Below are 52648 nucleotides of genomic sequence, written 5' to 3' on the forward strand. Positions count from 1 at the left end.
ATAGTTTCTACTGGCGATATAGCAATCAGTGACGGCTGGATTTATGTAGAAGTGAAGCCTGTTGCAGAGAAAGAGATCGGTGTAAACTATTGGGATATCGAGAATAACAAGCAGGCAGGAGAAGGCAAGGTAACAGTAGCAGGAACTGCAACTAATGTGAATACCAGCGCCCTGACAGATGTACCGAAAGGCTATGAGATAGTTTCTACTGGCGATATAGCAATCAATGACGGCTGGATCTGGGTTGAAGTGCGTCCATGTGAAGAACCTTCAGAGCCTGTAAATACTGTCATTATGAACGTCCAGTTCGTTACAGCTGATGGTAAAGTGGCTGGAGGCGGGGACTACTTCCTGCCGGAAGGAGTACAGAATTATTCTGTCCTGAATCAGTATGTGCCGGAAGGATACAAGCTGGCCGTAGGTGGTGACTTCTTTGTTAAAGAAGGAGATAGCATCGAAGTTCGCGTTGAAAAGATTGTTGAAGATATTATCATGAATATCAGCTTCAAAGACGGCGAAGAGGTTGTCGGCGGAGGCGACTACTTTGTACCTGCAGGAGTGCAGAACTATTCTGTATTAGAGCAGTATGTGCCGGAAGGCTACAGAATGACAGTATCCGGTGATTTTATGGCTGAAGCAGGTGCGCATCTGGACATCAGTGTAGAGAAGGTTGAAAAAGATGTTATCATGAACATCCGCTTTGTAACTGCTGACGGTACTTTTGTCAGCGGAGGAGATTATTTCCTGCCGGAAGGTATTCAGAACTATTCCATTCTGGAGCAGTATGTGCCCGTTGGCTATCAGATGGTTGAGTCTGGAGACTTTACAGTAACAGAAGGTGGAAAAGAGGACGTAACAGTTGAGAAGATCAGCGATGAAGTAATTGTTAATATCAGCTTTATTGACCGTTATGGTAATGTGATTGCTGGAGGAGATTACTTTGTTCCGGAAGGAATACAGAACCGGAATGTGCTGGATCGTTACGTGCCGGATGGATATACCCAGGCTGAAACTGGTGACATTAACTTTACAGCAGGCGGGCATTATGATATTGTTCTCGATGAGGCTACATCAGTTGTAAATATTCAGTTTATTGACCGTGAGAGCAAAGAAGTAGTTGCCGGAGGAGATTATACGGTTCCTACAGGTATTCATAATCGTAGTATACTGAATCAGTATGTGCCGGAAGGATATCGCCAGGTTGTAACCGGAGATATTGAATTCATCTATGGACAGCATTATGAGATTTTGATTGAAAAAGATACAGCGATTGTAAATATCCGTTTTATAGATCGTGATGGTAATTTCATTGCCGGAGGAGATTATTTTGTTCCTCTTGGCATCGTAAACCGTTCTGTGCTGGATCAGTATGTACCGGAAGGATATCGTCAGGCGGTTACTGGAGATATTGAGTTTGTGGCCGGTGGAGAATATGAAATCATCATAGAAAAGATTGCTGAGGATGTAGTAAGCAAGACAGCTATTTTCCGCAAGGGTGAGACAGATATTTGGAATGAGAATCCGGATAATCCGGACGAAGTACATTATACCTTCTTCAGTGATGATAAGACCGCAACACGTATAGTTCCTTCTGTTACAGTGGCAGATGAAACAAAAGAACTGGATTACTGGGTATCAGATGTAGATGAAACAGTAAAGCTGTATCCGGGTCAGGCGTTCTGCTACAATGATCTTGACAAGGGAGAACTGGAAGGATATGTTGGTGACTTTGCCTTTTATCCGGTTTACAAAGATAAGGCGATAGAAGAGCCGTCAGTTCCGGGAACGGAAGAACCGGCAAATCCCGGCACCGATCAGCCTTCAACCCCTGGTAACGGCGGTTCCGATTCGGGCAATTCAAATGGTTCTTCTGGCAGTGGAAGCGGAAGCAGCGCCTCCAAGTCTGATGCTCCGGCAGATAATTCTTCCAAGATCCTGCCGAAGACCGGATATGGTGAAAGTACGATTCCTGTCGCCGGCATTACAGCCGTAGCACTTGCAGCTGTGTGCGGCGCAGCAGGCTATGTCTTCATCGCCCGCAGAAGAGTAAGATAAACTTTCAGAACACTGGAAGAGAACTGAATCTGCAACATGATGATTTTATTTTGAGATTGTTCAGATAAGGCGCGAAACAAAGCGCAGGAAAAGGACGAGGTCTGGCGCCCCAGCGGCTGCCGGGCCTCGCTGCATATCGGGAAAAACGGGACAAAATGTTACTATCCGTTTGACAGTGGACAGAAAGCAAAAGGAGAACGGACATGAACCAGAAGGAACAGCTTTATAACAGAAGCGAGGCAGGAGAACGAATCCGGAACCGCCGGGAAAGGATAAATCTTTCCCGAAAGGAGATGGCGGTTCAAATCGGAAAGGCAGAAAAGTATTATGGGGATATAGAACGCGGGTACTGCGGAATGTCTCTGGAAACGATGATAGAAATTGCGGGATGCCTGGGCTTGTCGCTGGACTATCTGCTTTTTGGAAAGGAAGATGAGCACGAATTACCGGAGGATTTTCGCTGTATTCTGTTTCATCTGAAAAAATGTGACGAAAAGAAGCGGAAGAAGATAATAGAGCTATTACGGATCTATCTGTCGGAATAGTGGAATATTCGTAAAGATACAAATAATAAATGAAAAAGGGAAAAAGACATTCTGAGAGTTGAAAGGACTTAAGGTATGTCTTTTTGTGCTTTCTGCAGGTTGCAGATTTCCACCCGCCGCCCCACATGCGCACTCGTCGCGCTTGGCGCGCTCCAGTTCCGCCCCTGCGGGGCTAAGACTGCTTATGTGGGGCGGTTACGAGGTTTCACCTCGTAAGCAAGGCAGAAAGACAGCTTCTTACCCGCAAGCGGGACGAATCAGCCTTTCTGCCTTGCTCCGGGGCCACAGTGACGTTCAGCCATGCAGCCGGCAGAAGCCAGAAAAGCAGGGCTTCCGCCGGCTCAGGGGCGTCCCCCCTATGTAAGAATTTGCACAGTCCATCCTTAGTGAGCAAGCTCCCACGGATGTTCTGCACAAATTCTTCCGCATGGCTGAACTGGTATATGCATGTTCCCCAAAAAATACAACAATAAAATGGACAATCATCAGTCAATATGTTACAATCAACTATGTATGAAGATATCATAAACGCCTTGCCAGGGCTGCCTTCCGTTTACAAGGCCACACACGTTTCCGGGAGCGGGATTTTCCGCGGTGCGAAGGGTGTATGCTCTTGTAAACCGAAGGTAAAAATAAGGAGGAAAAACAAATGGCTAGAAAAATGAAGACCATGGATGGAAACCATGCAGCGGCGCATGTATCCTATGCGTACTCCGACGTTGCAGCTATCTATCCGATTACCCCTTCATCCGTAATGGCGGAAGCCACAGATGAGTGGGCCACACAGGGAAGAAAGAACATCTTCGGACAGACCGTACAGGTAACCGAGATGCAGTCTGAGGCTGGTGCAGCAGGTGCCGTACACGGCGCGCTGGCAGCAGGTGCTCTGACGACTACATTTACTGCATCCCAGGGTCTGCTGCTGATGATTCCGAACCTGTATAAGGTTGCCGGCGAGCAGCTTCCGGGTGTATTCAATGTATCTGCCCGTGCTCTTGCAAGCCATGCACTTTCTATTTTCGGAGATCACTCCGACGTGTACGCATGTCGCCAGACTGGAGCTGCTATGCTCTGCGAGTCCAGCGTACAGGAGGTTATGGACCTGACTCCGGTTGCTCACTGCGCAGCAATCAAGGGAAAGATTCCGTTTATCAACTTCTTCGACGGATTCCGTACCTCCCATGAGATTCAGAAGATCGAGACCTGGGATTATGAAGATCTGAAGGACCTGGTAGACATGGATGCCATCGACGCATTCCGTAGAAACGCGCTGAATCCGGAGCATCCCTGCGAGAGAGGTTCCGCTCAGAACCCGGATATCTTCTTCCAGGCAAGAGAGGCATGCAACCCCTACTACGATGCAATGCCCGCTATCGTACAGGAGTACATGGACAAGGTTAACGCTAAGATTGGTACAAACTACAAGCTGTTCAACTATTACGGAGCAGAGGACGCAGAGCATGTAATCGTTGCTATGGGTTCTGTCTGCGACACCATCGAGGAGACTATCGACTACCTGCTGGCAGCAGGCGAGAAGGTCGGCGTTGTAAAGGTACGTCTGTACCGTCCGTTCAGCGCTGAGGCTCTGGTAGCTGCGATTCCGGAGACTGTAAAGAAGATTACAGTTCTTGACAGAACCAAGGAGCCGGGAGCTCTCGGAGAGCCGCTGTACCTGGATGTAGTAGCAGCTCTGAAGGGAACGAAGTTCCATGACACACCGGTATACACCGGACGTTACGGCCTTGGTTCCAAGGACACCACTCCTGCTCAGATCGTTGCTGTATACCACAACGACAGCAAGGAGAAGTTCACCATCGGTATCGTGGATGATGTGACCGGACTTTCTCTGGAAGTAGGCGCTCCCATCGTTACGACTCCGGAAGGAACTATCAACTGCAAGTTCTGGGGACTTGGCGCAGACGGTACGGTAGGCGCGAACAAGAACTCCATCAAGATCATCGGTGACAACACTGACATGTATGCTCAGGCTTACTTCGATTATGACTCCAAGAAGTCCGGCGGTGTGACCATGTCCCACCTTCGTTTCGGAAAGAGCCCGATTAAGTCTACATACCTGATCCACAAGGCAAACTTCGTAGCATGCCACAATCCGTCCTATGTACGCAAGTACAACATGGTACAGGAGCTGGTAGACGGCGGAACCTTCCTGCTGAACTGCCCCTGGGATATGGAAGGACTGGAGAAGCATCTGCCGGGCCAGGTAAAGAGCTTCATCGCGAACCATAACATTAAATTCTACGTGATCGACGGTATCAAGATCGGTAAGGAGATCGGACTTGGCGGACGTATCAATACGGTTCTTCAGTCTGCGTTCTTCAAGCTGGCGAACATCATTCCGGAGGAGCAGGCTATTACGCTGATGAAGGCTGCCGCAAAGGCTACCTACGGAAGAAAGGGCGATGCCATCGTTCAGATGAACTACGACGCTATCGACGCAGGCGCAAAGCAGGTAGTAGAGGTTACTGTTCCGGAGAGCTGGAAGAATGCGGCTGACGAGGGACTTGACTTCACACATGCAGAAGGCGCGCGCAAGGACGTTGTAGATTTTGTAAACAACGTACAGGCAAAGGTAAACGCTCAGGAAGGAAATACTCTTCCGGTATCTGCGTTCAAGGATTATGTGGACGGCACGACTCCCAGCGGTTCCTCCGCTTACGAGAAGCGCGGTATCGCAGTGGATATCCCGATCTGGAATCCGGAGAACTGTATCCAGTGTAACCGCTGCTCCTATGTCTGCCCGCACGCAGTCATCCGTCCGGTGGCTCTGACAGAGGCGGAAGCCGCTGCAGCTCCCGAAGGAATGAAGATGCTTCCGATGACCGGAATGGCAGATTACAAGTTCTCTATCGCTATCTCTGCTCTTGACTGTACCGGATGCGGCTCCTGTGCAAATGTCTGCCCGGGCAAGAAGGGCGCAAAGGCTCTGGCTATGGAGAACATGGAAGCAAACCAGGGCGAGCAGAAGTACTTCGACTATGCCGTTACACTTCCGGAGAAGGCAGATGTCATTGCGAAGTTCAAAGAGGCTACTGTAAAGGGAAGCCAGTTCAAGACTCCGCTGCTTGAGTTCTCCGGCGCATGCGCAGGCTGCGGCGAGACTCCGTACGCGAAGCTGATCACTCAGCTCTTCGGAGACAGAATGTATATTGCAAACGCAACAGGATGCTCATCTATCTGGGGTAACTCTTCACCGTCCACACCGTACACGGTAAATCAGAAGGGACATGGTCCTGCATGGTCCAACTCCCTGTTTGAGGACGCCGCAGAGTTCGGTTACGGCATGAGCCTGGCTCAGCGCGCCGTAAGAGGCGGACTGAAGTCCAAGGTTGAGGCTCTGATGGAGAAGGCAAATGATGATGTAAAGGCAGCAGCTCAGGAATGGCTGGATACCTACAATGTAGGAGCAACCAACGGCGCTGCTACAGATAAGCTGGTAGCTGCTCTTGAGGCATGCGGCTGTGACGAGGCAAAGGATATCCTGAAGGATAAGGACTTCCTGGCTAAGAAGTCTCAGTGGATCTTCGGCGGCGACGGCTGGGCATATGATATCGGATTCGGCGGTGTAGACCATGTTCTGGCAAGCGGACAGGATGTAAACGTAATGGTATTCGATACCGAGGTTTACTCCAACACAGGCGGACAGTCCTCCAAGGCTACTCCGACCGGCGCGGTTGCACAGTTTGCTGCAGGCGGCAAGGATGTGAAGAAGAAAGACCTGGCTTCCATCGCCATGAGCTACGGCTATGTATACGTTGCTCAGATCGCTATGGGCGCTGACTACAACCAGTGCGTAAAGGCCATCGCAGAGGCTGAGGCTTATCCGGGACCCTCTCTGATCATCGCTTACGCTCCGTGTATCAACCACGGCATCAAGAAGGGCATGAGCAAGGCTCAGACCGAGGAAGAGCTGGCTGTAAAGGCTGGATACTGGCATTGCTTCCGCTTCAACCCGGCTGCTCCGGCAGAGGGCAAGAGTGCGTTCACGCTGGACAGCAAGGAGCCCACGGGAGACTACCAGGAGTTCCTGGACGGCGAGGTTCGTTACAACTCCCTGAAGCGTGCAAATCCGGAGAGAGCAGCGAAGCTGTTCGCTCAGTCCGAGGCTTCCGCAAAGGCTCGTTACGAGTACCTGAAGAAGCTTGGGGATCTGTATATGCCGGCCAAGGTAGAAGAGTAAGAGCTTCTTGACTTCCGGTTTTACCGGACAGTGATAAGATAAACCAAGGGAAGGCCCTGGGATTCGTTTTCGGATTCCAGGGCCTTCCTGCATTACGCTTTCCCCTCCGTTTTCAGCGGAATTATTTAGCCGTTTATGTTGATTTCATAAAATTTTCACCCAAAAACCAAGAAAAATGCCTATAAAAGCCAATCGGAACATGATATAATATAAAAAACGTCAGACTGTCATGTACAGCCGATTCGCAACGGCTGCGTATGGCGGGTGCAGCTGTGAATGGTGAAAACATGAGACAGGGTGCAGAACAGGAGGGAAAAGGATGCTGGCTATTGAACGGAAAAACGAGATTCTTGCAATTCTGCAGAAGGAACAGCGGGTTCTGGTTTCCGAGCTGAGCAAGCGTTACGAGGTGACGGACGAGACGATCCGCAGGGATCTGGAGAAGCTCGAGAAGGAAGGCTTCGTAAAGCGGACCTATGGCGGGGCGGTGCTCAATAAGAGAAAAGATCTGGATATGCCCCTTCGGATCCGGGAAAAGACGAACCGGGGAGAAAAGCAGATCATCGCGGGTCTGGTAAAGGATCTGATTGAAGAAGGCGACCGCATCATGCTAGACGCGTCCTCCACCTCTCTGATGATTGCCAAGGAGCTCAAAGAGATGGAAAAGCTCACGGTGATTACCAACTCCGTGGAGGTGCTGATTGAACTGGCGGGCCACGACGGGATTCAGGTGATTTCTACAGGCGGCAATCTAAACGAGACCTCCCTTTCCCTGGTGGGAAACGCGGCTCAGAAGGTGCTGAACGGTTATCACGTGGATAAGGCGGTATTTTCCTGCAAGGGAATCGACATGAAGGACGGCATCACAGATTCCAATGAGCTGGACAGCGATATTAAAAATGTCATGTACGCCTGTGCGGACACTGCGATTCTGGCGGTGGACAGCAGCAAGTTCGACAAGGTTTCCTTTGTGAAATCCATGAGGCTGAAACAGGGAGACATTCTGGTGACGGACCGGCTGCCGTCGGAGGATTGGCAGAATTACCTCCAGGAGCGGGGCGTCCAGCTGGTGACGCCGGAAGCGCAGGAGCAGGATCAGAAATAAAGACAGGAAAAAAAGTCCGGGCAGTGGGAAAGGTTCCCTTTTGCGCGGCCGGGGCTTGGAGATAGAAAGGGGAAGGATTATGGGAGAGACTGTATACAATCTGGCATTTGACTTTGGGGCGTCCAGCGGGCGCATGGTGCTCTGCAAGCTGGAGAACGGGAAACTGGAGCTGGAGGAGCTGCACCGTTTTCCCAATCATGAAGTGCGGATCGGGGGACATATTTACTGGGATCTGTTCGGCCTGTACCATGAGATGAAGCAGGGGCTTAAAAAAGCCGCCGCCAAAAAAGTACCGATTCAGAGTCTGGCGGTCGATACCTGGGGCGTAGATTACGGTCTTTTTGATAAGGACGGCAATCTGATCGGTACGCCTGTAAATTACCGGGATTCCAGGACGGACGGCGTCATCGACGAGATCGCCAAAATCATTCCGCTGGAGGAGCTTTACGACCGGACTGGCATCGAGTTTATGTATTTCAATACGATTTTCCAGCTGTGGGCGGAAAAGAAGATGCGTCCGGTGATTCTGGACAACGCGAAACGGCTGCTCTTTATGCCGGAGCTTTTTGGCTATTTCCTGACGGGCATCATGTATACGGAATATACCTTTGCCAGTACCTCGCAGCTTCTGGACGCCAGAAAGCGGGAATGGGATTTTGATTTGATTGAGAAGCTGGGGCTGAATAAGGAAATGTTCGGTGATATCGTGATGCCGGGCACGGTGATCGGCAGCCTGCTGCCGGAGGTGGAAGAAGAAACGGGACTTCATGACGTGAAGGTGATCGCGGTGGGAAGCCACGATACGGCCTCTGCGGTGGCGGGCGCGCCCCTGGAGTCGGACGACGCGGCCTTCTTAAGCTGCGGCACCTGGTCGCTGCTTGGCATGGTGCTTGACGAGCCGGTGCTGAACGAAGCCTCCTATAAGTACAATTATACCAACGAAGGAAGTATCGACGGAAAGATTCAGTTCCTGAAAAATATCAACGGCCTGTGGATCATGCAGAATCTGCGCCGCAACTGGTGCGAACTGGAAGGGGAGGTGTCTTTCCCGGACATCATCCGCGAAGCCAGGGCAGCGAAGCGGAAGGATTTCACGATCAAGGTCAAAGATCCGCGCTTTACCGCCCCGCTGAATATGATGAAGGAGATCGAGGCTTACTGTGAGGAGACGGGTCAGGGCAGGCCCGAAGGGCTTGGCGAGCTGGCGATGGCGATTTACAATGGTCTGACAGACGAGTACCGCAAATCCATCCAGTACATGGAGGAGATCACGGGCAAGACTGTATCCTGCATCAATATGGTGGGCGGCGGCATCCAGGATGAGCTGCTCTGTGAGCTGACCGCAAAGGCCACTGGAAAACGGGTGATCGCAGGCCCTACCGAGGGCTCTGTCCTGGGCAACAGCATCGTGCAGTTTGTGGCTATGGGAGCTATCGGAAGCGTGCAGGAGGGCCGTCGGATCATTGAGAAGTCCTTTGATGTGAAAATTTATGAGCCGCAGCAAGGAGACGGCCTGGCGTAAAATTTACAAACCACAGTAAGGAAGAAGCGGTCTGACGATGCGCAGGCCGCGCGGTGTATTTTCATAAAAATTCAGAAGAAAAGCTCTGTAATCGAAGAATGACGGTTGCAGAGCTTTTTTGTGATGTAATTTCACAAATAGAACAAGAATATTGTTAAAATCCAACAAAAAAGAACGAAAAAATAACAGGAAAATGTGAAAAAACACTTGCCAAAAATATACCGGGGGGGGGGTAAAATGGAGTAGTATTTGATAATTACGAAAGGAGGTGTGATATGGTATGGGTAAAAGTGAAACAATCATGCGGCTCAAAGAGAATTTCATTTTTGCGGTGATCCGGGCCGGAAGCGAAGACAGCGGTTATGAGATCTGCAAAAGTGTATTTGAAGGCGGCATCAAAAACATTGAAGTAACCTTTTCCACACCCGGAGCAGAACGTGTGATCCGCCGGCTGAGCAGTGATTTCGCAGGTACGGATATGGTGGTCGGGGCAGGAACAGTGATGGATGCAGTGACAGCCAGAATTGCGATTATGAACGGGGCGGCTTTCATCGTAAGTCCGCATTTTTCTGCCGATATCGCACAGACATGCAACAGGTACGCGGTGCCTTACCTTCCGGGCTGCGGTTCTGTGACGGAAGTGCAGACGGCTTTGGAGCACGGAGCGGAGATTCTCAAGATCTTTCCGGGCGGCGTCCTGGGACCTGCATTTATCAAGGACGTGCACGGACCGATGCCCTATGCGCAGATGATGCCCTCTGGCGGCGTATCCATCGACAACATGGATGAATGGATCAAAAGCGGCGCCTGTGCCGTGGGAGTCGGAAGCGCCCTGACGAAACGGTACCAGACAGAAGGTGCAGAAAGCGTCAGAGAAACCGCGGCTGCGTTTGCGGCCAGACTGAACGAAATTAGAAAATAAGAAGAGAGGGATTTTGTATGGAGACATTATCAGTATGGCAGGCCTTGATTATTGCGCTCTGGATCGGCGCGGTCATGTCAAGAAGCTTTCTGGGCGGAGCGACGACGACTTTGCGCTTCACCCCGATGATGACTGGTTTGGTATGTGGTATTGTGATGGGCGACGTAGCGAACGCTATGATCGTGGTAGCGGCGATTCAGCTGATTTATATGGGCGTATTTTCCCCAGGCGGACAGATGCCCTCAGAGCCGGCGATTGCGGCTGCCGTGGCTGTTCCGGTTGCCCTGCTTGGAAATCTGGACGCGGAGGCTTCCATTGCCATCGCGGTTCCGGTAGGATTGCTGGGAAGCTATCTGTATCAGTTCCGTTTCTTCCTGAACACGCTGGTTTTGAAGGCGACGGACAAGTATGCGGCGGAGGCTAACGGGGCGAAGCTGACCTTCTGCATCATTGGAATGCCGATTATTATCGCGTTCCTTCTGTTTACCCCGCTGATGTTTGTGGCGCTCTATTTTGGGTCTCCTGTGATCGCTTCGATCGTAAACGCCGCGGCAGGTACGCTGGTATTCCATGTTCTTTCTGTCATCGGAAACGGCCTTGCGGCAATCGGTATCGCCGTGACCGTGTATGTAATCGGAAGAAAAGAATACATTGTATTCTTCCTGCTTGCTTACTTCCTGTGCGTTATGCTGAAAACCCTGAGTATTCCGATGATTACTTACGCCATTATCGGAACGGTAATCGCGGTGATCTTTGTGCTCGCGCAGAACAGCAAGACCGAATAAAAGGAGGGAAAGAAGATGAGTGAATATCAGGAGAAGTCTCTGGATCTGGCTCCGGAGCAGTTGACAAAAAAAGATATTTGGATCATGTGGCTGAGATTTTATTTTGCGAATGAGATCCCCCACACCTTTGACCGCTATATCGCGCCCAGTTTGATGTGGTGTCTGATGCCGGTTTTGAAGAAGCTGTACAAGGATAAGAGCGAGCTGGCAGCCGCTTATGAGCGCCACCTTCTGTTCTTCAACACCCAGATCTCCTGGGGCGGCGGTATCATCTCCGGTCTAATGGCTTCCCTGGAGCAAGAGAGGGCCGGACAGGTCTACCGGGGCGAGGAAATCACCATCACGGACGATCTGATTTACAATACGAAAGCGGGTCTGATGGGCGCTCTGGCAGGAATCGGAGATTCCATTGACTCCGGTACGATTCAGTACATATTCATTGCGATTGCGATTCCGTGGGCACAGGCCGGACAGGCTGTAGGTGCGCTGTTCCCCTTCATCGCATTCTCTTTGTATCAGCTGCTGATTGGCTATTTCTTTGCAAGCCAGGGCTTTTCCATGGGACGCAGAGCTTCCGAGCTTCTGACCAGCAACACCATGCAGAACCTGATCAACGTGCTTTCGATCCTTGGTCTGTTTATGATGGGCGTTCTGGCGGCGAACTATGTAAAGGTGACTTCGAGTCTCGCGTTTACGATTTCCGGAAAGGAATTCGTCATCCAGGATACGCTGGATACGGTATTCCCAGGTCTGCTGCCGATTCTGACGGTATTCGGCGTATACGGATACTTTGTAAAGAAGGGCATGAACGTGACAAAGGCTCTGATCGGACTGACTGTGATCCTTGGTATTCTGGGCGCGGTCGGCATCCTGTAACTAAAATATGAATCGTTCTTCGGCTGCCTGGGCGGCAGCCGGAGGCATCTTTTGCATAAAAACAGTGAAAAAGCAAATTAGAGGAGGAAAAAAATGGGCGAGGTATGTTTGGCAAGAGTAGACGAGAGGCTGATCCACGGTCAGGTGATGACGAATCTTTCCAAGAAATCCGGGGCGAATTCTATCTTCATCGTAGACGACATGGTAGCCAATGATGCTTTTATGAAAAATATTTTTCTGAGCGCAGGCTCCAGAACAGGACTGAAGGTTCAGATCTACACGCTGGCAGACGCGGTAAAATACTGGGAGGAAAGCCAGTTTGAAAACTACAAATGTATCCTTTTGACTAAGACCATCGACGCCATGTATCAACTTGCGAAGGCCGGAGTGAAGATGAAAGAGGTGAACCTGGGCGGCATCGCCAAGAAGCCAAATACGGTGGCGGTTTTAAGCGCGGTATGTATCAAAGCCGAGGATGCGAAGCAGCTTCAGGAAATGCACGACGAGCTGGGAATCCAGGATATTTATTTCCAGACTATTCCTTCCGCGAAAAGAATCGAGCTTGCGGATGCTCTGAAAAAATTTTAGGCTGACAGGACAGGGAAAGGACAAGAGCAGATGATAGGTTTAACGATTGTCACACATGGGGATATGGCAAAGGGCATTGTCACGGCGCTGAATCTGATTCTGGGAGAACAGGAGAAGCTTAAGACCGTGGGTCTGTATGAAGGCGCGGATTTTGATGAATTCAAAGAGAGCGTCAAAAATGCTGTCGTGGATACGAACGAAGGACAGGGGACGCTGATTATGGTGGATCTCTATGGAGCATCGCCCTATAACGCTTCCGCATACAATATGTCGTATTTCCAGGAGAATCACATTCCGGTACGGCTTTTGACGGGAGTGAATCTGCCGATGGTGATTACCGCAGCCAGTATGCGGGACAGCTTTGAGTCTGTAGATGAGCTGTATGAGGCTGTCATGGCAGAGGCAAAGGACGGAATCAAGGAAATGCTGCAGGAACTTGGATGATAGGAGGCATATGACAAAATGAAGGTATTGATTACACCAAGATCCTTTGGAAAAAACAGTGACGAGGCGTTCCGGCGTCTGGAAGAGGGCGGATTTGAGATTATAAGAAAAGCAGACGGCTCTATCTATACGGAGGAAGAGATGAAGGCGGCGGTGGAGGATGCGGACGCGGTCATCGTGGGCGTAGACCCAATGAACGCGGATGTGCTCTCCTGTGCGAAGAAGCTGAAAATGATTTCCAAATATGGAGTAGGCACGGACAATATCGATCTGGATTACTGTAAGGAGCATGGGATCACGGTGGAGATTACCCGTGGGGCGAACAGCGCTGCTGTGGCAGATTTTGCTTTTGCCCTGATGCTTGGGCTGGCACGCCGCATGGTGGAGATTGACAAAGGCTGCCGTGTGGGCGACTGGTCGAAAAAGGAGAGCCTGGATGTCTATGGAAAGAAACTGGGCGTGCTGGGACTGGGAGCCATCGGAAAGGGCGTGGTAAGGCGCGCGCGGGGTTTTGACATGGAGATCTATGGATACGATGTGTTCCGCGACGAGGCGTTCCTGAAAGAAAACCATGTGAAATTTACAGATGTGGAAGAGATTTTCAGGGAATGTGACTTTATCTCCGTACACCTGCCCCTTTTAAAAGAGACGGAGCACCTGATAGACAAAAAACTTCTGTCCACGGCGAAGAAGAACCTGATCCTGATTAACACAGCCAGAGGCGGTATTATCGACGAGAAGGATCTCTATGAGGCGTTGAAAGAGGGCAGGATCTACGGCGCGGGCATCGATGCGTTTGAATGCGAGCCGGCGTCTGAATCGCCGCTTCTGGAGCTTGACAATGTGATCTTAGGCTCCCACTGCGCCGCTTCTACCAGAGGGGCCGTCGATAAGATGACAGAGATGGCGGCGTCCCATGTGCTGGAATATTTTAGCAGAGAGGAAAGCGGAAAATGAGCGGTTCTGCAAAGCTATCGACGGTAATCTTTGATATGGATGGCTGCCTGATCGACACAGAGCAGGCATATATCCAGGCATGGGCCCATGCCTTTGAGGTAAAGGGAATTCCGATTGCTTCGGAGGAACTGATTTCCTGGGCAGGTACCGGAAAAAACGAGATCAACGACATCGTCACAGGAATCGTAGGCAGCAGGGAGCTGGCTATGGAGCTGCGCCAGATCCGGGAGGATTATTTTTATGTCCTTTTGGAACGGGGGAATATCTATGAAAAACCTTATGCCAGCGAAATCCTGGATTTTTTAAAGCGGCGGGGAATCCGCACGGCTGTGGCTTCTTCTACATTTTCAGATCGGGGAAATATCCTTCTTGAGTATTTCAAGTTTCGGGATAAGCTGGACTGCGTGACCTGGGGGGACGAGGTAGAGCATCCGAAACCAAGTCCGGATCCATATCTAAAGACACTGGAAAAATGCCGCGTTTCCAGGGAGGAGTGCATCGTCTTTGAGGACTCCTATAATGGCGTCCTGGCCGCGCTGAACGCGGGGCTTCGCGTCATCCATGTGCCTGACACCAGTGTAAAGATGAAGAAAGAGCTTCCGCCTGTCTATACGTCAGTGCATGATTTTAAAGAAGGCATGGAAGTGATACGAGGAATCTTGGAAAGTGGAAACTAGGGATTTGATTCTGCGCTATGGGTTTGTGGCCGGAAAGCGCTATACAAGAAGACAGAAGCTTAAATTTCTGCTGGGATTTACACAGGATTTGGAAGAACTTGGATGGCGTACGGAAGCAAAAGAGACGACGGAGAAAAACCTGAAAAATGTAAATCTCTACATAGGGGATCTAGGTAAAGCCAGGGTGATTGCAGAGGCGTACTATGATACGCCGCCGGTCAGTCTGACGCCTGGCGCTTATCGCTTTTTCAGCGTCAGCTGCCGCAGAAACGAACGGATGTATGCTGTCATTGTACCGATGCTTTTGATCCTGGCGGCCGGAGCGCTGTTTTTCTGGAAGGCATCCGCTTCTTTGTTTGACGAAGCAGGGAGACTCAGCAGAGCCGGGGTGCTGAACGTCGCGGTTTTGTTCGTTCTTCTGGCGCTGATGTACAAATGCCGCAAAGGTATTCCGGGAAAGAGGAATGTCATCCGCAATACATCCTCTTTGCTGGCGCTGTACCGGCTGGCGGAGCAGGAAAGAAGGAATAAGCGGCTGGCGTTTGTTCTGACAGATGATGGCTGCGGGGCTGGCCTGGGTGCCAGAGTGTTAAAGGGCAGGAAGAGACGCGATCAGATAGTCGTACACCTTTCCTGTGTCGGAGCGCGGGAACAGCTGTACCTTCTGTATGATTCAGGAACACAGAATGAGGCAGGGCTTCCGGGGCTTCTTAAGCTTTGCGCGGAAAACGGGCTGGAAGCGCTGGATATTCGGTCAAAGCCGGACTGGAAGCTGGAAGGATTTGAAGGCGCAGATCTGTATGTGGCTGCCGGGAGACCGGAAAAGGATGGCTTCTTTTTGGGGAAGAAGCAGCTTTTGGAAGCGGAGCTTTCAGAGGAAAACATAGAAAAAACGACAGCATTTTTGGCGGGACTGGAAAAAATATTGCGTTAAAAGAGGAGAAAGGGACTATGAAGAAATCAGATATTGGCCTGATTGGACTTGCCGTGATGGGAGAGAATCTCGTTATGAATATGGAGAGCAAAGGGTTTCAGGTAAGCGTGTTTAACCGGACGGCCCAGAAGGTCACAGATTTTCTGGAGGGCCGTGCGAAAGGAAAGAAGATTCTGGGCGCTTATTCGCTGGAGGAGCTGGCAGGGCAGCTGGAAAAGCCCCGCAAGGTTATGATGATGGTGAAGGCGGGTCAGGCGGTGGATGATTTTATCGAGAAGCTGATTCCGCTTCTGGAGCCGGGCGACATCATCATCGACGGAGGCAACTCCCATTTTCCTGACACGATCCGCAGGACGAAATATGTGGAGAGTAAGGGGCTTTTGTATGTGGGATGCGGCGTCTCCGGCGGAGAGGAAGGCGCGCTGAAAGGGCCGTCCCTGATGCCAGGAGGTTCCAGGGAAGCATGGCCTTATATCAGGCCGATCTTTCAGGCGATTGCCGCAAAGGTCGAGGACGGTTCCCCTTGCTGTGAGTGGGTCGGCGGCGACGGAGCGGGCCATTTTGTGAAGATGGTGCACAATGGCATCGAATATGGCGATATGCAGCTGATCTGCGAAGCGTACCAGATCATGCGGGATTATCTTGGTATGACGCCGGATGAGATGCACGATGTATTTGCAGAATGGAACAAGGGAGAGCTTGACAGCTATCTTATCGAGATTACCCGCGATATTCTGGCTTATAAAGAAAATGGTACGCCGATGGTAGATCTGATTCTGGATACGGCGGGCCAGAAGGGGACTGGAAAATGGACAGGGATCGCGGCGCTGGATGAGGGCGTGCCTCTGACGCTGATCGGCGAGGCAGTCTTTGCGCGCTGCCTGTCTGCAATGAAAGAAGAGCGCGTGCACGCTTCTGAAATTCTCAAAGGGCCAAAGCCCGTGTTTGAAGGCGGCAGGGAGAAATTTATTTCCTGTATCCATGACGCCCTGTATGCCGCAAAGATTGTATCGTATGCCCAGGGCTACGCGCTTATGAGAGCGGCGGCCAAAGCTTACGGCTGGGAATTAAATTACGGCGAGATCGCGCTGATGTGGAGAGGCGGCTGCATTATCCGTAGCGTATTCCTTGGAAACATCAAGGAAGCCTTTGACAAGAATCCAGATCTTGAGAATCTGCTTCTGGACGACTTTTTCCACAGTGTAGTGGAGAGAGCCCAGGACGGCTGGAGGGAGGTATGTGCGGCGGTGATGAAAAACGGCATCCCGGCCCCTGCGATCTGCTCCGCTTTGAACTACTACGACGGATACCGGAGCGCAAGACTGTCTGCAAATCTTCTGCAGGCCCAGAGAGACTATTTCGGCGCTCATACCTACGAGCGTGTGGATAAGCCCAGAGGAGAGTTCTTCCACACCAACTGGACGGGAGCCGGCGGAAATACAGTAGCAACGACATACAACGCATAGGCACGCATTTTCTGCGCAATGCGCGGATGGAGGGTGTTCCGAAAGCTGTAAACGGCTGGAGGGACGCCCTCCTTTTTTCTCTAGGAAGGAGTGAAAGCATGGCTGGGGATTTTTGCAGTTCTTGAATCTTTACTTGCCTAATTTCGGAAAAAAACTTATAATAGCGTTGGTGTGCGGACACTGGCGTGCCGCTGCCAAAATAAGTCTGAATCGAAAAGCCTGCGTTCCGCCGCATACGGAGGAACACAGGAAGTATATTTTCACAGATACAGGGGAGAAGAACTATGAGTGACAGAAGCATACAATTCCGTTCAGGCATTGTAGATGGAATACCGATAGCCCTGGGCTACCTGGCGGTATCCTTCACCTTTGGAATCATGGCAGGCGATGCGGGGCTTTCGGTGGCGGAAGCTGTGGTGCTGTCCTTTACGAACCTTACCAGCGCGGGGCAGTTTGCGGGCCTTGGCGTCATGCAGGCGGAAGCTTCCTTTGCAGAAATGGCGCTGACCCAGCTTGTGATTAACCTTCGCTATTGCCTGATGTCCTGTTCGCTGTCCCAGAAGCTGTCGCCGAAGATGCCTTTTTTCCACAGGTTTTTGATAGCGTATGGCGTCACCGATGAGATTTTCGGCGTCTCGGTGTGCCGGGAAGGAACTTTGAGCCCCTGGTACAGCTATGGGCTTATCAGCGCTGCCGTTCCTGGCTGGACCATCGGTACGCTTCTGGGGGCTGTGTCGGGAAATCTGCTTCCCCAGAGGCTTTTAAGCGCCCTGAGCGTGGCGCTTTATGGGATGTTCCTGGCGGTGATTCTGCCTCCGGCCAGGGAAAATAAGGTCCTGATGGGTATTATTCTTGTATCCATGGCGGCAAGCCTGCTCTTTGCGGCTGTTCCGGTACTGAGCGGCATTTCTTCCGGTTTTAAGATTATCATTTTGACTGTTTTGATAGCGGGAGGGGCTGCCTTCCTGTTCCCGGTAAAGGAGGAAAAAACCGATGTATAGCGTTTTTGGATATATCGCGGTCATGGCGGCAGTGACTTATCTGATCCGCATGATTCCGCTGGTGCTGCTGAAAAAAGAGATTACAAATACCTGGGTGAAATCGTTTCTGTTTTATGTGCCTTATGTGACGCTGGCGGTGATGACCTTTCCGGCGATTCTGGAGGCGACGGATTCTCTGATTTCCGGCGCGGCGGCCTTGCTTGTGGCAGTGGTTCTGGCTTATCGGGGAAAGAGTCTGATTCAGGTAGCGGCTGCGGCCTGTGCGGCAGTGTTTGTGCTGGAGCTGTTTCTCGTGAGGTAGAGAATAGAAAAGTATAGATACCCTTAGCAGACAGGAGCGTTCCCGCTCTGCTGAGGGCATTGCCCCCTGTATACCGGCGCTGTCCGTTAGCCGAATAGGGCAAAACACATTTCATATCAGCCGATACTGTAAAATCCGTCAAATTATGAATGACATGGCGGAACTGTTACCAATTTGGGTTTCAATTCTAAAAAAAATCCTTGAAGTCCCCCTAATCTTATAGTATAATAAATCAGATTTAGAGGAATATATGGCTACACGTGCGCAAAGAGGCAGTATCTGTCTTTTTTTTTGAAAATTTTTAACTATGAGCTTCGTTCACATTTTTCACGCTGTGGCAGCTGTGGAAGGCAAAAGTGAATGGCAGCGAAACGAAGCGCCGGGAGACAAGGAAAGGAACAGGTGGATTATGAAAGCTTTTCTGATACTGGAAGACGGACATGTGTTTACAGGCACCAGCATAGGAGCGCAGCGCGAGGTGGTAAGCGAGATCGTGTTCAACACCTCCATGACGGGCTATCTGGAGGTGCTGACGGACCCATCCTACGCGGGACAGGCTGTGACTATGACGTATCCGCTGATTGGGAATTATGGCATCTGCTATGAGGATATGGAATCGGAGCGGCCCTGGCCGGACGGTTATATCGTCCGGGAGCTGTCCCGGCTTCCCAGCAACTTCCGAAGCCAGGATACGATTCAGAACTTCCTGGAGAAATACGGGATTCCGGGAATTGCCGGCATCGACACCCGTGCGCTGACAAAAATCTTACGTGAGAGCGGCACCATGAACGGAATGATTACCACAAAGGAATATGAATCTCTCGATGAGGTGCTGCCGCGTCTTAAGGCCTATACCACAGGCAAGGTGGTGGAAAAGGTGACCTGCAGAGAGAAAAAGGTGCTGGAGAACGATGGATTTAAGGTGGCCCTTCTGGACCTGGGCGCCAAGCGGAACATTGCCCGTTCTTTGCACGAGCGGGGCTGCGAGGTGACGATTTACCCGGCGGATACAAAAGCGGAGGAAATCATCGCAAGCCGCCCGGACGGCATCATGCTGTCGAACGGCCCGGGAGACCCAAAAGAGTGCGGATCCATCATTGAGGAAATTCGTAAGCTTTACGAGACGGACATCCCGATTTTCGCTATCTGCCTGGGCCACCAGCTGATGGCGCTGGCGACCGGAGCCGACACCTATAAGCTGAAATACGGCCACCGGGGCGGCAACCATCCGGTGCGCGACCTGGAGACGGGCAGGGTCTACATTTCCTCTCAGAACCACGGTTACGCGGTGGATACAAAGAGCCTTGATCCGGCTGTGGCCGTGCCCGCCTTTGAAAACGTCAACGACCGGACGAACGAGGGGCTGCGCTATACGGGCAAACATATTTTTACCGTACAGTTTCACCCGGAGGCCTGCCCTGGCCCCCAGGACTCCAGCTATCTGTTCGACCGTTTTATTCATACCATGGAGGTGAAGAAGAATGCCTAAGAATCCTTCTATTAAAAAAGTTCTCGTAATCGGAAGCGGTCCTATCGTCATCGGACAGGCCGCGGAGTTCGACTATGCAGGCACCCAGGCCTGCCGCTCCCTGAAAGAAGAGGGAATCGAGGTGGTTCTTCTCAATTCCAACCCGGCCACGATCATGACCGATAAGGACATCGCGGATCATGTATACATTGAGCCCCTGACCGTGGAGGTGGTGGAGCAGCTGATCCTGAAAGAAAAGCCGGACAGCGTGCTGCCGACCCTGGGCGGCCAGGCGGGCCTCAATCTGGCGATGGAGCTGGAGGAGTGCGGCTTCTTAAAGGAACACGGCGTGCGGCTTATTGGCACCACCTCTGAGACGATTAAAAAGGCAGAGGACCGTCTGGAATTTAAGAGCACCATGGAGAAAATCGGCGAGCCGGTGGCGGCATCCCTCGTGGTAGAAAGCGTCGAGGACGGCGTTGCCTTTGCCAGCAAAATCGGCTATCCGGTGGTGCTGCGTCCGGCCTACACCCTGGGCGGCAGCGGCGGCGGAATCGCCCACAATCAGGAGGAGCTGGAAGAGATTCTGGCCAACGGCCTGAGACTTTCCCGTGTGGGACAGGTGCTTGTGGAGCGCTGTATCGCCGGCTGGAAGGAAATCGAGTATGAGGTAATGCGGGACGGCGCAGGAAACTGCATCACCGTATGTAATATGGAAAATATCGATCCGGTAGGCGTACATACCGGCGACAGTATTGTGGTAGCTCCCTCCCAGACCCTGGGCGACAAGGAGTACCAGATGCTGCGTACCTCCGCGCTGAATATTATCAGCGAGCTGAATATCACCGGAGGCTGCAATGTGCAGTATGCCCTTCATCCGGAAAGCTTTGAATACTGCGTCATCGAGGTAAATCCCCGTGTAAGCCGTTCCTCCGCTCTGGCATCCAAGGCCACCGGATATCCCATTGCCAAGGTGGCGGCGAAGATCGCCCTTGGTTATACGCTGGATGAGATTCCGAACGCGATTACCGGCCAGACTATGGCCAGCTTTGAGCCCATGCTGGACTACTGCGTCGTGAAGCTGCCCCGTCTGCCCTTTGATAAATTCATCAGCGCCAAGAGAACCCTGACTACCCAGATGAAGGCTACCGGAGAAGTTATGGCCATCTGCGATAACTTTGAGGGAGCTCTGATGAAAGCCATCCGTTCTCTGGAGCAGCATGTGGACAGTCTGATGTCCTATGATTTTACCGCCCTTTCCAGGGAAGAGCTTTTGAATCAGCTGAAGGTGGTGGATGACCGCCGTATCTGGGTGATTGCCGAGGCCATCCGGAAAGGCATCTCCTACGAGGAGATCCATGCGATCACCAAAATTGACCTCTGGTTTATCGATAAGATCGCGATTCTTGTGGAGATGGAGCAGGCCCTGAAAACGCAGGAACTGACGGTGGATCTTCTGAGGGAAGCAAAACGGGTGGAATTTCCGGACAATGTGATTGCCCGCCTTACGGGAAAGGCAGAAGAAGAGATTCGGGATCTGCGGTACGCGAACGGCATCACGGCTGCCTATAAGATGGTAGATACCTGCGCGGCAGAATTTGCGGCCAGCACGCCCTACTATTATTCCGTATTTGGAAGCGAGAATGAGGCGGAGACCGGCAGCGGCCGTAAGAAAGTGCTGGTACTGGGCAGCGGCCCCATCCGGATCGGCCAGGGTATCGAGTTTGATTTCTGTTCTGTACACTGTACCTGGGCTTTCTCGAAGGAAGGCTATGAGACTATTATTATCAACAACAATCCGGAGACAGTAAGTACGGACTTTGATATTGCGGATAAGCTGTATTTTGAGCCCCTGACTCCCGAGGATGTGGAGAATGTGGTACGGCTTGAAAAACCGGACGGAGCGGTGGTTCAGTTTGGCGGCCAGACGGCCATCAAGCTGACAGAGGCTCTGATGAAGATGGGAGTACCGATCCTGGGAACCTCCGCGGAAAATGTGGACGCGGCCGAGGATAGGGAGCTTTTTGACGAGATTCTGGAACAGTGCGGCATCCCGCGTCCGAAGGGACATACGGTATTTACGGCGGAGGAAGCCAAGAAAGCGGCGAATGAGCTGGGCTACCCGGTTCTGGTGCGCCCCTCCTATGTGCTGGGCGGCCAGGGCATGCAGATTGCTATCAATGACAAGGATGTGGAAGAGTTCATCGGCATCATCAACCGGATTACCCAGGAGCATCCGATCCTTGTAGACAAATATCTGCAGGGCAAGGAGATCGAGGTGGACGCGGTCTGCGATGGTGAGGATATCCTGATTCCGGGAATCATGGAGCATATCGAGCGTGCCGGTATCCATTCCGGAGACAGCATTTCCGTGTATCCGGCAAAGAGCATCAGCGACAAGGTGAAGGCTACCATCGAAGAGTATACCAGAAGACTGGCCCGTTCTCTTCATGTTATCGGCCTGATCAATATTCAGTTTATCGCGGTGGGCGATGAGGTGTATGTCATCGAGGTAAATCCCCGATCCAGCCGTACCGTGCCCTATATCAGCAAGGTAACGGGCATTCCCATTGTTCCGCTGGCTACGAGAGTGATCCTGGGCCACAAGATCCGGGAGCTTGGCTATACGCCGGGACTTCAGCCGGAAGCGGATTACTATGCCATCAAGATGCCGGTATTTTCCTTTGAGAAGATCCGGGGAGCGGATATCAGCCTGGGACCGGAGATGAAATCCACCGGAGAGTGTCTTGGCATCGCGAAGACCTTCAATGAAGCCCTTTACAAGGCGTTCCTGGGCGCTGGAATCCGCCTGCCCAGGTATAAGAATATGATCATCACGGTCCGGGATGAAGATAAGCCGGAGGCGGTGGAGATCGCAAAGCGCTTTGAGGCTCTGGGCTACCAGATTTACGCCACAAAGGGAACGGCAAGGGCTCTGATGGAGGCAGATGTTTCCGTGCGCCTGACCAGAAAGCTGGAGCAGGAGTCTCCGAATATTCTGGACCTGATTCTGGGCCACAAGATCGATCTGGTCATTGATACGCCTTCCCAGGGTGTGGAGCACAGCCATGACGGCTTTATCATCCGGCGCAATGCCATCGAGACAGGCGTCAATGTGCTGACGGCTATTGATACGGCAAAGGCTCTGGTGACCAGTCTGGAGAATACAGACGCGAGAGCGCTGACACTGATTGATATTGCGAAAATCTGACAGGATAACGAGTTCCGTCTGCGGAGCTCTTCACAGACTGCCATGGAAAGCCGGACGGACAGGGCCGGTTTTTCATGTGCAGTCTCTTTTGGCATAAAAGGTGATTTGTAAAAGCGTCCGGAAAAGGAAAGGAAGTGGCGGCATGAGAATTGCGTCAGCGGCGCAGATGAAAGAGATAGACCGGGTGGCAATCGAAGAGCGGAAGATACCTTCGCCTGTTCTGATGGAACGGGCAGCCCGCCATGCAGCGGAAGAAGCATTGGCGTTTTTGAAGGAAGGAAAGAAGCGGGAGCCTTTTCGGATCGCTGTCTTCTGCGGACCGGGCAATAACGGCGGCGACGGCGTGGCAGCGGCCCGTTTTCTGGCAGAGAAAGGGATGAAGGTCCGCGCTTTTTTGGTGGGAAGCCGTGAGAAGCTGACAGCGGATACGCGCCTGATGGAAGAGCGGCTCCGGGAAGCAGGGCTTTTGCTTGAGGACTGGCAGGCGGAAGCAGAGAATTCGGAACAGAAATCCTGGTGCGCTTCTGCGGATCTGATCCTGGATGCCCTTCTTGGAATCGGCCTGAAGGGAGAAGTGCGGCCGGATGTGAGAGAGGTCCTTCTTTGGCTGGATTCCCTTGGAATTCCGGTGCTGGCGGTGGACATTGCCAGCGGCATCAGCACCGACACGGGAGCGGTTCTGGGCGCGGCCCTTCATGCGGCCCTGACTGTGACTTTTACTCTGCCCAAATTCGGCCATTATGAGGGACAGGGTGCTTATTACACAGGCAGGCTGAAGGTCTGTGATATCGGAATTCCGGAGGACGCGGTGGAACAGGTTCTGTCTTCGGGAGCGGCCGAAGGAGCAGAAGAAGAGGGACAGAAAGAGAGGGGGCAGCAGGAGAAGGGCAGGGAGCGGAATCCTGTCTTTGAGGCCTGTGACGCGGCCTGTGCCGGAGCCCTGCTTCCGAAACGCCGGAAGGACGGACATAAGGGGACTTTCGGGAAGGTCTCTATTACAGGCGGAAGCGTAGGCTTTACGGGAGCTCCGGTGCTTGCCTCGCGTGGAGCCGCCCGCTGCGGGAGCGGTCTGGTGTTCTTAAGCGTTCCTGAGAGCATCTATCCGATTACGGCGGCTTCCTGTCTGGAGGTAATGCCTTCTCCCCTTCCGGAACAGAACGGAAAGGTTTCTTCCGGAGCCTTCTTTCAGATCCTGGAGCGTCTGAACGCCTGCGATGCGGGACTTATCGGGCCGGGACTGGGAAGAAGCCAGGAGCTGTCTCTGCTGGTCTGCAAGCTGCTGGAGCAGACGGCCACGCCTCTTGTGCTGGACGCGGACGGGCTGTATGCCATAAAGGACAGAAAGGAGCTTCTGTGCCGGCGGTATGAAAAAGGCCTGACAACTATCCTGACGCCTCATGAGGGAGAATTCGCTTATCTGGGCGGCGATCTGTCGGAAGGACGGAAGATGGCGGCTCTCCGATTCGCGCAGAAGTATGGCTGTATTCTGGTACTGAAGGGCCCGGCGACTGTCACGGCCTCGCCGGAGGGAAAGGCCTATATCAATACGACAGGAAATAACGGAATGGCAAAGGGCGGAAGCGGCGACGTGCTGGGCGGCATGGCATTGTCCTTCCTCGGCCAGGGAATGGAACCTCTGAAGGCAGCCGCTCTGGCAGTGTACCTTCACGGCCTGGCCGGCGATCTCTGCCGCGACAGGCTTGGGGAATACGGCATGCTGCCGGGGGATCTGGCAGAGGAGATCCCTGCCGCCATTCTGCGCCTGCAAAGAGGCTGCGGAGAGGAGTTGAGGACATGGTAGATATGAAAAGCCTGCTGACCATGCAGGGGATGATGTTTCTGATGATCCTGATTGGCGCGGGACTCCGGAAAATACAGATCGTGACCACGGAAGGCCGCCGGAGCATGACGAATCTTGTGGTCAATCTGGTCCTTCCCAGCAATATTTTGTACGCTTTTTCCAACGCGGACGCTTCTGCCTTCCGCTCCATGCTGGTGGTAGTGGCCATGGCCTTCCTGATTCAGCTTGTCTGGTATCTGCTGAGCAAGGTCCTCTGGAGAAATATGCCAAAGAGCCGCCGGGGCGTCATGCGCTACGCTTTTCGGTTTTCCAACTGCGGTTATCTGGGAAATCCGGTCATAGAAGGGCTTTACGGAGCTCCCGGGCTGGTGTACGCCTCAGTCTTTCTGCTTCCGGTCCGTCTGTTTATGTGGAGCGTCGGCCTGGAATGTTTTCAGGAAGGAGCAGGAAGCTTCCGGAAGACAGTAAGACGGGCGCTGACTCATCCCTGTGTGCTCGCTACGATCCTGGGCGTGCTGTGGATGTTCTTTCCCATAAAGCTGCCGGATTTCCTCTATAATACCATATCTGGTTTTAACCAGTGCCTGACACCCCTGACCATGCTGGTAATCGGCTTTATCATGGCAGAGACGGATCTGCGGAAAATGTTCTGCAGAGATCTGTTTGTGATTACGGGGCTTCGGCTGCTGATTCAGCCCATGCTGGTGCTGGCAGTCTGCAGGCTGCTGAATCTGGAGACGCTGGTGGCAGAGGTGGTCACAGTGCTGGTGTCCATGCCTGTGGCGAATACCACGGCGCTTCTCGCGTCCCAGCATGACTGTGACTATACATTTGCAAGCAATGTGGTGGTATTTACCACGCTGGTGTCCATGATTACGATTCCCATGTACAGTCTGCTGGTGGGAGCGGTCTTCGGTTAAGCTTGCCGGGGCTGTGGATTTATGGTAAGATGTGCAGAAGGGATGGGCAGACTGGAGAAAAGGTCTGCCGGGAAAGCCGCTCTGCGCGGCAGAAAGGAAGATAATCAGCATTGAAGTGGAAGAAATATACATTAAAAACAAGGACGGAAGCGGAAGATTTGATCAGTTCCATGATGCAGGAAGCGGGGATTGAGGGAATTGAGATTGAAGACAAAGTCCCTTTAAGTGAGCGTGATAAGGAGCAGATGTTTGTGGACATTCTGCCGGACGCGCCGGATGACGACGGAGTGGCCTATATCAGCTTTTATCTGGAGCCGGATGAGGATCAGGCAGAGATGCTGCGTAAGGTGCAGGAAGGTCTGGATGAGATCTGCGGCTGGGGTGTGGACGTGGGAGAGGCTACGATTACAGCTTCCGAGACAGAGGATAAGGACTGGATTAATAACTGGAAGGAATTTTTCCATCAGTTTTATGTGGATGATATTCTGATCAAACCTTCCTGGGAAGAAGTGCAGCCGGAGGACCGGGACAAGCTTCTGATTCAGATCGATCCGGGCACGGCATTCGGAACGGGTATGCATGAGACGACTCAGCTGTGCATCCGCCAGCTGCGGAAATATCTGACGCCGGAGACAGTGCTGCTGGATGTGGGAACGGGAAGCGGAATCCTTTCTATCATCAGTCTGAAGCTCGGCGCGAAACGGGCGGTGGGGACGGATCTGGACCCCTGCGCTCTGGAGGCGGTCAAAGAAAATATGGAAGTCAACGGTATCGATCCGGCGTCCTTTGAGATGATGATTGGAAACATCATTACCGAAAAGGAAGTACAGGACAGAGTGGGGTACGGCTGCTATGACATCGTAGTGGCGAACATTCTGGCGGAGGTGCTGGTGCCTTTGACGCCGGTGATTCTGGCCCAGTTAAAGCCTGGCGGAATCTATATCACTTCCGGGATTATAGACGACAAGGAAGAACTTGTGGTACAGACGGTAAAGGACTGCGGACTGACGGTGCTTGAAGTGGCGCATCAGGGAGAATGGGTCAGCGTGACAGCCCGGAAGGATCGATGAAAAATCAGTTCAGAGGATAAAGGAGTTTTCGCGTATGCATCGTTTTTTTGCGGAGCCCTCACAGATTGGGGAAAAGGAAATCAGAATCACCGGGCCGGATGTGAACCATATCCGGAATGTTCTGCGCATGCGGCCGGGAGAGGAGCTTCTGATTGCGGATGGAACTGGCGGAGAATACCGCTGCCTGATCTCTGAGATCAGAGAAGATGAGGTGCGGGCGGAAATCTGCTGGAAGCTGGCCGGAAACGCGGAGCTGCCCTGTGAAATCACGCTGTTTCAGGGACTGCCCAAAGGGGATAAGATGGATTTTATTGTCCAGAAATGCGTGGAGCTGGGCGCGGCCCGGATTGTTCCGGTTTCCACCAGGCGGACCATTGTGAAGCTGGACGCAAAGAAAGAAGAAAGCCGCAGAAAGCGCTGGGCAGGGATTTCAGAGAGCGCGGCAAAGCAGTCTGGCCGGGGTGTGATCCCGGAGATTACCGGTGTCAGAAGTTTCCGGGAGGCTCTGGAAGAGGCGGGAAAGCTGGATGTCTGCCTGATTCCTTATGAGAGAGCGGAACATATGGCACATACCCGGGAAGTATTCGGAAGCATTGCTCCCGGCTCTTCCATTGGCATTTTCATCGGGCCGGAAGGCGGATTTGAGGAAGAGGAAGTGGAGTACGCCATAAAGGCGGGGGCAAAAGCCATTACCCTGGGACGCAGAATACTGCGCACCGAGACGGCGGGCATGGCGGTGCTTGCCATGCTTGGATATTTACTGGAGGAATAGTTATGGAAGCATATCTGGATAATTCGGCGACGACCCGCTGCTACACGAAGGCGGCGAAGCTGATGTATGATATTATGACGGAGCATTACGGCAATACCTCTTCCCTCCATACCAAGGGAGTGGAAGCCGAGCGATATAAGCGGGAAGCGGCAAAAATCATTGCCCGCAGCATGAAGGTGGAAGAGAAGGAGATCTGTTTTACTTCCGGCGGCACGGAGAGCGACAATCTGGCGCTGCTGGGCTGTGCCCGGGCCAACCGCAGGGCAGGAAACCATCTGATAACCACCTGCATTGAGCACGCGGCCGTTCTGAATACCATGAGAGCGCTGGAGGAGGAAGGCTTCCGTGTGACTTATCTTCCGGTGGACGAAAAAGGTGTGGTCCGCCTTTCGGATCTGGAAGAGGCTCTCTGTGACGACACGATTCTGGTTTCTGTCATGTATGTAAATAATGAGATAGGTTCCGTACAGCCCATAGGAGAGATTGGGGAACTGCTGAAAAAGCAGAACCACAGGATTCTGTTCCATGTAGACGCGGTGCAGGCTTATGGAAAGTTCCGCATTTATCCCAAAAAGCTGGGGATTGATCTGATGAGCGTCAGCAGCCACAAGATTCATGGGCCCAAGGGCGTGGGCTTCCTCTATGTAGACTCCCGTGTGAAGATTCTTCCGATCCTGTTCGGAGGCGGCCAGCAGCGGGATCTGCGTTCCGGTACGGAGAACGTTCCGGGGGATGCCGGATTTGCGGAGGCTGTAAAAGAGGTTTATACAGACTTTGACGAGAAGATAGAGCGTCTTTATTCACTCAGGGAATATTTTGTGCGGGAAATCGGAACGATAGAGGGAACTACTGTGAATGGTCCCGGGGGCCGGGAGGGAGCGCCCCATATTGTGAGCGTCAGCTTTGCAGGCGTGCGCAGCGAGGTCCTTCTGCATGCGCTGGAGGAAAGGGGAATCTATGTATCTTCCGGTTCTGCCTGCTCTTCCAATCATCCGGCCTTAAGCGGTACGCTGAAAGCCATTGGAGTAAAAAAGGAGCTTTTGGATTCCACGCTGCGGTTCAGTTTCTGTGAATTTACCACAAAGGAAGAGCTGGATTATACGCTTGGAGTTTTAAGGGAGCTTCTGCCGGCTCTGCGGCGGTTTACCCGGAGATAGATTAAGAGAAACAGCAGGAGAGAAAGGGGAAAGAGATGTTTCACGCATTTTTGATAAAATATGGAGAGATCGGAATCAAGGGTAAGAACCGGTATCTGTTTGAGGACGCGCTGACAGCCCAGATCCGCCATGCGTTAAAGCCGGTGGAGGGAGAATTCCGAGTAACCAAGGAGCAGGGCCGTATCTATGTCCAGGCCCAGGGAGACTTTGATTTTGACGAGGCAGTGGACGCTCTGCGCCGTGTGTTCGGCATTGTGGGAATCTGTCCGGTGGTGATTCCGGAGGATCAGGGCTTCGAGAAGCTGGGGGAGGATGTGATCTCCTACCTGAAGGATCGGTATGGGGAAGATTGCGATAAGACCTTCAAGGTCCACGCGAAGCGCGCCCGCAAGACCTATCCCATGGCATCCATGGAGATGAACGCGGAACTGGGAGCCCGGATTCTGGACGCCTTTCCGAAAATGCAGGTGGATGTGCACAAACCGGAGCTGATGCTTCATGTGGAGATTCGAGAGAAGGTTTACTTGTATTCCGATGTGATTCCCGGTCCGGGCGGCATGCCGGTGGGAACCAACGGAAAATCCATGCTTCTGCTTTCCGGCGGCATCGACAGTCCGGTGGCAGGATACATGGTGGCAAAGCGCGGCGTCAAGATTGACGCGGTCTACTTTCACGCGCCGCCCTATACCAGCGAGCGGGCAAAGCAGAAAGTGGTGGATCTGGCGGAGAAGGTATCCCGTTTCACAGGCCCCATCTATCTGTATGTGGTGAATTTTACAGAGATTCAGCTCTACATCTATGAAAAGTGTCCCCATGATGAGCTGACCATTATCATGCGGCGCTACATGATGCGGATCGCGGAGCGGATCGCGGAGAAAACAGGAAGTCTCGGCCTGATTACCGGCGAGAGCATCGGACAGGTGGCGAGCCAGACGGTTCCCAGCCTGGCGGCGACCAACGAGGTCTGCACGATGCCCGTGTTCCGTCCTCTGATTGCCTTTGATAAGGAAGATATCGTCACGATCTCCAAGCAGATCGATACCTACGAGACTTCCATCCAGCCCTTCGAGGACTGCTGCACGATTTTTGTGGCAAAGCATCCGGTGACGAAGCCGAACATCAACGTAATCAAGCGTTCCGAGCTGAAGCTTGCCGAGAAGATAGATGAGATGGTGGACAAGGCCATCGAGACGGCGGAGCTGATTGTGGTAGGATAACAGTGACGATGTTACCAAGGCGCATTGTTCCTTGGATACCGACATTAAAACATGAAATATACTGGAAAGCCTTATGGAAGCCTGGCAGTGTTTACCAGGATTCCGTAAGGCTTTTTCTGCGGAAGGCAGGTTTATGCCTTTTAAGAGTTAAAGTATTGATTTTTCAAGGTCAGAACACAGAAGAGAGTGAGAAATTTGAAAAAAATTAAAAAAACCTCGTCGAAAATTACTTCTCATCCGTCTAATAGATATAAGACAAAGAAAAAGGAGAAAAATTTATGAAAAAGAACATCGTATTATTATTAACAGCAGTTATGGGCTTTGCGGTTTTAGCAGGCTGCGCAGGAGGAACAAAGAACAGTACAGCCAGTGTGGAGATGACAGGAAACGGTACGCAGAGTTCTGCGGATACAGATACAGAGACAGGAAGCGCGGCCAAGACAGGAGCTGCGCAGGCGGATGCCGGCACAGTTTCCTTTGACTGGCTCCCGGCAGGAGTGGAGCAGCAGAAAGCGGAGACAGAGCACAATGAAGAGCTTCAGAAGCTGATAACGGAATATTACGAGATTCCCGATTACGAGCTGGCGGATTCCAGATATTATTACAATTATGTGGATCTGGACAGCGACGGGGAAAATGAAATCTTTGCCGTTGTAGTGGGAAGCTATACCAGCGGTTCCGGCGGATCTTCTGCTCTCTGGTGCGCGGAACAGGACGGAGAACTTGTGGTGAAACAGGCGTTTACGCTGGTGAACATGCCTGTAATTGTGGTGGATAACGAAGATGGCGGAGCAAAAGATCTGATTCTGGAGCGTTCCGGCGGCGGAGCAGAGACAGAGTATGTGACGCTCACCTGCGCGGACGGTGTGTATACCAATGTTTCTGACGCGGAGACGGTCAGCAGCAGCGATCTGCAAAACGTACAGGGCGTGGCTATCCTCTGCAACGATCTGGCGGAAGACATGCAGACGGGAAACTATCTGACTCTGGAATAATGCAGAGAAATAAAGAAATGAAGAAATAAAGAAAAACTATGAAAAGGCATTTGGGAAAACACGAATTTGCGGATAAAGTCATGGAAAACCGTAAGAGGTTTTACTGCATTGCCTACAGTTATGTGAAAAATGAACAGGATGCTCTGGATATTATCAGCGAGGCTACCTGCAAGGGGCTGCTTCATTTAAAGGAGCTGGATAAGGCGGAGCATCTTGTCACCTGGATGACGCGGATTATCGTAAATACATCCATTGATTTCATACGGAAAAATTCCCGCACTGCCGCGCTCCCTGAAGATTCGAAAGGATATCCGGATGACGCGGATTTGAGAAACTCCCAGGCAGAAGAGCCGGAGAGAGAGGCTCTGATGGATCTGTACAACGCGATGGATATTCTTGATCCTGAGGAGCGGACCTGTATTGTGCTGCGTTATTTTGAAGCCTATAATTTTCGTGAGATCGCGGAAATGCTGAAGATGCCTGAGAGCACAGTAAAATCCCGCACCTACAGGGCACTGGAAAAAATGAAACAGCACATGACTGGAGGATAGAATATGGATGCAGAAAAATTTGCTTACGAAATGATAGAAGTGCCTGATGACAGACTTGTGCAGGCCATATACAAAGGGATGGGAAAGGCGCGGCAGCTCAGAAGAAGACAGTATGTGACCCGGTCCCTTACGGCAGCGGCAGCAGCTTTTGCGCTTCTTGTGTGCAGCGCCAATGTCCCTTCGCTGTACGCGTATGCCAAAGAAATCCCCGTCCTGGGCGAATTCGTCCGCGCCCTTCATGTGGGCGGCGGCGGAGAATCTACGAGGCATGAGGATATTGAGATTGAGATTTCTGACAGCGAGCTGGTGCTGCATTTTATAGACAAAGGGAGAACTACCGACACCGTAGCTCCTTACGAAGTACAGTATTACAGCGCGCCATCCCGGATTGCGCTGACGCTTCAGAGCCTGACAGAGGAAGAATATGGAAAGCTGGAAAGCGGAATTCGGTCCATGAATGGAGTGGAGGATGTCTACCGCACGCAGGCGGAGGGAAAGGATGAAATCAGCTTTGCGATAGTCCTTGACCGGCTCTATGACTATGAGGTCATCGAACAGATCTTCCCGGGCATGCTTTCTATCCGCCTGTTTCAGGATGCCTATTACACAGCGGAAGAAAGGGCTCCGGAGCAGAAAGTATATTATCTGCGGACAAAAGGAATGGAGCAGGACGAAGAATTCAGAAGCCTTCTGGTTAAATATCGGGCCGAGTCTCCGGCTCAGGTGAAGACGCAGGAAGGAAGCTTCATTCTGACAATCGGAGAATTTGCATCCGAGGAGGAAGCAGAAAACCGGCTCGCGGAGTTACAGAAGAATTACGGGGGAGCGGCGGAATTCCGGGTATCTTCCGGAATGGCAAAAGAAGTGCCGGAAAAATGAATAAAGTATTCGCATAAAGCATACCTGTGGGTGACAGGAGAGAAGTGTACTCTTGTCATCCGCAGGTATTTCTTTTACAATGGAAGAAAGGGAGAAGATGATGATAAAATATATAAATTAGGAGAATCCCAAATAGCGGAAGAAGGAAAAGAAACATGAACATACATATCCGAACCTATACATCGAAAGACTGTCTTCTGCTTGCTCAGCTCTTTTATGACACCGTTCATACAGTAAATGCCCGGGATTATACACCGGAACAGCTTCAGGCCTGGGCGCCCGGCCTGCCGGATTTGGAGCAGTGGGATCGTTCCTTTCTGGAGCATACGACATTTGTGGCGGAGGCGGAGGGAGTCATCGCCGGCTTCGGGGATATAGACGGGACAGGTTATCTGGATCGGCTGTATGTGCATAAGGATTACCAGGGGAGAGGAATCGCCACGGCTCTCTGCGATGCGCTGGAGAGGTCTGCCGGAGAGGCAGAGCGGATTGTAACCCATGCGTCCCTGACAGCAAAGCCCTTTTTCCTTTCCAGAGGGTATCGGGTGAAAAAGGAGCAGCAGGTGGAAAGAAACGGGACTCTGCTCACGAATTATGTGATGGAGCTCCGGAAGGACGGAAGGCCTGAAAACCGGAAGCTTTGAAAAGGGGAAAGACCTGCACAGGACATTTCTGCCGGTTGCCCTGCTATTCTATCTGTGATAGAATAGGGAGAATCGATGCGGGACCAGAAAAACGCTCTGGACCGCAAGGTCAAGAGAGCGGCCTGGGCCGCGTCCAGATGGCTCACTGCCCGCGAAAATAAAAAAATAAAAAATCTGCCCGGCAGACCGGACAGATTCCTGACAGCGCACACGCGCAGGATTCGTTTGTATGTGTAAGATGCCTGTGATTATTCGATGATGTAGGGCTTCAGAACCTCAAGAATTGCGTCCATCTCTTCATTGGCATGGATGTTCAGGTCGATGGGTTTGGACAGGTCCAGGCTGAAGATGCCCATGATGGACTTGGCGTCGATCACGTACCTTCCGGATACCAGATCGAAATCTACATCAAACCGTGTAATCGCATTTACAAAGGACTTTACCTTTTCAATGGAATTCAGGCATATCTTGACTGTTTTCATATTGCATAACCCTCCTAATGATATTCTGTTGAATTCATTTAGATCTTAATACCGGGGTTGGTAAAAGTCAATGCTAAAATCTTAAATTTGAAAGGAAAATAAACCATGAAAAAGGCCGCTTTACATAACCTTGGCTGCAAGGTGAACGCTTATGAGACGGAGGCCATGCAGCAGCTGCTGGAACAGGCGGGATACGAGATCGTGCCCTTTGAGGAGAAGGCAGACGTCTATATTGTGAATACCTGTACGGTTACGAATATCGCAGACCGCAAATCCCGCCAGATGCTGCACCGGGCGAAAAAACAGAATCCGGAAGCGCTGGTGGTGGCGGCAGGCTGTTATGTGCAGGCGGCGGAAGCGGAGCTCAAAGAAGACAGTGCCGTGGATCTGCTGATAGGAAATAACAGGAAGAAAGACCTGATTTCCATTCTGGAGGCCTATGAGTCAGGAGTCCAGGAGGATGCGGTCATCGACATCAATCACACGAAAGAATATGAGGCTTTATCCGTCACCCAGACTGCGGAGCATACCCGTGCCTATGTGAAAGTACAGGATGGCTGCAACCAGTTCTGCAGCTACTGTATCATCCCCTATGCCAGAGGGCGGGTGAGAAGCCGTCCGGCTTCGGAGGTCTGCCAGGAGATAGCATCCCTCGCCCGGGCCGGTTACCAGGAAGTGGTCCTTACCGGAATCCATTTGAGCTCCTACGGACTTGATCTGGAAGGGGAGAGCCTGCTTTCTCTGATTCAGGCGGTTCATCAGATAGACGGAATCCGGAGAATCCGCCTGGGCTCTCTGGAACCCCGGATTGTGACGGAGGAATTTGCGGCGGCTCTGGCCGGCATGGAAAAATTCTGTCCCCATTTTCATCTGTCGCTGCAGAGCGGCTGTGACGCGACGCTTAGCCGAATGAACCGGCGCTATACGGCGGAAGAATATGAGAGGACCTGTGAGCTTCTACGCAGAACCTTTGACCAGCCTGCGTTGACGACGGATGTGATTGTGGGCTTCCCGGGAGAGACTGAGGAAGAATTTGAAGAGACGCTTGCGTTTCTGAAGAGAATCCGTCTGTTTGAGACTCATGTGTTCAAATATTCCAGGCGCAGGGGTACCCGGGCCGCAGTGATGGAGAATCAGATACCGGAACAGGTGAAAACGGAGCGGAGCAGGATTCTCATGGAGCTCGACCGTGAGAATTCGGAAGCCTACATTCTGGAGCAGAGAGGCCGGGATGTGGAAATCCTGATCGAGGAGAAAATGGTTCTGAACGGGACGGAATACCAGGTGGGGCATACAAAGGAATATATCCGCGCGGCTGTGATTGCAGAGCAGGATCTGACGAACCGGATTGTTTCGGCCAGAATTGAAAATATGCTGGAAGAAAGGCTCTGTCTGGCCAGTCTGCGGTGAATTCCGCGCGTTTGAACTGCCAGGAATTTTGTCTTGTATTTTCAGATATTTTAGAGTACAATAGTGGGTAGTGGTGTTCAGGAGCGTGAAAATATGAGCAGAATAGATAGCACACAGAACTTCAAAGTGGTGTCTGAGTCTGAGAACCGTGTGGGAGATATTCTTACGCAGGTCTATCAGGCAATGACAGAGAAAGGTTATAATCCGGTGAATCAGATCGTGGGTTATATCATGTCCGGAGATCCGACCTATATCACCAGCCACAATAACGCCCGGAGTCTGATTATGAAAGTGGAGCGCGACGAGCTGGTGGAAGAGCTTCTGAAGGTGTATATTTCAGTAAAGGTATGACAAAAACTGGTATTCAGGAGCAGAATATGAGAATTCTTGGTCTGGATTACGGTTCCAGGACGGTTGGGGTGGCAGTGAGCGATCCCCTTGGTATTACAGCCCAGCCGGTGGAAATTGTCCGGAGAAAAGCAGAAAACAAATTAAGGCAGACCCTTGCGCGCATCGAAGAACTGGTAAAGGAATATCAGGCTGAGCTGCTGGTGCTGGGACTGCCGAAGAATATGAATAATACTCTTGGAGAGCGGGCTGAGAGAACTCTGGAATTTAAGGATATGCTGGAGCGGCGGACAGGACTGCCTGTAGTGATGTGGGATGAGCGGCTTACGACTGTGGCTGCGAACCGCGCGATGATGGAAGGCGGAGTGCGCCGTGAAAACCGCGGCCAGTATGTGGATGCTCTTGCGGCGGCTCTGATTCTGCAGGGCTATCTGGACAGCTCAGGAATGCAGAAGACTGCGGAAGCGCAGGATGAGGAATAGAGAATGGAAAAAATTTCGTTTACTTTGGATGAGACTGGTGAAGAGGTCTTATTCTATGTATTAGAAGAGACACGTCTGAACGGCACCGACTATATTCTGGTGACAGATTCCCAGGAAGGCGATGGAGAAGCGCTTATTTTGAAAGATTTATCTTCGGATGGGGAAAGCGAGGCTCTCTATGAGATCGTGGATGACGATCGGGAGCTTCAGGGCGTTATGGAGATTTTCGAGCAGCTGCTGGAGGATGTGGATATCACCCTGGAATGACAGGAACGCAGGTGAATATCATTGAAGATTGACAGAGAGAGTTTTAAAGAGCTGCTGAAAGAAAAAGGTTTGAAAATGACCAGGCAGCGTCTGGTTGTGCTGGAGGTGCTGGCGGAGAATCCGGAACAGCATCTGACGGCGGAAGATATTTACGAGAGAGTAAAAGCAGCGAATCCGGATATTGGATTGGCTACTGTTTATAGGACAGTTCAGCTTCTGCTAGAGCTGGAACTGATTGATCGGATTAATCTGGATGACGGCTTTGTCCGCTATGAGATTGGAGATATCATGGGGGAAAAGCAGCATCACCACAGGCATCATCATCTGATCTGTCTGAAATGCGGCAGGGTATGCGCGTTTCAGGAGGATATGCTGGAAGCGCTTGAGACGGGGGTGAAGGAAGCGCTTGGTTTCCGGGTAACTGATCATGAGGTGAAACTCTACGGATACTGCAGGGATTGTTCGGAAAAAGAAAAAAGAGAGAATCAGGAGGAAAAAATTTGAGAAATATCAACAATTCAAAATTGCGGATCATTCCTCTGGGCGGACTGGAGCAGATCGGAATGAACATTACTGCCTTTGAATTCGAGGACAGTATTGTTGTCGTGGACTGCGGACTTTCCTTCCCTGAGGATGACATGCTGGGCATCGATCTTGTTATCCCTGACATCACCTATCTGAAGGAAAATATTGAGAAGGTGAAGGGCTTTGTTATTACCCATGGACATGAGGATCATATCGGTGCGCTTCCCTATGTGCTCAAAGAGATCAATGTGCCGATTTACGCCACGAAGCTGACCATAGGGCTGATTGAGAACAAGCTGAGGGAGCACGAGCTTCTGAACCGGGTGAAGAGAAAGGTGATCCAGCATGGACAGTCCATCAATCTGGGCGCTTTCCGTATCGAGTTTATCAAGACGAACCACAGCATCGTGGACGCTTCCGCTCTCGCGATTTACTGTCCGGCGGGCATCGTGGTGCACACCGGAGATTTTAAGGTGGATTATACGCCGGTGTTCGGTGACGCCATCGATTTACAGCGCTTCGGTGAGATTGGAAAGAAGGGCGTGCTGGCGCTGATGTGCGACAGTACCAACGCGGAACGGCCGGGCTTCACCATGTCGGAGCGGACTGTGGGCAGAGTCTTCGACAACATTATGTCAGAGCACAGAAATTCCCGTATTATCATTGCGACTTTCGCGTCTAATGTGGACCGTGTGCAGCAGATCATCAATTCCGCCTATAAGTATGGACGGAAGGTTGTGATTGAGGGGCGCAGCATGGTCAATGTAATCACGACAGCTTCCGAGCTGGGCTACCTTACCATTCCGGATAAGACACTGATCGATATTGAACAGATGAAGAATTATCCCGACGACCAGGTGGTTCTGATCACCACGGGAAGCCAGGGAGAGTCTATGGCGGCCCTCTCAAGAATGGCGGCCAACATTCATAAGAAGGTGCAGATTAAGCCGGGTGATACGGTTATCTTCAGCTCAAAGGCGATTCCGGGAAATGAGAAAGCGGTATCCAGAGTGATCAATGAGCTCTCCATGAAGGGAGCAGACGTCATTTTCCAGGACGCGCATGTATCCGGTCATGCCTGTCAGGAGGAAATCAAGCTGATTTATTCTCTGGTCAGGCCGAAATACGCGATTCCGGTACATGGCGAATACCGTCATCTGAAAGCACAGGCAGATCTGGCCCACAGTCTTGGGATCGAAAAGGAAAATATTTTCATTCTCTCCTCGGGAGATGTGCTGGAGCTGGGCGCTGACAGCGCGAAAGTAGTGGATCATGTACACACAGGCGCGATTCTGGTAGATGGCCTGGGTGTGGGAGATGTAGGAAATATCGTTCTGAGGGATAGACAGCACCTGGCCGAAGATGGTATTATGATAGTGGTCATGACGCTGGAGAAGCACAGCAATCAGCTTCTGGCCGGGCCGGACATTGTATCAAGAGGCTTTGTCTATGTAAGAGAATCGGAAGATCTGATGGAAGAGGCGCGGGCCGTCGTGGAAGACGCCGTGACGGACTGCCTGGACCGGGGTGTGTCTGACTGGGGCAAGCTGAAGAATGTCACCAGAGACGCTCTGCGGGATCTGATTTGGAAGAGAACCAAGCGTGATCCCATGATCCTGCCTATTATCATGGAAGTATAGAGGACGGAAGATGAATACAAGAAAAGCAGCTTTAACAGTCATATCCATTGCGCTTAAAATCGTCATATTTGCGGCGCTGATCGTGATTTTTTTCAGAATCGGCAGTATTGCCTATAATTATGGTCATGCTGTTTTTGAAGAGGAAGCCCTTGACGAGCCTCCCGGAAGGACCATCACGGTCACCGTAGAGGACGGTTCTTCGTCGATGGACATCGCCAGATTGTTGGAAGAAAAAGGTCTGGTAGATGACTGGAAGCTCTTCTATCTTCAGATCCTGTGTTCCAAGTACGCGAATACCATGCAGCCAGGCACTTATGAGCTTTCTACGGCTATGAAGCCCAGGGAGCTGATGGCGGTCATGTCTGGTGAGGAAGTGGAGCTCGAATGGGAACAGGGAGAGGGATCATAAGTGATTGCGGGAGAGAGAACAACAGCCTATATCAATTCACTTGACAGAGGCAATACGGAGCTTTTAAATCAGATAGAAAAAGAAGCGAAGGAGGCCTGCGTGCCGATCATACGCCAGGAGATGCAGAGCTTTTTGAAAACGCTGCTTGCAGTGAAAAAGCCGAAAGCGGTTCTGGAGGTAGGAACAGCCGTAGGCTTTTCTGCGCTTTTGATGTGTGAGTACGGGCCGGCAGACATGGCTCTTACGACCATTGAGAAATATGAAAAACGGATTCCTGTGGCAAAGGAAAATTTCCGCAGAGCAGGCCGGGAGTCCCAGATCACCTTTCTGGAGGGAGACGCGGCGGAGATACTGAAAGAGCTTGAGGGAAGCTTTGATTTTATTTTTATGGACGCGGCGAAAGGGCAGTACATTCATTTCCTTCCGGATGTGCTGCGGCTTCTGGAGCCGGGAGGGCTTCTGATCTCCGACAATGTGCTTCAGGACGGAGATATTATGGAGTCCCGTTTCGCGGTGGAACGGCGGAACCGGACGATTCACAGCCGGATGAGGGAATATCTGTATACCCTGACTCATCATCCGGAGCTGGTAACTTCCGTGCTGCCCCTGGGCGACGGAGTGACCTTAAGTGTAAAGGAGAGCAGATAGCAGATGAAAGAGCAGAGGAAAAAACCGGAGCTTCTGATACCGGCCAGCAGCCTGGAGGTCCTGAAGACTGCCGTGGCTTTCGGCGCGGATGCTGTCTACATCGGCGGAGAAGCCTTCGGTCTCAGAGCCAAGGCGAAAAATTTTTCCCCGGAGGATATGAAAAAAGGAATCGAGTTCGCTCACGAGCATGGCGTACGCGTTCATGTGACGGCGAATATTCTGGCTCATGACCGGGATTTGGAGGGAATCCGTTCCTATTTTCAGGAGCTGCGGGAGCTGAAGCCGGACGCGCTGATCATTGCGGACCCGGGCGTGTTTATGCTGGCAAAAGAAATCTGCCCGGAGATCGAGCGGCATATCAGCACGCAGGCCAATAATACCAATTATCTGACCTGGCGGTTCTGGTATGAGCAGGGCGCAAAACGGGTGGTGTCTGCCCGGGAGCTGTCTCTGCAGGAACTGAGGGAGATCCGCAGGCAGATTCCGGAAGATATGGAGATTGAGACCTTTATTCATGGCGCCATGTGTATTTCCTATTCCGGCCGCTGCCTTCTGAGTAATTATTTTACAGGCCGGGACGCCAATCAGGGCGCGTGTACGCATCCCTGCCGCTGGAAATATGCGGTAATGGAGGAGTCCAGACCCGGCGAATATCTGCCGGTTTATGAAAATGAGAGAGGCACCTTCATTTTCAATTCCAAGGATCTCTGTATGATCGAGCATATTCCGGAGCTTCTTGATGCGGGAATAGACAGCTTCAAGATCGAGGGACGCATGAAGACAGCCCTTTATGTGGCTGCGGTAGCCCGGACCTATCGGAAGGCCATAGACGACTGTCTGGAGTCGGAGGAACTGTACCGGAGCCATATGGACTGGTATAAAGAGCAGATCGCGGCCTGCACCTACCGGGATTTCACGACAGGTTTTTTCTATGGGCGGCCTGATGAGAGCGCTCAGATCTATGACAATAATACCTATCGGAAAGGATACACCTATCTGGGAATTGTGGGCGGCGTGACACAGGAAGGCCGCGTCTGTATCGAACAGCGCAACAAATTTTCCGCAGGTGAACAGATAGAGATCATGAAACCGGACGGAAGCAATCCGCTGGTTACGGTAGAAGAAATCCGGGATGAGGAGGGAAACCTGATGGAAAGCGCTCCCCATCCGCAGCAGAAGCTTCAGGTAAGGCTTTCCGGACAGGCAGAAATCTATGACATTCTGCGCAGAAAAGAGGAGGGCGCCTCATAACTGCCGTAAAAAGGCATGTATGATTTGGACGGAAAAAGAATAAGAATTTAGGAAAGGCACTTCTTTGGGTCAGTTATCATAAGATAGTATAAATCCACCAAAGAGGTGCCTTTTTGAAGACTTTTCCGCAACCATTACCGGCGAAAGAGGAGCAGTATTACCTGCAGAGGCTGAAAGAGGGCGACGCTCATGCACGCGATATCCTGGTGGAGCATAATCTCCGGCTTGTAGCCCACATTGTTAAAAAATATCAGGGGGCAGAGGAGGAGATGGAGGATTTGATTTCCATAGGAACCATAGGGCTGATCAAGGCCATATCCACCTTTGACAGTGATAAGGGGCCCCGTCTGGCGACGTATGCGGCCCGCTGTGTGGAGAATGAGCTCCTGATGTATTTCCGGGCAAAGAAGAAGACGGCCCGTGAGACCTCCTACTACGAGCCTATCGGGACAGACAAGGAAGGAAATGAAATTCACCTGCTGGATATTATGGAAAGCAGCGAGCGGGACGCTTTTTCCCAGATAAGCCTGAAGGCGGACAGTAAAAGGCTGTATGAACTGCTGGGCAAGGTCCTGACCCCACGGGAACAGAAAGTTTTGATCATGCGGTATGGACTTTACAATGGAAGAGAGTATACGCAGCGGGAAATTGCCGGGGAGCTTGGAATTTCCCGCTCTTATATTAGCAGAATCGAGAAAAACGCTCTGCTGAAGCTGAGGGAGTACTTTTAAAAAAGGCTGTGTCAGGGTGCAGGCTTCGGGATTTTCTGTATCCGGTGTTCGGTCCAGACCGTACACCAGGATAGCAGAAACCCCGGAGAGAACAGAAGGAGATTTATAAAAAATACATTATTCGCCGCAGATGTTTCGGGATCGTCTGTTATCATGAGGAGCCGCATGCAGATGCAGTTCCCTGTGCAAAATGACGAATTTTGTGAAATACTGGAATCATGCGTGACTTTCAGGTAAAAATAAGGTAAGATGAATCTATCCCGCACCGCGGTCCCGCGGTGCGGAGCTTTCACCGGCATTCGCCGGAAGCTTTTCCATGATTTTAAAATTGAACAAAAGAGAAAAATATCGGAGGGATGAAAAGAAAGGAAGGAATCAGATTGTTCAGCAAGGTATTATCGGCCGGAATCAGCGGAGTGGACGCTTATCCGGTCCGGGTGGAGGCGGACGTAAGCGAGGGCCTGCCTCAGTTTCTGATGGTAGGATATCTGGCATCCGAGGTAAAGGAAGCGGGAGACCGGGTGCGGACGGCGCTTAAAAATACGGGATATCCCCTGCCGGCCAGGAGAATCACCGTAAATCTGGCCCCGGCTGGCGTGCGTAAGGCAGGCTCCCGGTTTGATCTGGCTGTAGCGGCGGCTGTGCTGGCTTCCATGCAGAAGGTTCCGGCAGAGAATCTGAAGGGGCTCATGATCGCGGGCGAGCTGAGTCTGAGCGGACAGGTGCTGGGAATTCCCGGCGTGCTGGCCCTGGCGGAGGCTGCCAGAGCGGCAGGCGCCGGAAGATGTATCGTGCCCGTGGCGAACGCGCGGGAGGGAGCCCTGATACAGGAAGTGGAGGTAATAGGCGTCTCGGATCTTGCGGAGCTGATCGAGCTGCTGCGCCATCCGAAACTGGGGAAAAGGACGGTAGTGGACGGCAGCAGACTGCTGGAGCAGGGCGTGCAGACTCTGGAGGAAGATTTTGCGCAGATCCGGGGGCAGAAGGCTGTGAAGAGGGCTGCGGAGATCGCCGCCGCCGGCATGCACAATTTTCTGATGATTGGTCCGCCGGGTTCGGGAAAGACCATGGTAGCCCGGAGAATTCCCGGAATTCTGCCATCTTTAAGTCTTCGGGAAAGTCTGAAAATCACAAAGATTTACAGTGTGGCGGGACTTCTGCCGCCTGAAGAGCCTCTCGTTGCCCGAAGGCCCTTTCGGGCTCCCCATCATACGACCACGGCAGAGGCGATGGCGGGAGGAGGAAGGCTTCCGCTGCCCGGAGAGATCTCTTTAAGCTCCGGCGGCATTCTGTTTCTGGATGAGCTGCCGGAATTCCGCCGCCCGGCCCTGGAGATTTTAAGGCAGCCGCTGGAGGAACACAGAGTCTGTGTATCCAGGACTGCGGGGACTTATGTGTTTCCGGCTGATTTTATGCTGGTGGCGGCCATGAATCCCTGTGCCTGCGGATATTATCCGGACAGAACCCGCTGCAGCTGCGCTCCCCGGGAGATATCCCGGTATCTGGGCCGTTTAAGCCAGCCTCTGCTTGACCGGATCGATATCTGTATGCAGGTGCCGAAGCTTTCCTATGAGGAACTGCAGGAAGACGGAAGTGAAGAAAGTACGGAAGAGAGCGGGGCAGAAAGTATGGCGGAAAGTACAGCGGAAAGTACGGCGGAGATCCGAAAACGGGTGGAAAAGGCTCATCAGATTCAGAAGGAGCGCTTCCGGGGAATGGCGGCCTGCTTCAACTCCCGCCTGAATGTACGGGATACGGAAAAATTCTGCCGGCTGGGGCTTGCGGAGAAAGAATTGCTCCGGCAGGCTTTTGACAGACTGTCCTTAAGCGCCCGGGCCTATCACAGGCTGCTGCGGACGGCCAGGACCATAGCGGATCTGGCAGGAGAAGAAAAAGTGCGGGAAGAACATATTCTGGAGGCTCTGGGATACCGTCCGCCGGAGCGCGGCGAATGGCTGAAGGAGGTATACTGAATGGGAAAACCGGATAGAGAGATGGAACAATACTGGCACTGGTTCTGCGCGCGGCTTTTTTCAGATCCGGCTCTGGAGCACCGGCTCCTGGAGCGGTTCGGCACACCGGAGGCGGTATATCTGGCAAAAGAGGAGACACTTCTTAAGGCCTTTCCTTCCAATCGGGAAAAACTTTCCGCTCTCTGCGCGGGCCGGAAAACGTGGGATTTTGAAAAAGAGAGGGAGAGACTTAAGCGCCTGGATGTCCATTTTGTGAGTCTCTCTCATCCGGATTATCCGGCCCGGCTGAAAAGAACCGGCAACGCGCCCTGCGGCCTGTTTTTCAGGGGAGGCCTTCCTCAGGATTCGGTTCCTTCTGTGGCAGTGGTCGGGGCGCGCAGCTGCAGCCCTTATGGCAGGAATGTCTCTTTCTGGTTCGCGCGGGAGCTTGCGGAACGCGGTGTTCAGATCATAAGCGGCATGGCGCGGGGGGTGGACGGTATAAGCCACAGAGGGGCGTTTGCAGCGGGAGGAAAGACTTTCGGCGTACTGGCAGGGGGCGTGGATATCTGTTATCCGGAGGAAAACAGGGATATCTATATGAGGCTGGAGAGCCAGGGAGGGCTGATTTCCGAAAGCCCGCCGGGCATTCGTCCGCTTACGTTCCTGTTTCCCCAGCGAAATCGTATTTTAAGCGGTCTCTCAGACGCGGTTCTTATAATAGAAGCAAAAGAGAAAAGCGGCTCTCTTATCACGGCGGACTGCGCTCTGGAGCAGGGCAGGGAGGTTTATGCGGTTCCGGGGCCCCTGGGAGAACCCTTAAGCGCAGGCTGCCATAACCTTATCCGGCAGGGAGCGGGGCTGGCCGTGTCGCCGGAAAAGCTGCTGGAAGATCTTGAGATTTTACCCGGAATTAACATGAAAAATATGCAAAAGAATAAAATTACTCTTGAAAGGTCTGAAAATTTGGTGTATAGTTGTCTACGTTTACAGGCCCAGAATCTGGGGGAAATCTGTCAGAAGACAGGGCTTTCCCCAGAGGAAGCCTTAAGCGTATTAGCAAAACTGCAGCTGAAGGGATACGCCAGGGAAGTTTCCAAGAACTATTATACTGTCGTGAAATCAGATTCTGTAAGTATTTAAAGGCAGAAGTATGATGTATAAGGAAGAAAAAGGAGCGCGGCGTCATCCCTGAAGCAGAGGAAATATCAGAGAAAGAGGAAGGATATATGGCAAAAAATCTGGTGATCGTAGAGTCTCCGGCCAAGGTGAAGACCATTAAGAAATTCCTGGGGTCAAACTACGAGGTACTGGCTTCTCAGGGACATGTCCGCGATCTTCCCAAAAGCCAGCTCGGCTTTGACGCGGAGCACGGCTATGAACCCAAGTATATCACTATCCGCGGCAAGGGAGAGATTCTGGCGAAGCTTCGTAAGGAAGCGAAAAAAGCTGACAAGATCTATCTGGCTACCGACCCTGACCGTGAAGGGGAAGCGATTTCCTGGCATCTGTCTCAGGCACTGAATCTTGACGGGAAAAAGGTATATCGAATCACATTCAATGAAATCACCAAAAGCGCAGTCAAGGAATCCTTAAAACATGCCAGGGAGATTGACATGAACCTGGTGAATGCCCAGCAGGCGCGGCGGATGCTGGACCGCATGGTAGGCTACCGCATCAGTCCGATTCTGTGGGCAAAGGTAAAGAGGGGATTAAGCGCCGGGCGCGTGCAGTCTGTGGCGTTAAGACTGATTGCGGACCGGGAAGAAGAGATCAACGCCTTTGTGCCGGAGGAATATTGGACGCTGGACGCGGATTTTCTGGCAGCCGGGGGGAAAAAGCCTCTGCAGGCTCATTTTTATGGCACAAAGTCCGGGAAAATGACTTTGAAATCCAAAGAAGAGGTAGAGCAGGTTCTGGCCGATCTGGAAGGCGCGTCATATCAGATCAGCGAGGTGAAAAAGGGAGAGAGGGTAAAGAAAGCGCCGCTGCCCTTTACGACGAGTACACTGCAGCAGGAGGCTTCCAAGACGCTGAACTTCTCCACACAGAAGACCATGAGCGTCGCCCAGCAGCTCTACGAGGGAATTGATATCAAAGGAAATGGTACGGTCGGTGTCATCACATATCTGCGTACGGATTCCACCCGTGTGTCTGAGGAGGCTGAGAAAGCGGCAAAGACCTATATCAGTTCTGTCTATGGAGAAAATTATGTTTCCAAAGGGCAGAATTCCAAAGCATCCGGGAAAAAGATCCAGGATGCCCATGAAGCCATCCGGCCGACGGATCTTTCCAGAACACCGGCAGCTCTGAAGGATTCACTGACAAGAGAGCAGTTCCGTCTGTATCAGCTGATTTGGAAACGTTTCGCTGCCAGCCAGATGTCAGACGCGGTCTACGAGACTTCATCTGTGAAGATAGACGGCGGGAAATACCGGTTTACCATGTCAGCTTCCCGGGTATCCTTTGACGGTTTCCTTTCCGTCTATGCCCAGGATGAAGAAAAGGAAGGTGACAGCCGGATTCTGAAGGGACTGAGCACAGAGACGGAGCTGACGCTGCAGCAGTTTGAGCAGAAGCAGCATTTCACCCAGCCGCCGGCTCATTATACAGAGGCGGCTCTGGTAAAGACCCTGGAAGAGCTGGGAATCGGGCGCCCCAGCACCTATGCGCCCACGATCACGACGATCCTTGCGCGCCGCTATGTGGTGAAGGAAAATAAAAACCTGTATCTGACGGAACTGGGTGAGGTCGTCAATAACATGATGAAGCAGGCGTTCCCGAGCATCGTAGAGACGGATTTCACGGCAAATATGGAAGGACTTCTGGATAAAGTAGAGGAAGGCACGGTCAACTGGAAGACGGTGGTGGAAAATTTCTATCCGGATCTGGAGTCGGCTGTGGAAGCCGCAGAGAAGGATCTCAAGGAAGTAAAGGTAGAAGACGAGGTCACAGATGTGATCTGCGAAGAGTGCGGACGCCATATGGTAATCAAATATGGCCCCCACGGCCGATTTCTGGCCTGCCCGGGCTTTCCGGAATGCCGGAATACGAAGCCTTATCTGGAAAAAATCGGCGTGCCCTGTCCCAAGTGCGGCAGGGATGTGGTCCTGCGCAGAACTAAAAAAGGCCGGAAATATTACGGCTGCGAGAATAATCCGGAATGTGACTTTATGTCCTGGCAGAAACCGTCCAGAGAGAAATGTCCTGAATGTGGAAGCTATATGGTGGAAAAGGGAAATAAACTGGTCTGCGCCAATGAGACCTGCGGTTATGTGACAACAAAGAGGGAAGAAGCGAAAACTGGCTCATAAGTCTGGCAAAAGGGAAAAATGTCAGAATTTTTTGAAAAAGTGATTGTAAAATTTGATAGTATGTGTTAAAGTTTTACTATAGTTAAATCAGCTCTTCTTTGTATGAAAAAAGGGAAGAGACGGTGAATCCGGAGAGATACAGTGGAGGGAATACAGTGAGTGTACAATTATTAGACAAGACAAGAAAGATCAATAAGCTGCTGCACAACAACAGCTCCAGTAAAGTAGTATTTAACGACATCTGTGAGGTATTGACGGAAATTCTGAATTCAAATATTCTGGTAATCAGTAAGAAAGGAAAGGTTCTGGGAGCCAGCCGCTGCGAAGGTGTCGAAGAGATACAGGAGCTGATTACCGACAGCGTGGGCGGCCATATTGACGAAGCTCTGAATGAGCGGCTCTTGAGTATTCTTTCCACCAAAGAGAATGTAAACCTTCAGACTCTGGGCTTTGTTTCAGAGAATGTAAATGATTATCAGGCGATCATTACGCCCATCGATATTGCCGGAGAGAGACTGGGAACTCTTTTCCTGTACAAATACAAAGAGCAGTACGACATCGATGATATCATTTTAAGCGAATACGGCACCACAGTTGTGGGGCTGGAGATGATGCGTTCTGTGAACGAGGAAAATGAAGAAGAGAAGCGGAAGGTTCAGATTGTGAAGTCCGCCATCAGCACGCTGTCTTTCTCGGAGCTGGAAGCTATCACGCATATTTTTGATGAGCTGAAAGGAACAGAAGGCGTGCTTGTGGCAAGTCGTATTGCGGACAGCGTGGGAATCACCCGCTCTGTCATTGTCAATGCGCTCCGCAAATTTGAAAGTGCAGGCGTTATCGAATCCCGTTCTTCCGGTATGAAGGGAACCTATATCAAGGTTGTGAACGATGTGGTGTTTGATGAGCTGGCGAAGCTGAAAAAAGCATAGAAAGCGCCGGAATCAGAGTTCCGATTCGGGGAAGGCGCAGCGCTGAATGAACATTTGAAATAGTAGATAAGCAGAAAACGGGCATCTCTCGTCAGGGAGATGCCCGTTTTCTGCATGTGTCTGATTTCGTCTGCACAGTATTTTTTCCCCGCTCAGGAAAGCTTCGGCGGCAGATCAGAATCCCCTTTTTGTATATGGGTCCGCACAAGCTGTTTCATACAGTAGTCGTATTGTCTGCTGCTGAAGGCTGTATATAGGATATCCACGATATTCAGCTGGGAAATTCGTGAAGACATGGCTCCGTTCCGAAAAAGCGATTCGTTGGCGGCGGTATGAAGAAGGTAATCGGCCAGCTTGGCCACAGGGGAGGGCGCATAGCGCGTGACGGCAATGCAGGGCGTGCTGTTTTCTTTCAGAGCTTTCTTACATTCGATGACCTCCATGGTCTGCCCGCCGTAGGAAAAAGCGATACCCACATCCCGGGGCGTGGAATTGCGTGCCATCAGAAGCTGGGAATGCCAGTCCTCATTGACGACGCAGGGCTTATTCAGGCGCAGAAACTTCAGATAGGTATCCTTTGCAGCCGCCAGGGAGGAGCCCAGACCGAACAGAAGAATGGTATCGCAGTTGATTAACAGATCGACGCAGGCGGAAAAGGTATCCGGATCCAGAAGCCTCTGGGTGTCATTCAGAGAACGCATGTTGTTGAACGTTACTTTCTCGATGATGGTGCTCATGGAATCGCCGATGTTGATATTTTCTTCCTGGTGGGCGATATCCTTTCCCAGAACTTCCAGCTCCAAAGACAGGGCGTGGCGGAACTCCCGGTAGCCGGAGAAGCCTATCAGCCGGCAGACTCTCACAATGCTGGAAGGCGAGGCGTAGGTATTGCGCGCCAGCTCCCGGATAGTGAGGCGGCTGGCCGTCTCCGGATTGGCCAGGATATATTCGGTGATATTGGCCTCTGTGCTGCTCATGGAACTCTGAGCGTTCCGCAGTTTCAATAGTGCACTATACATAAAAAACCTCCAAACGTTTGATAGAATATGGGTAAATTATCAAAATACCCCCTCTGTATAAAACATTGTACCATAATTAAGAAGAAATATTGATAATTTGTTTGAAAAACATTATAGTAAATGCACGAAGAAAAAACGTTTTCTATGAGCTCAGGAAAAACGGGTTTTTAGAAAGGGGGAACTGAAAACGGAACTGAGAAAGTTTACAACAGAAACAAGAAATCCGGATACGATGAATCTGGATCAGATGACACCGCTGGAGATTGTCACTGCAATGAACAGAGAGGATCGCAAGGTGCCTGAGGCGGTAGAGAAATGTCTGCCCCAAATCGCAGAACTGGTTTCCGCGGTGGAAAAGGCATTTATGGAAGGCGGAAGGCTCTTCTATATGGGAGCCGGTACGAGCGGAAGGCTCGGTGTGCTGGATGCGTCCGAGTGTCCGCCCACCTATGGAGTGCCTGCCGAGATGGTGGTAGGCCTGATTGCGGGCGGAGACATCGCGCTGCGGAATCCCGTGGAAGGCGCGGAAGATGACAGGACGCTGGGACGAAAGGATCTGGAGGAGCGGAATCTGACTGCAAAAGATGTGGTGGTAGGAATCGCCGCTTCCGGCCGGACGCCTTATGTTCTGGGAGGCTTTGAGTATGCGAAGAGCCTGGGCTGCGTGACTGCAGCAGTTTCCTGCAATGTGGGAAGCGCTATCGGACAGGCGGCGGATATCGCCATCGAGGCAGAGGTAGGACCGGAGGTCCTCACAGGGTCCACCAGACTGAAATCGGGAACGGCTCAGAAGATGATTCTCAATATGATTACAACCGCTTCTATGGTAAGAATCGGAAAAGCTTATCAGAACCTGATGATAGATGTGGTGCAGAGCAACGAAAAGCTTCACACCCGCGCTGAGAATATCGCGATGGATGCCACAGGCGTGTCCAGGGAGGAGGCGCGCCGGGCCATCGACGAAGCGGGCGGCAGCGTCAAGCTGGCGGTGACCATGCTTCTGGCTGAGTGTGATGTGGAAACGGCCAGAGGACTGCTGGAGAAGAGCAGGGGGCACGTAAGAGAAGCAATACAGAGTATAAGTAGGAGGTAACCGGTGATGACGAATGAAGAACTGGTAAAGGTTATTCTTGATAAGGTTGGCGGGAGAGATAACGTTCTTGCTGCCACGAACTGTATGACACGTCTCCGCATCGATGTAAAAGACGATGCAAAGATTGACGAAGAGGGATTAAAGGGTACCGAAGGCGTCATGGGTGTGGTACATGACAAGGTCGGCTATGTGGAAGTCGTAGTAGGACCCGGAAAATGCAGAAAGTGCGCGGATATCTGCGCGTCGATGGACATTCCGGCCGCGGCCGGCGTACAGGCTTCCGAAGGAATGTCTGTGCAGAACGACTGGAAGGCAAATAAAGAGGCCGTAAAGGCAGGACAGAAGCAGAGCAAGGTAAAGGCAATGCTGAAGACCTTTGGTGAAATCTTTATTCCGCTGCTTCCGGGCGTAATTGCCGCCGGACTCTGCTCCGGTCTTGCCACTCTGCTTACACAGGTGGTTCCGGGCTATGCGGAAAGCTCCGTATGGAATCTGATTTACAACCTGCTGACGATGATCAATCAGGCCTTCCTGACCTATCTGACGGCCTGGGCAGGCTACCGAGCAGCAGAGAAGTTCGGTGCGACTCCCATCCTCGGCGGTATGCTGGGTATGATTACCACCCTGGGCGGCATTGACAATATCGCAATGATTCTTGGCCTCTATGACGAAGCGAACCCGCTGAACGCGATTCTGCGCAGCGGCCGCGGCGGTGTTCTGGCAGCAGTTATCGGCGTATGGTGCCTGGCAAAGGTAGAGAAGTGGATCCGCAAGCGTATGCCGGATGCACTGGATATCATGTTTACTCCGATCCTGACTCTGATTGTGGTACTGATTCCGTACATACTCGTTATCATGCCGGCAACCGGTTATATTTCCACCGGACTTTGCTGGATCGTGGAGCAGGTGTGCATGAGCGATGTGCTCGTGGTACGTATTATCGCAGGATATCTGTCAGCTCTGCTGTTCCTTCCGATGGTTGCAATGGGAATGCACCACGGACTGGTAGCCCTGTATACGGTACAGCTTGAAACTCTGGGCTTCGTAACCCTTTATCCGGCACTGGCCATGGCTGGAGCAGGACAGGTAGGCGCGGCGATCGCTATCTATCTGAAGGCAAAGAAAGTAAAGAATACAAGAATCCAGTCTGTTATCCGCGGAGCGCTTCCGGCAGGTGTGCTTGGTGTAGGAGAGCCTCTGATTTACGGCGTAACGCTTCCCATGGGCAAGCCCTTTATTACGGCAGGTCTTGGAGCAGGCTTCGGCGGCGCCTTTGTAATGGCCACGCAGGTAGCTTCTACTACATGGGGACCCTCCGGCCTTCTGGCTCTGTTTGTAATGACAGGCGGACCGGGCGGAGCGGCCATGTCTGTAGGCTGCTATGCAATCGGTCTTGCAATCAGCTATGTGATGGGCTTTGTGATAACAAATCTTATGATTAAGCCGGAAGAGGTAGAGAATATCTGATATGTTTGGAGCTTCGGTTTATCTTTCCGGGTTTGACGGGCAGCAGCCCCTGTGGGACGAAGCGGATATTTATTTTACTTCCCTTCACATCGCGGAAGAATTTTCTGAGACTTATGGGGAACGCGCGAAGGCTTTGCTGAATACCCTGCGGGAAAGTGGGAAAAAAATTATAGTGGATATTTCTCCCAGAGGCGTAAAGATGCTGGGGTACAGCAGCCTGCGCCAGTTCGCGGAGGAGACGGGAGCTGACGTGGTACGCTGCGACTACGGATTTTCCGAGAAGGAGATGGAGGAGGCGGCAGGGAGCGCAGTTCTGTGCTTCAACGCTTCCTCCGGAAGCTTCGAACTGGCCGGAAAACTGAAAGCAAAAGGACTGGAAGTCTGTGCCATTCATAACTTTTATCCGCGGCCGGAGACGGGGCTGGATGAGGAATATTTCGAAAACAGAAATAAAATTCTGCGGGAGCTGGGAATCAGGACAGCGGCCTTCCTCTCGGGAGACGGGCTTCGCAGAGGTCCTCTGGAAGAGGGGCTTCCCACACTGGAGTGCCACAGGAATCTTCCGCCTTATGTGCAGTACCTGCAGCTAAAGGAAAAGTATGGAATGGATCTTGTCCTGGCGGGGGACCCGGGTGTGTCAAAAGCGCAGCGGAAGCTGATTTCCGAAACCGAAAAGGATGGGGTGATCAGGATTCCTGCCTGCCTTGACGGGCGTTACCGGGAGCTGTATGACAGGACGTGGACGATCCGGGAGGACAGTCCGCGCTGGACTGCCAGACTGGAGGAGAGCCGTGGATACGCTTCCCAGGGAAGAAAGCTTCCGGCGGAAAACTGCCTGGAACGGACGCCTGGTTCCATTACCGTGGACAATGAAAAGTATCTGCGTTATTCCGGTGAGATACAGGTGGTGAAGGAAACGCTTCCGGCCTGTGACAGAGTGAATGTGATCGGCGCGGTGGATGAAGCCTATACGGGGCTTCTGGAGCTTCTCAGAGGAGGGAAAAAGCTGCGCTTTGTGGAAAAGGAGAAACTGGTATGTTCGGATTTTTGAAAAAGAATGACAAAGCGGAGAAGGCAGCGGCCGTTGAAACGGGCGAAGTGATTGGAGCGCCCATAAAGGGAACGGCGGTTCCAAGCTCTGAAATCAGCGATCCCACCTTCCGTGAGGAAATGCTTGGAAAAGGCATGGCCATCCGGCCGGCAGAAGGAAAAGTATATGCGCCCGCAGACGGCAGGATCGAGGTTATGATTGAATCCATGCATGCAGTCAGCATGGTGTCTGACGGCGGGGCAGAGATTCTGATCCATATTGGCCTTGATACGGTAGCTCTGAAAGGAAAGCATTTTACCGGCCATGTAAAAGAGGGCGACCGGGTGAAAAAAGGAGATCTGCTTCTGGAGTTCGACCAGAAAACCATTGAAGCTGCGGGGTACGATATGATTTCGCCGGTCATTATCTGCAACAGCGATGATTACCGGGAAATTACGCGTTATACCGGACAGCATTCTGGTGATATGTCAAGAACTTTTTGAAGATGATTTTGATGTGTTTTTCAGAAAAAAGGGTAACTTTAATAGACCTTCGGTATGTATTTCAAAAAACCGAATGTCAGTTCGGTT

General features: G+C 51.9%; 48 protein-coding genes. 46 read left to right on the top strand and 2 right to left on the bottom strand.

The features are described 5' to 3' along the window. The 28 genes from B5E82_RS18150 to B5E82_RS14885 all read left to right on the top strand — a co-directional run. Window positions 1–2055 (top strand): hypothetical protein (locus tag B5E82_RS18150; RefSeq protein ID WP_206415722.1); only part of this gene is annotated, 2055 nt, incomplete at its 5' end. Window positions 2056–2258: 203 nt separating this feature from the next. Then, window positions 2259–2600: a helix-turn-helix domain-containing protein gene (locus B5E82_RS14755; protein WP_087308312.1), complete on the top strand. Its 342-nt coding sequence runs from the start codon at window positions 2259–2261 to the stop codon at window positions 2598–2600. A gap of 649 nt (window positions 2601–3249) precedes the next feature. Continuing rightward, window positions 3250–6798: a pyruvate:ferredoxin (flavodoxin) oxidoreductase gene (gene nifJ / locus B5E82_RS14760; protein WP_087308313.1), complete on the top strand. Its 3549-nt coding sequence runs from the start codon at window positions 3250–3252 to the stop codon at window positions 6796–6798. A gap of 319 nt (window positions 6799–7117) precedes the next feature. After that, window positions 7118–7903, top strand: coding sequence for a DeoR/GlpR family DNA-binding transcription regulator (locus B5E82_RS14765; RefSeq protein WP_087308314.1), 786 nt, complete (start codon window positions 7118–7120; stop codon window positions 7901–7903). 79 nt (window positions 7904–7982) lie between these two features. Beyond that, window positions 7983–9425, top strand: coding sequence for a rhamnulokinase (locus B5E82_RS14770; RefSeq protein ID WP_087308315.1), 1443 nt, complete (start codon window positions 7983–7985; stop codon window positions 9423–9425). A gap of 280 nt (window positions 9426–9705) precedes the next feature. Next, window positions 9706–10347, top strand: a complete 642-nt coding sequence (locus B5E82_RS14775; RefSeq protein ID WP_087308316.1) for a bifunctional 2-keto-4-hydroxyglutarate aldolase/2-keto-3-deoxy-6-phosphogluconate aldolase — start codon at window positions 9706–9708, stop codon at window positions 10345–10347. Window positions 10348–10364: 17 nt separating this feature from the next. Beyond that, window positions 10365–11132 (top strand): PTS mannose/fructose/sorbose/N-acetylgalactosamine transporter subunit IIC, encoded by a 768-nt coding sequence (locus tag B5E82_RS14780; RefSeq protein ID WP_087308317.1) that lies wholly within the window; start codon window positions 10365–10367, stop codon window positions 11130–11132. A gap of 15 nt (window positions 11133–11147) precedes the next feature. Continuing rightward, window positions 11148–12008 carry a PTS system mannose/fructose/sorbose family transporter subunit IID gene (locus B5E82_RS14785; protein WP_087308318.1) on the top strand — a complete coding sequence of 287 codons (861 nt, stop codon included), beginning with the start codon at window positions 11148–11150 and terminating at the stop codon, window positions 12006–12008. Between the two features lie 93 nt (window positions 12009–12101). Continuing rightward, entirely contained in the window at window positions 12102–12596 is a 495-nt protein-coding gene (locus tag B5E82_RS14790; protein ID WP_087308319.1) for a PTS system mannose/fructose/N-acetylgalactosamine-transporter subunit IIB, read from the top strand. A 30-nt stretch (window positions 12597–12626) separates the two neighbouring features. After that, window positions 12627–13040 (top strand): PTS sugar transporter subunit IIA, encoded by a 414-nt coding sequence (locus B5E82_RS14795; protein ID WP_087308320.1) that lies wholly within the window; start codon window positions 12627–12629, stop codon window positions 13038–13040. 18 nt (window positions 13041–13058) lie between these two features. After that, on the top strand, window positions 13059–13997 hold the full coding sequence (locus B5E82_RS14800; protein ID WP_087308321.1) for a phosphoglycerate dehydrogenase: 939 nt from the start codon (window positions 13059–13061) through the stop codon (window positions 13995–13997). Beyond that, window positions 13994–14674: an HAD family hydrolase gene (locus tag B5E82_RS14805; protein WP_087308322.1), complete on the top strand. Its 681-nt coding sequence runs from the start codon at window positions 13994–13996 to the stop codon at window positions 14672–14674. Before B5E82_RS14800 ends, B5E82_RS14805 begins: the two co-directional genes overlap by 4 nt. Continuing rightward, window positions 14664–15608: a hypothetical protein gene (locus B5E82_RS14810; protein WP_140393159.1), complete on the top strand. Its 945-nt coding sequence runs from the start codon at window positions 14664–14666 to the stop codon at window positions 15606–15608. Before B5E82_RS14805 ends, B5E82_RS14810 begins: the two co-directional genes overlap by 11 nt. A gap of 17 nt (window positions 15609–15625) precedes the next feature. Then, window positions 15626–17074: a decarboxylating NADP(+)-dependent phosphogluconate dehydrogenase gene (gnd, locus tag B5E82_RS14815; RefSeq protein WP_087308324.1), complete on the top strand. Its 1449-nt coding sequence runs from the start codon at window positions 15626–15628 to the stop codon at window positions 17072–17074. 284 nt (window positions 17075–17358) lie between these two features. After that, on the top strand, window positions 17359–18075 hold the full coding sequence (locus tag B5E82_RS14820) for an AzlC family ABC transporter permease (RefSeq protein WP_087308325.1): 717 nt from the start codon (window positions 17359–17361) through the stop codon (window positions 18073–18075). Then, window positions 18068–18376, top strand: a complete 309-nt coding sequence (locus B5E82_RS14825; RefSeq protein WP_087308326.1) for an AzlD domain-containing protein — start codon at window positions 18068–18070, stop codon at window positions 18374–18376. Before B5E82_RS14820 ends, B5E82_RS14825 begins: the two co-directional genes overlap by 8 nt. A 409-nt stretch (window positions 18377–18785) precedes the next feature. Then, on the top strand, window positions 18786–19865 hold the full coding sequence (locus B5E82_RS14830) for a carbamoyl phosphate synthase small subunit (protein ID WP_087308356.1): 1080 nt from the start codon (window positions 18786–18788) through the stop codon (window positions 19863–19865). After that, a complete protein-coding gene (carB, locus tag B5E82_RS14835; protein ID WP_087308327.1) occupies window positions 19858–23055 on the top strand; it encodes a carbamoyl-phosphate synthase large subunit in 3198 nt (1065 codons plus the stop codon). Before B5E82_RS14830 ends, carB begins: the two co-directional genes overlap by 8 nt. A gap of 142 nt (window positions 23056–23197) precedes the next feature. Continuing rightward, window positions 23198–24856, top strand: a complete 1659-nt coding sequence (locus tag B5E82_RS14840) for an NAD(P)H-hydrate dehydratase (protein ID WP_087308328.1) — start codon at window positions 23198–23200, stop codon at window positions 24854–24856. After that, on the top strand, window positions 24850–25776 hold the full coding sequence (locus B5E82_RS14845; protein WP_087308329.1) for an AEC family transporter: 927 nt from the start codon (window positions 24850–24852) through the stop codon (window positions 25774–25776). The genes B5E82_RS14840 and B5E82_RS14845 overlap by 7 nt, the downstream gene beginning before the upstream one ends. Before the next feature lie 110 nt (window positions 25777–25886). Next, a complete protein-coding gene (gene prmA / locus B5E82_RS14850; RefSeq protein ID WP_087308330.1) occupies window positions 25887–26846 on the top strand; it encodes a 50S ribosomal protein L11 methyltransferase in 960 nt (319 codons plus the stop codon). Window positions 26847–26880: 34 nt separating this feature from the next. Beyond that, window positions 26881–27618, top strand: a complete 738-nt coding sequence (locus tag B5E82_RS14855; RefSeq protein ID WP_087308331.1) for a 16S rRNA (uracil(1498)-N(3))-methyltransferase — start codon at window positions 26881–26883, stop codon at window positions 27616–27618. A 2-nt stretch (window positions 27619–27620) separates the two neighbouring features. Next, window positions 27621–28775, top strand: coding sequence for a cysteine desulfurase family protein (locus tag B5E82_RS14860; RefSeq protein WP_087308332.1), 1155 nt, complete (start codon window positions 27621–27623; stop codon window positions 28773–28775). A 35-nt stretch (window positions 28776–28810) separates the two neighbouring features. Next, window positions 28811–29992 carry a tRNA uracil 4-sulfurtransferase ThiI gene (gene thiI / locus B5E82_RS14865; RefSeq protein WP_087308333.1) on the top strand — a complete coding sequence of 394 codons (1182 nt, stop codon included), beginning with the start codon at window positions 28811–28813 and terminating at the stop codon, window positions 29990–29992. Between the two features lie 278 nt (window positions 29993–30270). Continuing rightward, window positions 30271–30987, top strand: coding sequence for a hypothetical protein (locus tag B5E82_RS14870; RefSeq protein ID WP_087308334.1), 717 nt, complete (start codon window positions 30271–30273; stop codon window positions 30985–30987). Between the two features lie 50 nt (window positions 30988–31037). Beyond that, entirely contained in the window at window positions 31038–31538 is a 501-nt protein-coding gene (locus tag B5E82_RS14875; protein WP_162610798.1) for a sigma-70 family RNA polymerase sigma factor, read from the top strand. A 3-nt stretch (window positions 31539–31541) separates the two neighbouring features. Continuing rightward, window positions 31542–32417, top strand: a complete 876-nt coding sequence (locus tag B5E82_RS14880) for a hypothetical protein (protein ID WP_087308336.1) — start codon at window positions 31542–31544, stop codon at window positions 32415–32417. Window positions 32418–32572: 155 nt separating this feature from the next. Then, window positions 32573–33061 carry a GNAT family N-acetyltransferase gene (locus tag B5E82_RS14885; protein ID WP_087308337.1) on the top strand — a complete coding sequence of 163 codons (489 nt, stop codon included), beginning with the start codon at window positions 32573–32575 and terminating at the stop codon, window positions 33059–33061. Window positions 33062–33309: 248 nt separating this feature from the next. Here the strand turns inward: B5E82_RS14885 and B5E82_RS14890 are convergent, their stop codons facing one another. Further along, entirely contained in the window at window positions 33310–33543 is a 234-nt protein-coding gene (locus B5E82_RS14890) for an HPr family phosphocarrier protein (protein WP_087308338.1), read from the bottom strand. A 105-nt stretch (window positions 33544–33648) separates the two neighbouring features. On the opposite strand from B5E82_RS14890, the gene mtaB reads away from it, so the two are divergent. The 14 genes from mtaB (at window position 33649) to codY (ending at window position 47449) form a co-directional block, all read left to right on the top strand. Continuing rightward, window positions 33649–34953: a tRNA (N(6)-L-threonylcarbamoyladenosine(37)-C(2))-methylthiotransferase MtaB gene (gene mtaB, locus B5E82_RS14895; protein ID WP_087308339.1), complete on the top strand. Its 1305-nt coding sequence runs from the start codon at window positions 33649–33651 to the stop codon at window positions 34951–34953. Between the two features lie 93 nt (window positions 34954–35046). Continuing rightward, entirely contained in the window at window positions 35047–35304 is a 258-nt protein-coding gene (locus B5E82_RS14900) for an IreB family regulatory phosphoprotein (protein WP_087308340.1), read from the top strand. Window positions 35305–35330: 26 nt separating this feature from the next. Next, the gene (gene ruvX / locus B5E82_RS14905) at window positions 35331–35783 is read left to right on the top strand and encodes a Holliday junction resolvase RuvX (RefSeq protein ID WP_087308357.1); all 453 of its coding nucleotides are present in this window, start codon (window positions 35331–35333) and stop codon (window positions 35781–35783) included. Window positions 35784–35786: 3 nt separating this feature from the next. Further along, the gene (locus B5E82_RS14910; protein ID WP_087308341.1) at window positions 35787–36050 is read left to right on the top strand and encodes a DUF1292 domain-containing protein; all 264 of its coding nucleotides are present in this window, start codon (window positions 35787–35789) and stop codon (window positions 36048–36050) included. 21 nt (window positions 36051–36071) lie between these two features. After that, window positions 36072–36554, top strand: a complete 483-nt coding sequence (locus tag B5E82_RS14915; RefSeq protein ID WP_087308342.1) for a Fur family transcriptional regulator — start codon at window positions 36072–36074, stop codon at window positions 36552–36554. Beyond that, window positions 36551–38215: a ribonuclease J gene (locus B5E82_RS14920; protein WP_087308343.1), complete on the top strand. Its 1665-nt coding sequence runs from the start codon at window positions 36551–36553 to the stop codon at window positions 38213–38215. Before B5E82_RS14915 ends, B5E82_RS14920 begins: the two co-directional genes overlap by 4 nt. Before the next feature lie 10 nt (window positions 38216–38225). Then, entirely contained in the window at window positions 38226–38624 is a 399-nt protein-coding gene (locus tag B5E82_RS14925; RefSeq protein WP_087308344.1) for an endolytic transglycosylase MltG, read from the top strand. After that, window positions 38625–39272, top strand: coding sequence for an O-methyltransferase (locus B5E82_RS14930; protein ID WP_330398384.1), 648 nt, complete (start codon window positions 38625–38627; stop codon window positions 39270–39272). 3 nt (window positions 39273–39275) lie between these two features. After that, a complete protein-coding gene (locus B5E82_RS14935) occupies window positions 39276–40523 on the top strand; it encodes a peptidase U32 family protein (protein WP_087308345.1) in 1248 nt (415 codons plus the stop codon). A 113-nt stretch (window positions 40524–40636) separates the two neighbouring features. Continuing rightward, on the top strand, window positions 40637–41254 hold the full coding sequence (sigK, locus tag B5E82_RS14940) for an RNA polymerase sporulation sigma factor SigK (protein WP_087308346.1): 618 nt from the start codon (window positions 40637–40639) through the stop codon (window positions 41252–41254). 356 nt (window positions 41255–41610) lie between these two features. After that, a complete protein-coding gene (locus B5E82_RS14945) occupies window positions 41611–43227 on the top strand; it encodes a YifB family Mg chelatase-like AAA ATPase (protein WP_087308347.1) in 1617 nt (538 codons plus the stop codon). Next, window positions 43228–44349, top strand: coding sequence for a DNA-processing protein DprA (gene dprA, locus B5E82_RS14950; protein WP_087308348.1), 1122 nt, complete (start codon window positions 43228–43230; stop codon window positions 44347–44349). A gap of 86 nt (window positions 44350–44435) precedes the next feature. Then, window positions 44436–46520: a type I DNA topoisomerase gene (topA, locus tag B5E82_RS14955; protein ID WP_087308349.1), complete on the top strand. Its 2085-nt coding sequence runs from the start codon at window positions 44436–44438 to the stop codon at window positions 46518–46520. 155 nt (window positions 46521–46675) lie between these two features. Then, the gene (gene codY / locus B5E82_RS14960; RefSeq protein WP_087308350.1) at window positions 46676–47449 is read left to right on the top strand and encodes a GTP-sensing pleiotropic transcriptional regulator CodY; all 774 of its coding nucleotides are present in this window, start codon (window positions 46676–46678) and stop codon (window positions 47447–47449) included. A 152-nt stretch (window positions 47450–47601) separates the two neighbouring features. On the opposite strand, the gene B5E82_RS14965 is transcribed toward codY, so the two are convergent. After that, window positions 47602–48468: a MurR/RpiR family transcriptional regulator gene (locus B5E82_RS14965; RefSeq protein WP_087308351.1), complete on the bottom strand. Its 867-nt coding sequence runs from the start codon at window positions 48466–48468 to the stop codon at window positions 47602–47604. 181 nt (window positions 48469–48649) lie between these two features. Here B5E82_RS14965 and murQ point away from each other — a divergent pair, with 181 nt between their 5' ends. The 4 genes from murQ to B5E82_RS14985 are packed head-to-tail and all read left to right on the top strand — an operon-like array spanning window position 48650 to window position 52561. Further along, the gene (gene murQ, locus B5E82_RS14970; protein WP_275533168.1) at window positions 48650–49561 is read left to right on the top strand and encodes an N-acetylmuramic acid 6-phosphate etherase; all 912 of its coding nucleotides are present in this window, start codon (window positions 48650–48652) and stop codon (window positions 49559–49561) included. A 6-nt stretch (window positions 49562–49567) separates the two neighbouring features. After that, complete coding sequence (locus B5E82_RS14975) at window positions 49568–51028, top strand: PTS transporter subunit EIIC (RefSeq protein WP_087308353.1); 1461 nt, start codon at window positions 49568–49570, stop codon at window positions 51026–51028. A 1-nt stretch (window position 51029) separates the two neighbouring features. Next, window positions 51030–52079 carry a MupG family TIM beta-alpha barrel fold protein gene (locus B5E82_RS14980; RefSeq protein ID WP_087308354.1) on the top strand — a complete coding sequence of 350 codons (1050 nt, stop codon included), beginning with the start codon at window positions 51030–51032 and terminating at the stop codon, window positions 52077–52079. Next, window positions 52064–52561, top strand: a complete 498-nt coding sequence (locus tag B5E82_RS14985) for a PTS sugar transporter subunit IIA (RefSeq protein ID WP_087308355.1) — start codon at window positions 52064–52066, stop codon at window positions 52559–52561. Before B5E82_RS14980 ends, B5E82_RS14985 begins: the two co-directional genes overlap by 16 nt. Window positions 52562–52648: the final 87 nt, after the last annotated feature.

The sequence above is a fragment of the Lachnoclostridium sp. An138 genome, from assembly GCF_002160765.1.
Classification (GTDB): Bacteria; Bacillota; Clostridia; order Lachnospirales; family Lachnospiraceae; genus Laedolimicola; species Laedolimicola faecalis.

Excerpts from the sequence above, each read along its gene's own strand:
- B5E82_RS14755 (WP_087308312.1), top strand. The coding sequence starts at position 2,259 with ATGAACCAGAAGGAACAGCTTTATAACAGAAGCGAGGCAGGAGAACGA.
- nifJ (WP_087308313.1), top strand. The coding sequence starts at position 3,250 with ATGGCTAGAAAAATGAAGACCATGGATGGAAACCATGCAGCGGCGCAT.
- B5E82_RS14765 (WP_087308314.1), top strand. The coding sequence starts at position 7,118 with ATGCTGGCTATTGAACGGAAAAACGAGATTCTTGCAATTCTGCAGAAG.
- B5E82_RS14770 (WP_087308315.1), top strand. The coding sequence starts at position 7,983 with ATGGGAGAGACTGTATACAATCTGGCATTTGACTTTGGGGCGTCCAGC.
- B5E82_RS14775 (WP_087308316.1), top strand. The coding sequence starts at position 9,706 with ATGGGTAAAAGTGAAACAATCATGCGGCTCAAAGAGAATTTCATTTTT.
- B5E82_RS14780 (WP_087308317.1), top strand. The coding sequence starts at position 10,365 with ATGGAGACATTATCAGTATGGCAGGCCTTGATTATTGCGCTCTGGATC.
- B5E82_RS14785 (WP_087308318.1), top strand. The coding sequence starts at position 11,148 with ATGAGTGAATATCAGGAGAAGTCTCTGGATCTGGCTCCGGAGCAGTTG.
- B5E82_RS14790 (WP_087308319.1), top strand. The coding sequence starts at position 12,102 with ATGGGCGAGGTATGTTTGGCAAGAGTAGACGAGAGGCTGATCCACGGT.
- B5E82_RS14795 (WP_087308320.1), top strand. The coding sequence starts at position 12,627 with ATGATAGGTTTAACGATTGTCACACATGGGGATATGGCAAAGGGCATT.
- B5E82_RS14800 (WP_087308321.1), top strand. The coding sequence starts at position 13,059 with ATGAAGGTATTGATTACACCAAGATCCTTTGGAAAAAACAGTGACGAG.
- B5E82_RS14805 (WP_087308322.1), top strand. The coding sequence starts at position 13,994 with ATGAGCGGTTCTGCAAAGCTATCGACGGTAATCTTTGATATGGATGGC.
- gnd (WP_087308324.1), top strand. The coding sequence starts at position 15,626 with ATGAAGAAATCAGATATTGGCCTGATTGGACTTGCCGTGATGGGAGAG.
- B5E82_RS14820 (WP_087308325.1), top strand. The coding sequence starts at position 17,359 with ATGAGTGACAGAAGCATACAATTCCGTTCAGGCATTGTAGATGGAATA.
- B5E82_RS14825 (WP_087308326.1), top strand. The coding sequence starts at position 18,068 with ATGTATAGCGTTTTTGGATATATCGCGGTCATGGCGGCAGTGACTTAT.
- B5E82_RS14830 (WP_087308356.1), top strand. The coding sequence starts at position 18,786 with ATGAAAGCTTTTCTGATACTGGAAGACGGACATGTGTTTACAGGCACC.
- carB (WP_087308327.1), top strand. The coding sequence starts at position 19,858 with ATGCCTAAGAATCCTTCTATTAAAAAAGTTCTCGTAATCGGAAGCGGT.
- B5E82_RS14840 (WP_087308328.1), top strand. The coding sequence starts at position 23,198 with ATGAGAATTGCGTCAGCGGCGCAGATGAAAGAGATAGACCGGGTGGCA.
- B5E82_RS14845 (WP_087308329.1), top strand. The coding sequence starts at position 24,850 with ATGGTAGATATGAAAAGCCTGCTGACCATGCAGGGGATGATGTTTCTG.
- B5E82_RS14855 (WP_087308331.1), top strand. The coding sequence starts at position 26,881 with ATGCATCGTTTTTTTGCGGAGCCCTCACAGATTGGGGAAAAGGAAATC.
- B5E82_RS14860 (WP_087308332.1), top strand. The coding sequence starts at position 27,621 with ATGGAAGCATATCTGGATAATTCGGCGACGACCCGCTGCTACACGAAG.
- thiI (WP_087308333.1), top strand. The coding sequence starts at position 28,811 with ATGTTTCACGCATTTTTGATAAAATATGGAGAGATCGGAATCAAGGGT.
- B5E82_RS14870 (WP_087308334.1), top strand. The coding sequence starts at position 30,271 with ATGAAAAAGAACATCGTATTATTATTAACAGCAGTTATGGGCTTTGCG.
- B5E82_RS14880 (WP_087308336.1), top strand. The coding sequence starts at position 31,542 with ATGGATGCAGAAAAATTTGCTTACGAAATGATAGAAGTGCCTGATGAC.
- B5E82_RS14885 (WP_087308337.1), top strand. The coding sequence starts at position 32,573 with ATGAACATACATATCCGAACCTATACATCGAAAGACTGTCTTCTGCTT.
- B5E82_RS14890 (WP_087308338.1), bottom strand. The coding sequence starts at position 33,543 with ATGAAAACAGTCAAGATATGCCTGAATTCCATTGAAAAGGTAAAGTCC.
- mtaB (WP_087308339.1), top strand. The coding sequence starts at position 33,649 with ATGAAAAAGGCCGCTTTACATAACCTTGGCTGCAAGGTGAACGCTTAT.
- B5E82_RS14900 (WP_087308340.1), top strand. The coding sequence starts at position 35,047 with ATGAGCAGAATAGATAGCACACAGAACTTCAAAGTGGTGTCTGAGTCT.
- ruvX (WP_087308357.1), top strand. The coding sequence starts at position 35,331 with ATGAGAATTCTTGGTCTGGATTACGGTTCCAGGACGGTTGGGGTGGCA.
- B5E82_RS14910 (WP_087308341.1), top strand. The coding sequence starts at position 35,787 with ATGGAAAAAATTTCGTTTACTTTGGATGAGACTGGTGAAGAGGTCTTA.
- B5E82_RS14925 (WP_087308344.1), top strand. The coding sequence starts at position 38,226 with ATGAATACAAGAAAAGCAGCTTTAACAGTCATATCCATTGCGCTTAAA.
- B5E82_RS14935 (WP_087308345.1), top strand. The coding sequence starts at position 39,276 with ATGAAAGAGCAGAGGAAAAAACCGGAGCTTCTGATACCGGCCAGCAGC.
- B5E82_RS14945 (WP_087308347.1), top strand. The coding sequence starts at position 41,611 with ATGAAAAGAAAGGAAGGAATCAGATTGTTCAGCAAGGTATTATCGGCC.
- dprA (WP_087308348.1), top strand. The coding sequence starts at position 43,228 with ATGGGAAAACCGGATAGAGAGATGGAACAATACTGGCACTGGTTCTGC.
- topA (WP_087308349.1), top strand. The coding sequence starts at position 44,436 with ATGGCAAAAAATCTGGTGATCGTAGAGTCTCCGGCCAAGGTGAAGACC.
- B5E82_RS14965 (WP_087308351.1), bottom strand. The coding sequence starts at position 48,468 with ATGTATAGTGCACTATTGAAACTGCGGAACGCTCAGAGTTCCATGAGC.
- B5E82_RS14975 (WP_087308353.1), top strand. The coding sequence starts at position 49,568 with ATGACGAATGAAGAACTGGTAAAGGTTATTCTTGATAAGGTTGGCGGG.
- B5E82_RS14980 (WP_087308354.1), top strand. The coding sequence starts at position 51,030 with ATGTTTGGAGCTTCGGTTTATCTTTCCGGGTTTGACGGGCAGCAGCCC.
- B5E82_RS14985 (WP_087308355.1), top strand. The coding sequence starts at position 52,064 with ATGTTCGGATTTTTGAAAAAGAATGACAAAGCGGAGAAGGCAGCGGCC.